This is a genomic window from Halobellus captivus (genome assembly GCF_003697845.1).
GTDB lineage: Archaea > Halobacteriota > Halobacteria > Halobacteriales > Haloferacaceae > Halorubrum > Halorubrum glutamatedens.
The window spans coordinates 1-57,671 of the sequence record NZ_RDQE01000001.1 but is presented as its reverse complement, the minus strand read 5'-3'; the positions used below and the strand labels follow the sequence as shown (position 1 = coordinate 57,671).

At 57.3% G+C, this 57,671-nt stretch carries 58 protein-coding genes and 2 tRNA genes (1 of these 60 running past the window's edge); 35 read left to right on the top strand and 25 right to left on the bottom strand.

Features of this window, described 5'->3' with window-relative positions:
* Positions 1–471 carry the 3' portion of an undecaprenyl diphosphate synthase family protein gene (locus EAO78_RS00305; protein ID WP_122103876.1) on the top strand. It extends 138 nt beyond the left edge of the window, so only the last 471 of its 609 coding nucleotides appear in the window; its start codon lies off the left edge, out of view; it ends in the stop codon at positions 469–471.
* A 43-nt stretch (positions 472–514) separates the two neighbouring features.
* Here EAO78_RS00305 and EAO78_RS00300 read toward each other — a convergent pair whose 3' ends face one another.
* On the bottom strand, positions 515–1,693 hold the full coding sequence (locus EAO78_RS00300) for an inorganic phosphate transporter (RefSeq protein WP_122103875.1): 1,179 nt from the start codon (positions 1,691–1,693) through the stop codon (positions 515–517).
* Between the two features lie 312 nt (positions 1,694–2,005).
* A tRNA-Gly gene (locus tag EAO78_RS00295) sits at positions 2,006–2,076 on the bottom strand.
* Between the two features lie 208 nt (positions 2,077–2,284).
* Between EAO78_RS00295 and EAO78_RS00290 the strand changes: the two genes are divergently transcribed.
* The 13 genes from EAO78_RS00290 to EAO78_RS00230 all read left to right on the top strand — a co-directional run bounded on the left by EAO78_RS00290 (position 2,285) and on the right by EAO78_RS00230 (position 8,245).
* Complete coding sequence (locus EAO78_RS00290; RefSeq protein WP_122103874.1) at positions 2,285–2,950, top strand: DUF7114 family protein; 666 nt, start codon at positions 2,285–2,287, stop codon at positions 2,948–2,950.
* A 78-nt stretch (positions 2,951–3,028) separates the two neighbouring features.
* Positions 3,029–3,100: transfer RNA gene (locus EAO78_RS00285), tRNA-Thr, on the top strand.
* A gap of 198 nt (positions 3,101–3,298) precedes the next feature.
* Positions 3,299–4,423, top strand: coding sequence for a tyrosine-type recombinase/integrase (locus EAO78_RS00280; RefSeq protein ID WP_122103873.1), 1,125 nt, complete (start codon positions 3,299–3,301; stop codon positions 4,421–4,423).
* A gap of 263 nt (positions 4,424–4,686) precedes the next feature.
* A complete protein-coding gene (locus EAO78_RS00275) occupies positions 4,687–4,917 on the top strand; it encodes a hypothetical protein (RefSeq protein ID WP_136516471.1) in 231 nt (76 codons plus the stop codon).
* Between the two features lie 9 nt (positions 4,918–4,926).
* Positions 4,927–5,358 (top strand): JAB domain-containing protein, encoded by a 432-nt coding sequence (locus tag EAO78_RS00270; RefSeq protein ID WP_122103871.1) that lies wholly within the window; start codon positions 4,927–4,929, stop codon positions 5,356–5,358.
* A gap of 60 nt (positions 5,359–5,418) precedes the next feature.
* Positions 5,419–5,604, top strand: coding sequence for a hypothetical protein (locus EAO78_RS00265; protein WP_122103870.1), 186 nt, complete (start codon positions 5,419–5,421; stop codon positions 5,602–5,604).
* Positions 5,604–5,786, top strand: a complete 183-nt coding sequence (locus EAO78_RS00260) for a hypothetical protein (RefSeq protein WP_136516470.1) — start codon at positions 5,604–5,606, stop codon at positions 5,784–5,786. Before EAO78_RS00265 ends, EAO78_RS00260 begins: the two co-directional genes overlap by 1 nt.
* On the top strand, positions 5,776–6,342 hold the full coding sequence (locus EAO78_RS00255) for a hypothetical protein (RefSeq protein ID WP_122103868.1): 567 nt from the start codon (positions 5,776–5,778) through the stop codon (positions 6,340–6,342). The genes EAO78_RS00260 and EAO78_RS00255 overlap by 11 nt, the downstream gene beginning before the upstream one ends.
* Entirely contained in the window at positions 6,329–6,799 is a 471-nt protein-coding gene (locus EAO78_RS00250) for a hypothetical protein (protein WP_122103867.1), read from the top strand. The genes EAO78_RS00255 and EAO78_RS00250 overlap by 14 nt, the downstream gene beginning before the upstream one ends.
* 81 nt (positions 6,800–6,880) lie before the next feature.
* A complete protein-coding gene (locus EAO78_RS00245) occupies positions 6,881–7,330 on the top strand; it encodes a hypothetical protein (RefSeq protein ID WP_203227793.1) in 450 nt (149 codons plus the stop codon).
* On the top strand, positions 7,330–7,722 hold the full coding sequence (locus EAO78_RS00240) for a hypothetical protein (protein WP_122103866.1): 393 nt from the start codon (positions 7,330–7,332) through the stop codon (positions 7,720–7,722). Before EAO78_RS00245 ends, EAO78_RS00240 begins: the two co-directional genes overlap by 1 nt.
* A gap of 62 nt (positions 7,723–7,784) precedes the next feature.
* Positions 7,785–8,030 carry a hypothetical protein gene (locus EAO78_RS00235; RefSeq protein ID WP_122103865.1) on the top strand — a complete coding sequence of 82 codons (246 nt, stop codon included), beginning with the start codon at positions 7,785–7,787 and terminating at the stop codon, positions 8,028–8,030.
* Positions 8,027–8,245, top strand: a complete 219-nt coding sequence (locus EAO78_RS00230) for a hypothetical protein (RefSeq protein WP_122103864.1) — start codon at positions 8,027–8,029, stop codon at positions 8,243–8,245. Before EAO78_RS00235 ends, EAO78_RS00230 begins: the two co-directional genes overlap by 4 nt.
* A 19-nt stretch (positions 8,246–8,264) precedes the next feature.
* Here the strand turns inward: EAO78_RS00230 and EAO78_RS00225 are convergent, their stop codons facing one another.
* Entirely contained in the window at positions 8,265–9,032 is a 768-nt protein-coding gene (locus EAO78_RS00225) for a hypothetical protein (protein WP_122103863.1), read from the bottom strand.
* A gap of 124 nt (positions 9,033–9,156) precedes the next feature.
* Between EAO78_RS00225 and EAO78_RS00220 the strand changes: the two genes are divergently transcribed.
* A complete protein-coding gene (locus tag EAO78_RS00220; RefSeq protein ID WP_136516469.1) occupies positions 9,157–9,972 on the top strand; it encodes a hypothetical protein in 816 nt (271 codons plus the stop codon).
* 7 nt (positions 9,973–9,979) lie between these two features.
* On the opposite strand, the gene EAO78_RS00215 is transcribed toward EAO78_RS00220, so the two are convergent.
* Together EAO78_RS00215 and EAO78_RS00210 are read right to left on the bottom strand one after the other, a co-directional pair.
* Positions 9,980–10,297: a hypothetical protein gene (locus tag EAO78_RS00215; protein WP_122103861.1), complete on the bottom strand. Its 318-nt coding sequence runs from the start codon at positions 10,295–10,297 to the stop codon at positions 9,980–9,982.
* Between the two features lie 61 nt (positions 10,298–10,358).
* A complete protein-coding gene (locus tag EAO78_RS00210) occupies positions 10,359–11,333 on the bottom strand; it encodes a hypothetical protein (RefSeq protein WP_122103860.1) in 975 nt (324 codons plus the stop codon).
* Between the two features lie 205 nt (positions 11,334–11,538).
* Here EAO78_RS00210 and EAO78_RS00205 point away from each other — a divergent pair, with 205 nt between their 5' ends.
* From EAO78_RS00205 to EAO78_RS00180, 4 genes are all read left to right on the top strand, one after another.
* Positions 11,539–15,960 carry an ATP-dependent helicase gene (locus tag EAO78_RS00205; RefSeq protein WP_136516468.1) on the top strand — a complete coding sequence of 1,474 codons (4,422 nt, stop codon included), beginning with the start codon at positions 11,539–11,541 and terminating at the stop codon, positions 15,958–15,960.
* Positions 15,961–16,074: 114 nt separating this feature from the next.
* Positions 16,075–17,802, top strand: coding sequence for a twin-arginine translocation signal domain-containing protein (locus tag EAO78_RS00195; RefSeq protein WP_136516467.1), 1,728 nt, complete (start codon positions 16,075–16,077; stop codon positions 17,800–17,802).
* A gap of 560 nt (positions 17,803–18,362) precedes the next feature.
* Positions 18,363–19,901 (top strand): hypothetical protein, encoded by a 1,539-nt coding sequence (locus EAO78_RS00185; protein ID WP_136516466.1) that lies wholly within the window; start codon positions 18,363–18,365, stop codon positions 19,899–19,901.
* A gap of 66 nt (positions 19,902–19,967) precedes the next feature.
* On the top strand, positions 19,968–21,329 hold the full coding sequence (locus EAO78_RS00180) for an AlbA family DNA-binding domain-containing protein (protein WP_122103855.1): 1,362 nt from the start codon (positions 19,968–19,970) through the stop codon (positions 21,327–21,329).
* A 29-nt stretch (positions 21,330–21,358) separates the two neighbouring features.
* On the opposite strand, the gene EAO78_RS00175 is transcribed toward EAO78_RS00180, so the two are convergent.
* On the bottom strand, positions 21,359–21,646 hold the full coding sequence (locus EAO78_RS00175) for an Lrp/AsnC family transcriptional regulator (RefSeq protein WP_122103854.1): 288 nt from the start codon (positions 21,644–21,646) through the stop codon (positions 21,359–21,361).
* A gap of 79 nt (positions 21,647–21,725) precedes the next feature.
* Here EAO78_RS00175 and EAO78_RS00170 point away from each other — a divergent pair, with 79 nt between their 5' ends.
* Entirely contained in the window at positions 21,726–21,998 is a 273-nt protein-coding gene (locus EAO78_RS00170; protein ID WP_136516465.1) for a hypothetical protein, read from the top strand.
* Between the two features lie 82 nt (positions 21,999–22,080).
* Positions 22,081–22,263, top strand: coding sequence for a hypothetical protein (locus EAO78_RS00165; protein WP_136516464.1), 183 nt, complete (start codon positions 22,081–22,083; stop codon positions 22,261–22,263).
* A 52-nt stretch (positions 22,264–22,315) separates the two neighbouring features.
* Here the strand turns inward: EAO78_RS00165 and EAO78_RS00160 are convergent, their stop codons facing one another.
* The 6 genes from EAO78_RS00160 to EAO78_RS00135 all read right to left on the bottom strand — a co-directional run bounded on the left by EAO78_RS00160 (position 22,316) and on the right by EAO78_RS00135 (position 32,442).
* Complete coding sequence (locus EAO78_RS00160) at positions 22,316–23,440, bottom strand: coiled-coil domain-containing protein (RefSeq protein ID WP_136516463.1); 1,125 nt, start codon at positions 23,438–23,440, stop codon at positions 22,316–22,318.
* Positions 23,441–23,501: 61 nt separating this feature from the next.
* Complete coding sequence (locus EAO78_RS00155) at positions 23,502–24,743, bottom strand: ATP-binding protein (RefSeq protein WP_122103850.1); 1,242 nt, start codon at positions 24,741–24,743, stop codon at positions 23,502–23,504.
* On the bottom strand, positions 24,740–28,582 hold the full coding sequence (locus EAO78_RS00150) for a hypothetical protein (RefSeq protein ID WP_122103849.1): 3,843 nt from the start codon (positions 28,580–28,582) through the stop codon (positions 24,740–24,742). Before EAO78_RS00150 ends, EAO78_RS00155 begins: the two co-directional genes overlap by 4 nt.
* A gap of 2 nt (positions 28,583–28,584) precedes the next feature.
* Positions 28,585–28,905: a hypothetical protein gene (locus EAO78_RS00145; RefSeq protein ID WP_122103848.1), complete on the bottom strand. Its 321-nt coding sequence runs from the start codon at positions 28,903–28,905 to the stop codon at positions 28,585–28,587.
* Between the two features lie 3 nt (positions 28,906–28,908).
* Entirely contained in the window at positions 28,909–29,667 is a 759-nt protein-coding gene (locus EAO78_RS00140; RefSeq protein ID WP_122103847.1) for a hypothetical protein, read from the bottom strand.
* Between the two features lie 9 nt (positions 29,668–29,676).
* Positions 29,677–32,442: an alkaline phosphatase family protein gene (locus EAO78_RS00135; RefSeq protein WP_122103846.1), complete on the bottom strand. Its 2,766-nt coding sequence runs from the start codon at positions 32,440–32,442 to the stop codon at positions 29,677–29,679.
* Positions 32,443–33,142: 700 nt separating this feature from the next.
* Between EAO78_RS00135 and EAO78_RS00125 the strand changes: the two genes are divergently transcribed.
* Both EAO78_RS00125 and EAO78_RS17615 read left to right on the top strand, forming a co-directional pair.
* Positions 33,143–36,097 carry an S-layer protein gene (locus tag EAO78_RS00125; RefSeq protein ID WP_122103844.1) on the top strand — a complete coding sequence of 985 codons (2,955 nt, stop codon included), beginning with the start codon at positions 33,143–33,145 and terminating at the stop codon, positions 36,095–36,097.
* Between the two features lie 119 nt (positions 36,098–36,216).
* Positions 36,217–36,804: a homing endonuclease associated repeat-containing protein gene (locus EAO78_RS17615; protein WP_136516462.1), complete on the top strand. Its 588-nt coding sequence runs from the start codon at positions 36,217–36,219 to the stop codon at positions 36,802–36,804.
* On the opposite strand, the gene EAO78_RS00120 is transcribed toward EAO78_RS17615, so the two are convergent.
* Together EAO78_RS00120 and EAO78_RS00115 are read right to left on the bottom strand one after the other, a co-directional pair.
* Entirely contained in the window at positions 36,786–37,202 is a 417-nt protein-coding gene (locus tag EAO78_RS00120; RefSeq protein ID WP_122103843.1) for a hypothetical protein, read from the bottom strand. The genes EAO78_RS17615 and EAO78_RS00120 overlap by 19 nt on opposite strands.
* On the bottom strand, positions 37,195–37,458 hold the full coding sequence (locus EAO78_RS00115) for a hypothetical protein (RefSeq protein ID WP_122103842.1): 264 nt from the start codon (positions 37,456–37,458) through the stop codon (positions 37,195–37,197). The genes EAO78_RS00120 and EAO78_RS00115 overlap by 8 nt, the downstream gene beginning before the upstream one ends.
* A gap of 2 nt (positions 37,459–37,460) precedes the next feature.
* Between EAO78_RS00115 and EAO78_RS00110 the strand changes: the two genes are divergently transcribed.
* Positions 37,461–38,837, top strand: coding sequence for a homing endonuclease associated repeat-containing protein (locus EAO78_RS00110; protein WP_136516461.1), 1,377 nt, complete (start codon positions 37,461–37,463; stop codon positions 38,835–38,837).
* Between the two features lie 106 nt (positions 38,838–38,943).
* Positions 38,944–39,315, top strand: coding sequence for a hypothetical protein (locus EAO78_RS00105; protein ID WP_122103840.1), 372 nt, complete (start codon positions 38,944–38,946; stop codon positions 39,313–39,315).
* A 3-nt stretch (positions 39,316–39,318) separates the two neighbouring features.
* On the opposite strand, the gene EAO78_RS00100 is transcribed toward EAO78_RS00105, so the two are convergent.
* Positions 39,319–41,235 carry a type IV secretory system conjugative DNA transfer family protein gene (locus EAO78_RS00100; protein WP_122103839.1) on the bottom strand — a complete coding sequence of 639 codons (1,917 nt, stop codon included), beginning with the start codon at positions 41,233–41,235 and terminating at the stop codon, positions 39,319–39,321.
* A gap of 566 nt (positions 41,236–41,801) precedes the next feature.
* Between EAO78_RS00100 and EAO78_RS00095 the strand changes: the two genes are divergently transcribed.
* Positions 41,802–42,377, top strand: a complete 576-nt coding sequence (locus EAO78_RS00095; RefSeq protein ID WP_122103838.1) for a hypothetical protein — start codon at positions 41,802–41,804, stop codon at positions 42,375–42,377.
* A gap of 5 nt (positions 42,378–42,382) precedes the next feature.
* Here EAO78_RS00095 and EAO78_RS00090 read toward each other — a convergent pair whose 3' ends face one another.
* The 5 genes from EAO78_RS00090 to EAO78_RS00070 are packed head-to-tail and all read right to left on the bottom strand — an operon-like array spanning position 42,383 to position 47,626.
* A complete protein-coding gene (locus tag EAO78_RS00090; RefSeq protein ID WP_122103837.1) occupies positions 42,383–43,354 on the bottom strand; it encodes a hypothetical protein in 972 nt (323 codons plus the stop codon).
* Entirely contained in the window at positions 43,351–43,683 is a 333-nt protein-coding gene (locus tag EAO78_RS00085; protein ID WP_122103836.1) for a hypothetical protein, read from the bottom strand. The genes EAO78_RS00090 and EAO78_RS00085 overlap by 4 nt, the downstream gene beginning before the upstream one ends.
* A 2-nt stretch (positions 43,684–43,685) precedes the next feature.
* The gene (locus EAO78_RS00080; protein ID WP_122103835.1) at positions 43,686–45,887 is read right to left on the bottom strand and encodes an ATP-binding protein; all 2,202 of its coding nucleotides are present in this window, start codon (positions 45,885–45,887) and stop codon (positions 43,686–43,688) included.
* Positions 45,884–47,287, bottom strand: coding sequence for a COG1361 family protein (locus EAO78_RS00075; protein ID WP_122103834.1), 1,404 nt, complete (start codon positions 47,285–47,287; stop codon positions 45,884–45,886). The genes EAO78_RS00080 and EAO78_RS00075 overlap by 4 nt, the downstream gene beginning before the upstream one ends.
* Positions 47,288–47,293: 6 nt before the next feature.
* Entirely contained in the window at positions 47,294–47,626 is a 333-nt protein-coding gene (locus EAO78_RS00070) for a hypothetical protein (protein ID WP_238987585.1), read from the bottom strand.
* Positions 47,627–47,850: 224 nt separating this feature from the next.
* Here EAO78_RS00070 and EAO78_RS00065 point away from each other — a divergent pair, with 224 nt between their 5' ends.
* The 4 genes from EAO78_RS00065 to EAO78_RS00050 all read left to right on the top strand — a co-directional run bounded on the left by EAO78_RS00065 (position 47,851) and on the right by EAO78_RS00050 (position 50,614).
* Entirely contained in the window at positions 47,851–48,426 is a 576-nt protein-coding gene (locus tag EAO78_RS00065) for a hypothetical protein (protein ID WP_122103832.1), read from the top strand.
* An 82-nt stretch (positions 48,427–48,508) separates the two neighbouring features.
* A complete protein-coding gene (locus EAO78_RS00060; RefSeq protein WP_122103831.1) occupies positions 48,509–48,742 on the top strand; it encodes a hypothetical protein in 234 nt (77 codons plus the stop codon).
* Between the two features lie 164 nt (positions 48,743–48,906).
* A complete protein-coding gene (locus tag EAO78_RS00055; RefSeq protein ID WP_238987584.1) occupies positions 48,907–49,761 on the top strand; it encodes a DUF932 domain-containing protein in 855 nt (284 codons plus the stop codon).
* Positions 49,762–49,837: 76 nt separating this feature from the next.
* Positions 49,838–50,614, top strand: coding sequence for a hypothetical protein (locus EAO78_RS00050; RefSeq protein WP_136516460.1), 777 nt, complete (start codon positions 49,838–49,840; stop codon positions 50,612–50,614).
* An 84-nt stretch (positions 50,615–50,698) separates the two neighbouring features.
* On the opposite strand, the gene EAO78_RS00045 is transcribed toward EAO78_RS00050, so the two are convergent.
* From EAO78_RS00045 to EAO78_RS00030, 4 genes are read right to left on the bottom strand one after another with little or no spacing between them, the layout of a single operon-like run.
* On the bottom strand, positions 50,699–51,037 hold the full coding sequence (locus tag EAO78_RS00045) for a hypothetical protein (protein ID WP_122103828.1): 339 nt from the start codon (positions 51,035–51,037) through the stop codon (positions 50,699–50,701).
* A complete protein-coding gene (locus tag EAO78_RS00040; RefSeq protein ID WP_122103827.1) occupies positions 51,034–52,419 on the bottom strand; it encodes a HesA/MoeB/ThiF family protein in 1,386 nt (461 codons plus the stop codon). Before EAO78_RS00040 ends, EAO78_RS00045 begins: the two co-directional genes overlap by 4 nt.
* Positions 52,416–52,787: an E2/UBC family protein gene (locus EAO78_RS00035; RefSeq protein WP_122103826.1), complete on the bottom strand. Its 372-nt coding sequence runs from the start codon at positions 52,785–52,787 to the stop codon at positions 52,416–52,418. The genes EAO78_RS00040 and EAO78_RS00035 overlap by 4 nt, the downstream gene beginning before the upstream one ends.
* A 20-nt stretch (positions 52,788–52,807) precedes the next feature.
* Positions 52,808–53,137 (bottom strand): hypothetical protein, encoded by a 330-nt coding sequence (locus EAO78_RS00030; protein WP_136516459.1) that lies wholly within the window; start codon positions 53,135–53,137, stop codon positions 52,808–52,810.
* Between the two features lie 53 nt (positions 53,138–53,190).
* Here EAO78_RS00030 and EAO78_RS17610 point away from each other — a divergent pair, with 53 nt between their 5' ends.
* The 5 genes from EAO78_RS17610 (at position 53,191) to EAO78_RS17605 (ending at position 56,628) form a co-directional block, all read left to right on the top strand.
* A complete protein-coding gene (locus tag EAO78_RS17610; protein WP_136516458.1) occupies positions 53,191–53,622 on the top strand; it encodes an ArsR/SmtB family transcription factor in 432 nt (143 codons plus the stop codon).
* Between the two features lie 6 nt (positions 53,623–53,628).
* Positions 53,629–54,666, top strand: coding sequence for a PD-(D/E)XK nuclease domain-containing protein (locus tag EAO78_RS00020; protein WP_122103823.1), 1,038 nt, complete (start codon positions 53,629–53,631; stop codon positions 54,664–54,666).
* A 392-nt stretch (positions 54,667–55,058) separates the two neighbouring features.
* Positions 55,059–55,472 (top strand): hypothetical protein, encoded by a 414-nt coding sequence (locus EAO78_RS00015; RefSeq protein ID WP_122103822.1) that lies wholly within the window; start codon positions 55,059–55,061, stop codon positions 55,470–55,472.
* A 60-nt stretch (positions 55,473–55,532) separates the two neighbouring features.
* Positions 55,533–56,015, top strand: coding sequence for a nucleoside-diphosphate kinase (locus EAO78_RS00010; RefSeq protein ID WP_122103821.1), 483 nt, complete (start codon positions 55,533–55,535; stop codon positions 56,013–56,015).
* A 190-nt stretch (positions 56,016–56,205) separates the two neighbouring features.
* A complete protein-coding gene (locus EAO78_RS17605; RefSeq protein ID WP_136516457.1) occupies positions 56,206–56,628 on the top strand; it encodes a hypothetical protein in 423 nt (140 codons plus the stop codon).
* 43 nt (positions 56,629–56,671) lie between these two features.
* Here EAO78_RS17605 and EAO78_RS17600 read toward each other — a convergent pair whose 3' ends face one another.
* Positions 56,672–57,403 (bottom strand): hypothetical protein, encoded by a 732-nt coding sequence (locus EAO78_RS17600; protein ID WP_136516456.1) that lies wholly within the window; start codon positions 57,401–57,403, stop codon positions 56,672–56,674.
* Between the last annotated feature and the right edge of the window lie 268 nt (positions 57,404–57,671).

Sequence of the window (57,671 nt, the reverse complement as noted above, 5' to 3'; positions counted from 1 at the left end):
TGGGCGTTCGATTACGGTGCCGAGCGGGTGACCGTCTCCGTCTCCGTGCTCGACGAGGCGGTGGTTCCCTCGCTCGTCCGGGAGTTGCGGGGTCTGGACGCGCCGCGGCCGATGTCGATCCGCGGTCCGGAGGACACCGAGTCGGCGGACGCCCCGATCCGCGTGAACGTCGGCCTCGGCGGGAAGGCCGAGTTCGCCGCCGCCGTCCGCGATCTCGCCGCCGACGTCGACGACGGCGAGCTGCGTCCCGAGGAGATCGACGAGGCGGCCGTCACGGACCGGCTGGTGTTCCCGACGGAGCCCGACCTCGTGATCAAGACCGGGGCGGAGCGGCTCTCCGATTTCGCCATCTGGCAGTCGGTGTACGCCGAACTCTACTTCACCGACGTGAACTGGCGGGACTTCCGGCGACGGGACTACCTACGGGCCGTTCTCGACTTCCAGGACCGACAGCGCCGGTTCGGCCGGTAGACGGACGTCGACGTCGACCTCGCCGGTCGAACCGAAGGTTGCCTCACCAAACGAACCGGAACAACAGCCCGAACGTGACGAGCGCGCCGATCGTCGAGAGCAGCGGGACGACGTTCTGTAACACCACGATACGGGCGGTCGTCGACGGGTTGAAGAGGTCCGCCGCCGCCGGGATGTCCGCGGGGTCCTCCTCGCCGATGTCCTCCGGTTCGTCGCCGGGGTCGTCCGCCTTCAACGCGCCGACGGAGACGTTGGTCTCCGCGCCGCCGCGGATCCCCTCGCCGACGGTGACCGTCCGGGTCGCGCGACCCCAGCCGAGCCCGACGATCGACATGGTCGCGATGATGACGAACGAGGCGGGGATCCCGATCGCCGAGAGGCCGACGACGATCCCCGAGGAGACGACGGCGACGACGATCGCCGCCGTGAGCGGGAGGTCGGTGATGTCGTTGCCGAGGGTGTCGAGGGTACGGCGCGCGATGGTGAACGCGCCGACGGCGACCGCGGCGCTCCCGAGCAGGATCATGGGATTCATGTCGACGACCCCCGCACCGACGAGCGGCGCGACGGCGTTCGCGATGTTCGAGGTCCCCGACGAGAAGGCCATCAGACAGCCGATGGCGACGACGACCACCGCCCCGCCGATCTCCCTGCGGGTCGTGTCCGGACCCGGGGTCGGCTGCGGGACGATCCCCGACCGGTCGAACTCGAGGAGCGGGCCGTCGGTGCTCTCGATCGCCACCCACTGGTTGATCCGCGGGTAGAAGTACCGGCCGATGACGCCCGACACCCAGAAGCCGATGATCGGCGCGACGATCCACCAGACCGCGATCTCGCCCATCACGCTCCAGTTGAGGCTGCCCGTCGCGATCCCGAGTCCGGCGATCGCGCCCACTGCCGTCATCGACGTCGACGCCGGCACGCCGTAGTAGTTGCCGACGAACAGCGCCCCGCCGATGAAGAAGAGCACGACGATGCTCGTTTCGAGGGTGAACACGCCGCCGCGCGTGACGAGCTCCCGGCCCAGCGTGTCGACCACGCGCCGCCCCAGCGTTCCCGCGCCGATGAAAAAGAACACCGACATCAGGGCGGCGGCCCCGACCTTCGAGAGCACGCCGGAGCCGACCGCGGGCCCGAACGCCGGTCCCGTCGTCGAGCCGCCGACGTTGTATCCGACGAAGACCGTGACGGCGAGGCCGACGATGAGAAGCAGCTCAACCATATAGTCGAATGAAGCACACTGTCACGGTTAAGCCGTCCGTTTTCCGGAAAGATACGCCGGCTGAGACGGGACGAAACGAGCGATCGAGACTCCCTCGATGGCGAAGCGCTCGCGCTGCTCGCATCTCGCGTCGTTCGCTGTGCGTGACTGATAGCGTTCAAACTCCCGGTGTCTCTCTCACTTCGTTTGGAAAAAGCACCGGCCGAGACTCCCGCGAGTGAGGCGAGGTGTGAGCAACGCGAACACCTCGATGGCGAGCGGTGGAACCGCGAGCAGCGAGCGGGAGTCAGGCCGGTGCACGACCGAAGGGAGTGCACCGGCCGAGATTTGAACTCGGGTTGCAACCATGGCAAGGTTGCGTGATACCACTACACTACCGGTGCGTGCTTCGCGTTCGGAGGTGGTCGGGTCGGATATTTAAATCTGTCACATCGCGTCGGCGGCGGTCGGATCGCCGACTCGATCCCGGAACGATCGGGCCGACGGTCCGCGAGACGTGACCCGTCGATCGGGCGGATCGCGGCCCGGATCATCGCCGTCGCGTGGGCGGTTTCCAAAGGTCTTTGCCCTTCCCTGCCGAACGGATCGGTAATGGACGATGTCGCGCGGGCGCGTGACGCCGCACGCGAGGCGCTCGCGAACGTCGAGCCCGAACGCCTCCGTGAGACCCTCGACGACCGGCTCGTCGACGCCGCGGTAACTCCCGGTGTCCTCTCGCTCGTCACCGCCCGCGCGCTCGACCCCGAGGTCGACCTCGAGGCGGTCGTCGACCGGGCGGCCGGAGTCCAACTCATCTACGAGGGGCTCCGGCTCACCCGGCGGCTCGCCCACGAGGAGCCGTGGGCGACAGCCGCCACCCACGAGTCCGACATCGACGCCGACATGGACGTGCTCGCCGCCGACGTGCTCGTCTCTCGCGGGTTCTCGCTTCTCGCACACACCGGCGCGGCGGGTGCCGCCGTCGAGGTCGTACGCGCGTTCGGCCGAGACCAGACGCGACGCGAGGCGGCGGGTCTCGACCCCGACGAGGCGACGGCGCTCGACCGGAACCTGGAGGTCGATGCGCTCGAACTCGCCGTCGTCGCGGGGACGACCGCGGTGGGCGGGGACCCGCCGGCGGAACTGCTCGAGTACGCCCGCGAGCTCGCCGCCGACTGCGACCGGGAGTTCCCGCCGCCGGGACGCGCGCTCCCCGAGGCGACCGCCGACCGGATCGCCGCCATCTCCGACCGGGCCGTGAGCGCGACGGACCGGTAGGGATGCCACGAACCGGCCGACGACGGACGGGGCGAATCGAAACCCCTAAAGTCGGCTCCGGTCAATCCCGTATTGCGCGCCTGGGTAGCTTAGCGGTAAAGCGCGTCCTTGGTAAGGACGAGAGCCCGGGTTCAAATCCCGGCCTAGGCTCTCTTTCCCCGTTACGTCCGGTAGTTATCACCCTCTCCGTCGTTGAAACAATGACCAGGGTGAAAGGACGCGAGGGTGGTTCGAATGTGACTACCCCGACGCCGTCACGCGATTCTGTGGAACAGTCAGGCATATTGGAAAAGGAATTTAAATGTTGCAGGTTCAGATCGCTAGCTTCTAGCCGGAGGGAGCGAGAACATGCCGCATAGCGAAGATAACAAAGTCGACGGGATCGTCCTCGTCACCGAGGACGCACAAGAATTTCTCAACCCCAAACAGGAGATTACCTACCGCGAACACCGCCGCGAACTCGCCGAATGGATGCTATCCCTTGGCAAGAACCCATCCAAGGCAGAAGGCTACAGCCACACCACCGCCAAGAACCGGATGAACCGCCTCGACATCTTCTACCGCTTCATCTGGGACCGCAAAGGCCGCTACATCCAGGACCTCACCACCGACCACGCCGACACCTGGATGCGATGGCTGGCCCGCCAAGACTACAAAGAATCCACGAAGTGCCACTACCAGAAAGCCGCCAAGACCTTGTTCAAGTGGAAACGGAACGCCCGCGGCAGTGACGTCGAATGGGACCCCAAGATTGAGTACAGCGACCCATCGACGAACTACCAGCCCCGAGACTACCTGACACGGCAGGACCGCCGCAGACTCCGTGAAGCAGCGATGGAATACGGCAGTGTCCCCCACTACAACTCGGTGACCCCAGAGGAACGGGGACGGTGGAAGACCTACCTCGCACAGCGACTGCAGAAGCCGAAAGACCAGATCACGAAGCAGGACTGGAACCGAGCGAACTCGTTCAAGTACACCTCGATGATCCACACCGCCCTGGATGCGGGCCTACGTCCGTGCGAGGTCGGCCGGGCCAACAGCCAGTGGGTCGATACCGACAACGGGGTCCTCCGTATCCCCCGCGAGGAATCCAGCAAGAACCGGGAGAACTGGATCGTCGCCCTCAAAACCGAGACCGTGTCCATCCTCAAGCGATGGATCGATGAACGGGAGCAACGAGAGAAATACGACGGCCGGGACGCTCTCTGGCTCACCAAGTACGGGAACCGGTACGACAAAGACTCGTTCCGCACCGTCTTCCGCAACGTCGCCGAGGAAGCCGGATTAGACTTGGAGAACCGCGACCTGACACCGTACAGCATCCGCCACAGCACAGCGACCTACATCGCTGATGAAGAAGGGCTGGCTGTCGCCGCCCAGCAGTGCCGTCACAAATCCAAACGGACCACCGAGAAGTACGAACACAGCTCAGTCGACAGACAGACCGACGCCGTCAACAGCATCGAATAGCCCGCACATCGATTCCCGGCCCCCGTCTTTCCCCGTCTCGCATCCGTACAGTCGAATATATACAGTCGTTCGTGTTGTGCCCTGAACGAACCCAGCACACGTACCCTGATTCTGCCCGTCGTTAGAGAACGTGCCCTGATTGGATCCTACCAGCGAGCCCTTGGAGATGATCGGGTGCCCTGTGTAGGTGCCCTAATCACACCCACTGGTTGGGCATATTGACAACAAGTATAAAAAAGTTAGTTGTCATTATGCCAATACAGGTGAAAGACGTGCAGGCACAGACCACGAAGACAGACCAAGCCGTCCGCGACGCAGCGGACAAACACGACCTCAACCCCGACCAGTTCCAAACCTTCTGGAACGACCGATTCGGCCACTACGCACCCAACTACATCCACGAATGGGCCGACCGCATCGCCCACAACCGCGCACACGTCGTGGCCGACGACAAAACACAGGAAGCCCTCCAAAGGGCCGGCTACACCAGGTGAACCCCCGCAGTGAGTGCCACCCCAGACATCGAGGTCGGAACCACCCTCAAACAGCAGGACGAACCGACCATCGACAGCTACACCGACGTCACGGACGTCTACGAGGACGAACTCAACGACGAGGACCAGGAGAACATGGTCGGTGTCTACCTCTCCTCATCAAACCACGTCCTCGGGGACGCCTTACTCTTCCGCGGCAGTCTCCGAAGCATCTCAGTCGAACCCCGGGACATCGTCCGGAAAGCCCTCCTCCTCAATGCCTCCGCCACCATCCTCTTGCACAACCACCCCGGAGGCGACCCTGAACCGACCAAGGCAGACATCGAGACAACCGAGACGGCCCACGAAGCACTGGACATGTTCGAGTTCCGGCTCCTCGATCACGTCATCATCTCACCACACGGCTGTACCAGCATGCAACAGGACGGCACACTCCCCTGAACAGGTGTGGGCAGGGTAACACCCACCCACTCCCCTCATTTTTGCCAAGGTGACCAGACTATGGCGACACAGACCAACCAGAAGCATGCAGAGCAAGTCTTAGACGAACGCTGCACAAACTGCGGCGGACGCTTGAAACAGTTCCCAGTACGGGACGACGGCGATTGTATCGGCCATGCCGTCGGGTGCCCCAACTCCTACAGAGACGAGCACTGCCCCGAGATCATCCGTGAGGTGCTGGAATGATGTCGAACCCCTACACCGCAATGACACTGCAGGAACTGAAAGAGAAACGCCAGGAGATCTACGGACTGGCCCTGAAAGACCTGGACCGGGGCCACATCTACGGTGCCCAGGATATGCGGGCAGAAGCCCAGCGGATAGAGGACGAAATCGCCCGTCGACGAGGTGAACGCAGTGAGCAGTAGATCGGAAACAGCTGATTCCACAACGTACGGCCACAGGATCATCGAAGAAACACCCGTCACAGCCATCACGACGTACATAGCAACCAGTGAGGGCGAGATCACGGAACACGACGAGGAAGCGACACCAGACCGAGACCACGCTACCTACCGCTGTACCTGCGGAGACAGCTTTGACACCTACGACGAGGCCATCGACCACATCGAAACCAAAGCCCACGGCATCACATGGGACCAGCTCAAAGAGATCAGTACGGAAGCAAAAGGAACCACCTTCTACGGGTTCGAGTGTCTCGGTCTGACCGCCCACACTGACTGTATCATGTGGCGGCACGAGACCCTGGACATCATCGTCTATGCCACCCCAGGATCCAGGGATCGCAATGCCATCGACATCGGTGTCCGGGCACGATGTGGAGCACAAGAGGTCATCAACGACGACGTCCCCGTCGACGATATCACCGAACTCACACCGGATCAGTACACGACCATCGTCGACCAGTGGCTCCTCGAGAACCTCGTCAACGCCTCAGTGGGTGACACCGATGACGAGCAGTGACGAGCCACGACCCCTCTCACAGCGGGTCACCACGGCGGCACGCCGTATCGAGAACCACGCCCAGACCCTCGACACTCCCGACTCCTATGCAGAGAAAGACAAACAGTGGATCTGTGAGGTCCTAATTCCGCTCCGCAAGCTCACCCGTGAAGCCGCAAACCGGCTCCGCCGCCATGGGTTCTTGGATGAAGGAACCGGGACAGAGTGTATCCGCCCCCAAACATGGAAAAACAGGCGGGAGGATACCGAAGACGAGCATCTGTATCTGTATCTGCTCCGGGACTGCATAGACTGTGACTTCCTCTTTAACAAACACCACCATCTGTACAGTGACGATGACACGTTCCGCGAAGCGGTTCTTGACGGTCAGGTAGGAGGACGTTTAGAGACCAACATCGTCACCACGTTCACATGGCTGGACCAGATCGACGCACCCACCAACCTGCGGAGCCGCTAACCCCTCCACCAAACCCTTCGCACAGGGGGCAGGAAGGGTAACACCCACCTGCCACCCCTTTTTGAGGTGACACCCTCAGCAATGACAGACGACACCCAGATAGACGATCTACCGACAACAAACAGCGGCAGCGTCCGGAAACAGGACACACTCCGCTGGCTCGAAGACCTCGAAACACCGAACGAGGAGGAACTCATCGCCGCGGTCACACCACAACCGACCAACCACTCAGGCTCAAAGTACGCCACAGAGATCAGCAGCATCCGCGTCACCGGCACGCCGGCCTTCGTGGAAACCGTGGCCGCCCTCCTTCAACCCCTCCTCGCGTGGGAATCCTCAGCCACCCGGCTCGCGGTCAACCTCCAGGAGACCGAGGACCGGGACACTGGTGATATGACCGGCAACTACGCCCTGTACCTGTCAGCCGCGGTCAGGGGCAAACAGGGTGCTATGTCTCGCGCGCTGCTCGGTGAACACCGGGAGGAAGACCAGAAACTCGCCAACGCATTGGACCGGCATGGTGATACGTGATGCAAACAAAGGGGAGCCCGACCGCTACCGATCACCACACTTCGGAAGGTGATAACGAGAGCAGGTATTACCAGGTCACCGTGTACTACGAATCCGCGTCCCACCCTGGCGCGGATCCCGGTGACCGGCAACCGACCCACCACGAGCAGGAAACATTCGACACCCGTGAGGAGATCCTGCCCTGGCTCCGGAACCACATCCACGTCACCGAGACCACCTTGAAACGCGGTGGCCGTGCAGCATACAGAATCCGGCACGGCGAGGAAATCGAAGGCCGAACGTTCGGCTACTGGTGTGGCCCAGACCGCCGCGGCACCACCTGGTATGAGTGGGCAACCGTCACCGTCGAACGCATCCAAACCACTCCAACCGCATACCCGGAGGTGATCTGATCCTTGCCACCTCGTCAGTATATTTAAACATCACTGGAGAGACAATAAAACGGCAATTCCCGATGGATGTCGACGATATCCTGAATCGCTACAACCTCACAAAAGACTACGCGCGCAGGTACATCGATGCGATAGTCCACCTGAACCAGTCACAAGCAGCCGAGGAAGCCGGCATCTCTCGCGAAACAGCCCGGAAATACAAGAACGCTATCCACGAAATGACCGACACCGAGCGTGCCGCCCTCATCAGCTCTCTTGCCCACGAAACACTCCTGGAACGTATCGAGACGGGTGACCGGCCAGAGTGACTCCCTACGAGCGAACCCAAGACGAGGTCGAATGGACTGAAAAGAAGGCAAAGGTCCAAGAGCAGATCTCCAAGCTCGGATTGGACCAAGACTACGAGCCCGAAGTCATCTATGCCGCCCTGATCGAGTACCTCCGCCAGAACCTGGGCCAAGAGCTTCGGGACGAGTTCCTTGACGCCGCTAAAAGTGACGACGGCAATCCTGATGAAGAGTAGCTGTCGGATAGAGCGTCGATTAGTCTTCGTTGGCCTGTTCTTCCCACTGTTCCATGATGTCGTTGCTGAGGCGGCCGGATTCGTACTGGAAGCCTTTCCCGTCTTGGACGCCTTCAGAGATTTCTTTCACGTCATCAGCATCGTCGGGATCCCAGTGTTTTTGTGCGACCAGCCAGGCTCTGACTGCATCGGGATCGAAGGATATTCTTTCGTTGTGTAGTGTTTTGAAGATCTCGATGCAGGTGGACCGGTCGGACGGATGGGTGATCCCGGTTGATGTGTTAACCAGGAGGTCAAGGGTTTCCAGTGCTTCTTCGACGATAGAATTGCCGAGGTCAGGGCTAGATCCACTCGCGTCTGACCGGAGGGCTGACGCGCCCCATGTATCGATCCAGTATTGGACTTCGTCTTTGGACCAGGGGACGACGAGAACGTCGGTGACACCATGCATTCCGTCGATCTTGTCCAGCAGGTCTTTGTCTGGATAGATAGCGAGGACAGGACCGCTTTGCCACCCCGATGGATCAATCCGTTTCGTCATGAGCTGGATCTCGGCTTCACCGACTCCTACCGGATTCTTTTTGTCCAATGCCTTTGCGGCCTGTTCCCCGATAACGGTGGATATGACTCCGTCGAGTTGCTTTTTCGTATTCACTGCCAGGACAGCGTCCCGTTTGTCCTCGTGTTGGTCTCCGAGCTGATGGAGCCATGCGAAGGCCAACTCGACAGCGTCCTCATTCGGGCCTTCTGCATCGATGAACCGGGATGTCCGATCGTTTTGACTCATAATTCGGTACTTCTCAACAACTCTTGAAAAATCAGGTGGGTCCGTCTGGTTGAGGCTGCTCTCCTACGACTTATAATACTGGTCTGTGAATACTTGCAGTGATAGGATGTCGGTTGGGCAGTACGTGACTGAGCGGTTCATCGGGAAGCTCATCCTTGCCTGGCTTGCCGCATTGGTTCTTGCAGGGATCGGGACCGTCTATACACCTTTTTCGCTCGTGGAGATTGCTGGTGTGATCGGTATGTTAGGCACTCTGGGTATTTTAGCGATCCAAGTCCACAACACGTCGAACAATAGAGTCGGACCAGAGGACAGTGGCGAGTACGTGGACGGGACTGATCGGTCCGATACCAGTGACGATGTGGTGGATGGAGATGAGGCATCGACGGAGCATGACGTAGGTGCGACAGAAGGGTTATCTGCGACCGAGCGGCGGGTACAGAATGAATTGATCCGTGAGGCATACCGACGGTTTGCGGAGCGTCCATTCACATTCTGGCCAACGCCACAGGGTGAGATGCTGTGCAGTTATCTCCAAGACGAATTTGACGATGTTGATGAAGAAGTCATCAACAAGGTGTGGCGGTTCTCCAAAGATGATGGGTTCTTCAAACGCCGGCCAGGGAAGCGTTCACTGACGATTACACCGACGACGCTGTGGCGTGCAGAAGAGTTGGGTGAGGAAATTTTGTTGGATGACGCGGTGCAGGATGAAATCCTGGACGTGTTACTCCAGTCATACCGGGCGGATCCTACCTATCCACGGGTTGATCGTGACGAGTTGATTGAGGCAGTGGGCCGGTCGTCAGATGTCGTGGATCATAACCTTTGGTTGCTCCGAGAGAAAGGATACGTCGAGACACAAGCCTACATCAATTCGAGTGACGGAGGGTACAGTGAGGCGGAGATCACCAAGCTCGGGCGGCAGGTCAGTCAGTAACCCCACTTCAGTTGAATTGGCGTTCAAGGAACCGCTGAGCCGCAGTCTGAGACATAACTTCCCACGATGGGAAGTCCGTGTGCTCGTCGACATAGGTATCGAACGCATCCTCCGGGATGGCCTCAAAATCGTCCTCGTCCTTGACATCCCATTGACTTGCCTCGAGCAAGGCTTCGAAAGAGTCGAATTCTGTGTACAGCTGCATGAACTCCTCTGTGAACAATTGCTCGAACGGGATCTCATTCTGCTCGTTCATCCGGAGCCCGGATTGCTCCTCTAACGCCTTCTCTAGGTTCTTCTTGAACTCGTCGGCGTCAATCTCCATACACGCATTTACACTGACCTCGTTCTTATATCTAAGCAGAAGAGGTACACACGGTAGTGAGTTAGTCCCAGGTTCGCATGTCGACTGGTTCTGGGCAGGTGACATCGCGGATGTCACAGAGGTCCTCGAAGTGGTCGAGGTGGCTGGCTCCGACGATGACGCAGACATCGGTGTAGTCCTCGTCCTGTGCTGTTTCGATGATTTGCTGCATCATGTAGGTGTTGCGTTCGTCGTTGGTGGCCTTGATGAAGGGGAGATAGATGCAGACCCGGAGGGTCATGATAGCCAGCACGTACAGGACGGTGATGGTTGCGAGTTCAGCGATGATGGAGGCACCCAGCGTCGGTCCCTCGACCACGAAGTAACTGGCAAGCAAGATTAGGAGAAAATACACGCCCACAGCGACAGCTACCTGACGCCAATTAACGGTATAGCCCTTGAAGCGGGCAATAGCCAGGAAGGCGAGGAAGAACGCTAAATAAACCCACATGACGAATACTGAGCCAATCGCTGCGATCCAGGCGATATAGCCGAGCACCAGGAGAAGGCCAACGAGGAAGATCACACTGAGCGGTGTCCAGTGATGTTCTTGATCACGGATGACCGCGGGCATCGGCTTATCGACCTTGATGAGCGGAATACCCCGTTGGTCGGCGAGATCGATTGCGGCGTTCCACTCAGAGACAATACGCCGACCAACCTTCCACGTCCACGGATTCAGTGAGGCAAAGGTTCGCTCCTGATAGAGCTCCTTGAGCAGGTTAGGGATCAGTCCAACGAGGAGGAGATAGATGACAAAGCTTGGATTGCGGAGGAACGGTCGCCAAACGAACGATGTCATATGATAGCCGGGCTCGGGGATACCTTCACCTTCATCGACATCCTCGTCGTTCGGTGCCTCGAAAAAGATAGCCTCAGTGTCCTCCGAAATGAATGACTCCAATTCCTCCTTCGTCTTCGACACAGAGTATTCGTCGTGTTCCACCCCGAAGAGACGGATAGTGGACGGACGACGATCATCCGTCTCGGCATACATCTCTCCTGTTCAAAGGACTGTATCAAGAAAGACCTGGTCCAGGGCGTCTTTCCTCGATGCCGGGTGTGTCAACTGCGAGGCCGATAGTACGCTTACTGTTAAGGAGGTGGGTTGTTTCGGTCCTAGGGGTATGGGAGCACGTGGCGATCGGCCTATCCTCAGCCCGAGTGCGATTGGCCAGTTCTTCCGTCTTCAGAGCTGTCCGATGTATCTGCAGTGGGAGTACGATGATGACGCACAGGACCGGATCGACGCGCGTGACTGGTCCTCGGCCTCGGTCAGCCCTGTCCTGACAGGGGAAGGTGACAACTTCGAATTTGCCCAGTTAGAACAGCTCGTCGACGAGGCGGACGCTCTCTTCGGTCTCGACGACACGGATACCAGTGACACAGCTATCGAGTTTACCCGGACCTGGGAGGACGACAGCGACACAGGCCGGGACGAGGTCCAAGGGGTCATCGCTGACGTGGCGAACTCGGAGCTCGGCACGACGGTCATCCACCAGCCCCATCTCGCCGGCCAGATCGGGGCCTATCCGGTCGCTGGGAAGGCAGATGCACTGTTACTTGAACCAACCGACGACGGACTTGTTCCGACACTGTACGAGATCAAGTCCTCCAGCGAGCAGAAGGTCCATCACCGGTACCAGGCCGCCATCTACGCCATCCTCCTGGAACAGTACCTCGACGCCGTCGAGGATGCTGCTGTCCCGGACTCGATCCCGGTCACGATCATCACACCGGAGAACGATCTCAGTGGCGATGTTCCCGAGGGCTTCGACACAGAACCGTACCAGGCAAAGTTAGCACTCAAACTGGGAGAGGGCGGGTCGTTCGACCAGACCATCCTCGATACGGATTTCGAGCGGACGACGAATCGTATCGCTCGCCGCTGTTCAGGCTGTGAGTACGAACCGTTTTGCGTTACGCTGGGTGCGGAGAACAAGGGCCTCGAACTGTTGGGACTGCAGGCTGGAACACAACAGGCACTCCACGAGCTCGGGGTCACCGATATCGAGGACTTTGCGAACCTGTTCGAGCATGATCCGGAAGGCAGTGTCCACTGGGACTACGCCGGGTTGACACCGCGTGATGAAGAGTTGACACAGCAGGTCCGGCAGGAAGCCGATATCACGAACCTGCAGAAACGGGCACAGATCGCGTACCGGTTTCTCGCCGAAATCGACGATGATTACGGCCGTGACGGGCCGGACTATTTTGCCCACCCGCTTCGCGGTACGGGGAACGCCTTGCCCCAGGATGCCCACGGTGAACTTGACGTGGATTGGGATGCCTGGGGTGGGCCGGACTATCCGTCCGAATCCTTGGTCCGGGTCTATCTCTATGTCCAGCAGGACTTCGCCCAGGACCGGGTCACCCTGCTCAGTGCCTACATCGAGTGTTCCCTGTCCGGCCGCAGTGGGACGGTGACAGAGCTACCTGATGACCTTCCCATCGAAACCGGTGCGAAACAGGCAGAGGAAAACCGGTTGTTCTCCCAGTTCTTCGAACAGTTAGCTGACGAGGTTGATCGCGTCTCTCCTGACTGGTCGAACCAACCCCACATCGATATCGACCTGGACGATGACCACGGCTTCCTCCATCTCTACCTCTACAGCGATACCCAACGGGACGCGTTGATGGACGCGATCCGCCGCCACCCAACGGCGGAGTGGCAACGCCCGATCCGCACCTTGCTGGGCCTCCGCCCCAGCATCGACCAAGAAATGGTGTCCCTGATGCAGGAAGATTTCCGTCGGCGGTGGGCACTCCGGTTCCCCGGCCTCGGCTCGGTCCAAAGCGTCGGCCACTTCCTGTGGAACGGTGACTTCTACGACTGGCGCGCACCGGTCACCGCCCTCGACGACGAGGACCTCCTGGATGAGGAGGACATCGAGGAAATCAGTGATGACGGGTTCGTCCAGCTGCCTCGGATCTTCGAAGCAGGGTTGTTCGACGGAACCGTCCGCTACTATCCCGGCCCAAACCTTGACCACAGTCACCAGGAACCAGTATGGACACCGGATGATCGCCGGGTAGGACGCCACATCTACCCGGTGCAGTACCGGGAAACCGACCAGATCCCGATCGAATACATCTGGGGCCGGCACGACCGACTTGATCCAGACTTGGCTGATGATCCCGAGGACCTCGACCCATATCTTACCAGGACACCAGGCTCCGATGACCGCATCACGGACACTGACCTGGCCCTGCTCGCACAACGGTTCGCCCGGTCATCTCACCACATCGAGCGGACGATCGAAACCAACAATCGGTATGCGAACGACCAGTTCGTCACGAAAGAACCGATCGAGCTCGCCGAGCTGGCTGACTTCTCGTTCGCCCCCCGTAGCCTGGACGATGTCTGTATCGAATACCAGCGGTTGGAGTACCAGACCACGAAGAAGAACCTGGAGGACTACTACCGGCAACCGTTGGAGGAACGGGTCGATTCCGGATCCTCACTCCTTTTCGAATGCACCAACGTCGATACAGATGACCACGTCATCGAGGGCGACCTGTTGCTCAGTAATCGGGACGCGTACGATCCGGACGTCCATGACGGGTTGACCGGTGGATCGATCTCGGTCACCGATGATGACTTCATGCTGTTGACCCGGTTGGACGACCACGGTGACCGACCGGAAGCCTACCGGTTAGACGACCCGGACGATCCCAGCTCGATCGGGAACTCGACCACCGTCATTGTCTCGGATATCGATGAGGGAGACGGCACGATCACGATTGCGGGCACCTTCCACTGGGGCTGGCCGTGGTGGGGTGAGTACACCGTGCGGCACCGCGGCTGGTCGGACGATCACGACGCTATCGACGAGGAGTGGGAGACGTATGTCGCGGAAGGCGAGCAGTACGTCCTCGACCCCAACTTCGATCAGATCCCACAGGAACGTGCCTTCGAATCCCTCCAACACGCCTTTGACGCCCCGCTACGGCGGTGGCTCAGCCAGATCTACAACGGCCGCCGCGATGCCATCCCTATCGACCACTGGGACGAAGACGTCATCCAGCAGTACATCCAGTTGATGGCGGTGACGGTGGGGTGGCAGCGGCCGAACACAGCACAACGCGACCTGGTGCGGGACGTGGACAACGGCCTCCTCATGCTCCAAGGCCCACCAGGCACAGGCAAAACCAAGTTCACGGTCGCCCCCTCCCTGCTGAGCCGGGCCTACGCAGCCATCCACCAAGGCCAACCGTTCCGCGGGGTCGTCTCCGCGGTCTCCCACACCGCCGTCAACGAAGCACTGGAAGGCACAGTCGACCTCGACAGCGACTGTCCGCCGGGAACCGGTGCGGACGAGATCGCGTACATCCGGGTGATGTCGAGTGCGGGCCAGAGTATCAACGATCCCCGGGTCGAGACGATCAACTATAACGCGGACGACAACACCGCCCAGCTGGAAGACCTGTACGACCGATACTTCGCCGACGACCGCGACACCAGCAACCGTGTCGTGTTCTTCTCCACCCCGACCTCGCTACGCGGCCTGTTCAACCGGATGATCGGTGAGGTCGATGCCTTCGACTACGACGACATCGAGCTCTTCCTGCAGTCCCAGGACTCCTCGCCGTTCGACCTGGCAATCGTCGATGAAGCCAGCATGATGGATCTCCCCTTGTTCCTGCTTGTCGGGTCCTACGTCGATGCGAACGGCCAGGTCATCCTGGTCGGTGACCACCGCCAAATGCAGCCGATCCAGAAACACGACTGGGAGGAGGAAGACCGCGAACCCATCGAACAACACGTCCCGTTCCTCTCAGCCCTGGACTTCATCCGGTACCTCCGCGGCGAAACCGAGATCGAGTACTTCGACCGGCCCGTCGAAGTCCCCGACGAGCCGGACGAAACACTGCCCGTCCACCGCCTCAACGTCACCTACCGCCTCCCACAGGAATCGGCCGACATGCACACCGACCTGTTCTACGAGGACGACGACATCGACCTCGTCAGTGCAAGTGACAGCGACGAAATCCCCGACGTCGATGGCCCAGCCGCGGACATCCTGAACACCGACGACCGGGTGACATTGCTGGTCCACAACGAGAACCAGTCCCAGAAAACCAATGCCGTCGAACAGGCACTGATCGCCGAAGTGTTGAACGCGGTCGATATCTGTGCCCCGGACGACGAGGACGCGGACGATGAGGAAGTGACGGCAGGTGTCGTGGTCCCGTTCCGCGCACAGCGACGTGACGTGATCGGGTTCGTCTCACCGGATGCCGCTGTCGATACCGTAGAACGGTTCCAAGGCGGGGAACGAGACTTGATGATCCTCTCGATGACCGCCTCCGACCGCGGCTACATCAGCCAGATCAGCGAGTTCTTGCTTGAACCCAACCGGTTCAACGTCGGTGCCAGCCGCATGAAGCAGAAGGTCGTCATCATCGCCTCCGCCGGCCTGTTCGAAGAATCTAGCGACGACGTCGAGACGTTCGAGGAGCAGAAAGCCTGGATCACCTTCTACCAAGCTATGGGCAACCACGACGACGCCTTCGACACCTACGACCTCGAGGACCTCATCAGTGCCGACACAGCAGACGAGTTCCTCGACCCCAGCCACCTCGACGAACCCATCCGCCTGTACTCAGGCTACCAACGATAGAGTTCCGAGGCATTTTTCCAACCAAAACCACCCGACACCGTCCAGTTGCTAAACCCTCCAGACACCAACCATTAAATACCAATTCAACCAAATAGAGAGTTCGGTCGGTACCCAGTGAGCGACGACACAATTGACGAAAATCTCAAGGAACGTATCCAGGAACTCGAAGACGAACTCCAGAAGCTCAAAGACCAGAAACATCAGGACGGAACTGATTCTGACGCTGTCGACGAGGAGATTGAAGAAGTCCATGACCAGATCCGGGACGAAGCCGACCACGCCGGGATGAGCCGCCGCAAATTCATGAAAGCCATCGCCGGCGGCGGAGCCGCATTAGGGGCTGCTGCGATGATGCCCTCAGCTGCCGCGCTGGACATCGAGAGTGACAACCCGCTAAGATACAACGAAAACTTCTCCGTCGATACACAAGGTAATCTCAATCTCCAAGGTAAGGATGCCACCAATGTAGGATCCGTGAATGCATTATCGGTGAGTTCAGAAGAAGGATCCATTGGCAAACTATGGCCTGATTCTGGTGGTACGGCCGTTGTTTCCCCCTCATATAGTGAATGCTTTGACAGTATCCAATCGGCATTCGATGCAGGATACCGGTATATCTGGCTGGCTGAGGACATTACTGAGAATAACATTTTGATCCCAAATGGATGGGGACATATCGTTATTCGTGGGATGGGGGGTCCAGATGGCAGGCCGTGTATAACTGACCCGGAGACAGGGGATCCGGTATTCTACACAGACACGACAGAAGATGACACGGTTAAGGTGACAATGGCGGACTTCAGGATAGAAGGCGGTGCCAATAGTGGTCCTAGTATAGACGCCAGGAGGGACCAATATCTCACTTCCGGGTGGGAATTGAACAACATTGAGATACATGGTGGCCCTGTACTTCTACAAGGTTCATTCCGGACAACGGTGAACAACTGTGATGTAGAGAACATATCTGATATCTCTTATACGGTTTTCGGAAAGAGTGGGGTATATCCGAGTTTGGTTCATGACGGTGCAACGTTCGGTATGTGGGGCGGAACATTCGCTACGACACGGGGAGAAGATAACGTTATGCTGTCGAGTGCAGCCTTCACGATCAACGGAGGATGTACATTCCATAACAAGTCTTCCGTCTCTGACTCTGACCGTGCCAACCTCACGTTTCATGGGTCTGCAAGAGGAGCAATCCAAGGGTTTTCGTGTGAAGGGTCTGGAATAGACATCCGGTTCGGGGCATCTGAAGACCAGGTCGCGTTGCAAAATAGTGTGATTTCGGCGGCCTCTCTGGGAGGGGCCAGTGGCGAGACCGTTTTTGAAGTTAACAGACCCATCGGGGATGTCACTGTATTCAACCCAAACACAGATATAAGGATAGAAAAGGACGGAAGTTTCTCCAGAGCAGATATGGTTATATATGGAGCCAAAGGCGTAGAAGTCAATGGTCCAAATCCTCATGATGTGACAGTTATAAAAACTGCCTTAGATGGCAGCTATAAAGTTACATCTCCCGATAATGCGGGATACACGCAGTTTTTCCCCGATATTGTCTCTCAATCCCCTGGCAACTCTGGCAACCCTGCCGAAGGCGGCATTATAATCCCTGATGGGACAAATTGGGATCCTCTCGGAGTTGGGGAGAAGTGGCTCACACAATATGACGGGAATAAATGGAGATCGGTTGTCCCCGTTACTCAAACTTCTCTCGGAGGAACCAGCCCTGATCCCACGAATTATGGACAAATGGTCTTTGTAGAGGACAGCGACAATCCTGGTACCATGTATCTGATTACTCCAAGTGGAAATGCAATACAAATTGGATCGACCAGTTAGTGTTCTTTGAGCATGTCGTGATCTCCTCAAGGGGTTCGGTTCTACCACTGCCGAATTTTCCCCACCGACCTTGTCCTAGAGGCCGGCGGCGATATCGTTAAACAAGACGGTGAGACAGAGCTCAAACTCCCAGGGAGGAATCGGTCACAGCAGCAGAAGAACTTGCATAACCTCATCTCCACTTTCTTTGACGGCATCTTCAGCACTTTCATGCACGAGACGATCCGCCAACGACGCAACGCTATCGCACACGGCGATGTCATCGAGGACGACCAAGATCCAGGAGAGTTCGGAACATGGAGCATGCCCCGACGTTCACAGGGCTGATCGTTTCACACCTTATCCAGTTTTTTTCGATTGACGGTGGATAGAACACAGCCAGTCTAGCGAAACCCGGTGTCTCGGTAGGTACTCCCCTGTTGGTGTCCCGTAGCGGGGGTAGCAAGGTGGGATACCTGATGGACACTGACCTCGATGTGTTCGGTTACCGTGACGAAGTTGGGCAAACTGCAGGAGAGCTGACTGCCGAGACGGGGCACGGCCGCTGAAGGTGGTTTGCGGTGGCGTACAGCGATGATAGCAGTGGCGGTGTCTTCGGTGTTGATGTCTCTGGCTGGGTGGAACAGCACCGGAGCAGGGATGTGTATGAGGTGGTGCGTGAACCGGTCCAGAACGCGTTAGACACTGGTTCTGACCTGTATGTCCGGGTGGACTACGGTGACCAGTCCGTCACTGTCGAGGACTACGGGGACGGTGTGGAAGACCTGTCGCAGTTCTACGATCTGTTTTCTGGTGATAAGCAGTATGATCCGGAGAAGCGGGGCCGGTTCGGCCGTGGTGTCAAGGAGTTCATCGGGGCCAGCGATGAGACCGTGATCAGCTCGACCGGTGGCGGGCTCCGGTTCGCGTTCGATGCCGCGTACGATGAGGCGCGGGAGGAGTACGTGGTGGATGCCTCCCGGGAGCTGTACCCGGATGCCCGACGCGAGGAAGGGACGGTCGTGTACGGGACGAACACGGAGTGGACCGACGACGACTTACAGGAGGTCGAGGACTTCGTTGAGCGGCTCTGGATGCCGGAGGACCAGGACCTGTACCTGGAGATCTACGGCGAGGATGCTGCCCCGGTGCGTGAGGATGTCTATACGCACGAGGAGCCGGACGCCGAACTGGAACGACAGTACCTTCCCACCTTGACTGCGGAGGATGGTGTCCAGCAGGAGGAAAAGCGCCGTACCCAGGTTGAGGTCAGGAAGACGTCGCCGGGCGACGGCGGCGTGTATGAGCTGGGGATTCCGGTGACGACGGGTGAGGAGTTCCCGTTCGTGTTCAATGTGGGGCAGAAGACGCCGGTGACTGAGCGGCGGAACGAGCTGGACAACAGTTACCGGACCGAGTTGATGCAGGGCCTGATCAACGATCGCCTCGATCTGTTCGATGACGATGAGCTCGGCGAAGACTATGTCACCCAGTACATCTCCCAGTTCAGCCACAAGACCTCCAGCAGTGTCCAGCAGGACTACATCGAACGCCGGTTCGGTACCGAACCGGAGGACCTCCTGGTCTATACGAACGAGACCCCGTCTATCGCGTTGACGTGGGGGATGCAGCGCCAGCTGCCGATGGAAAATGCCGACGAGTACAGCCGGAACGTCCGCGGGATCCTGACCAAACACTGCCCCACTGTCCAGGAGTGGTACAGTGACCAGACCGACGGCCAGTCCATCGAGGTCATCGAGGATCCCGAACCGGAGCAAGAAGCGTTCCTCGAGTACGTCGAAGATGAACTCGTCCCCCGGACCCGGACATACGGTGTCGATTTCGAACTCGCTTACATCAGCGAGGACACCGAGGACGGACAGACCCACGCCACGTACAGCCCGGGCGACGAGACCGTGTACCTCAACGCGTTCGCCGATGACTGGGATAGGCCGTCACCGCGGCGGATCGGGACTGTACTGCACGAACTCGGCCACCACGAGACCAACCCGGACGAGGACGGGCACGGTCCGGACTGGTACCACGCCGTCGAGGAACTCAGCGGTGACATCATCCAGGACCTGCAGGAGCGACTGGGTGGCCTGTACGATGATCCGTGATGGCTCTTACTGCTTTGGACCTGTCCAGCCGGTAGACCTTATTCAGTGGAGATACCATCATAGCTAATGGCAGCTTCCGGGACAGTTCCGATCGTCCATCCGGTCATCAACTGGTCGGAGTGGACACCGCTTTTCCCCACCAGGGAGCTTGGCGTCATTCCACAGGAACCGGGCATCTACCTGGTGTCGCATAAATCGTTGAGCGGGGTCCAGTACGTCGGGCACAGCCGGACCGATCTTCATGACCGAATATGGCGCATGGGGAATGAGATTGATTCAGACGAGATGCCGCACCGGGATCCGCATACGGCAGCGCCGTGTCTGTGGGCGATTGCGGACGAATACAGTGCCGAGTACCGGGTGTGTTGGGCATCGATCGACGATATTGGCGATGATGAGGAACAGTCGAGTTTGACCTCGACCCGGACTATCGGCGAGCTGGCCACAGTCAATGACTTAGTCGGGCTCAAGGCCGCCTACATCGCGGGGTACCGGTTCGTCTCCCGTCAATCACCGACCGCCAATTTCGGGTACATGATCCCTGGCTATGAGCAGTCAGGTCCCCGCAGTTCCGGGAGACGCGGTGGGAAACTCGAACAGGACGACGGCGAGCCCGGCATGCGAGAGGAGACGATCTCAACGTGGGAACAGTGGGATGATGTGACCTCGGAGACGTGGATGGGGTTCGACTGGGAAACATACGACCTGGGTGATTTTGAAGATCCGTACCCGGATGCGGAGGGGGTGTTCCGTATCTGGCAGAAAGGGACGAACACGCTTACCCAGGTTGGTGCAACGACGAACATCCGGAACCAGGTCTTGGACGCAGAGCCCCACGACGATGGGACAATGGTCTCGTTCGACCAACGCGAGATTGGTGACATCTCCGATCGACAGGCTGTTGCGACCGACCTGGTCGGTGCACACTACTTGGCGAAAGATATCGTGCCAACATCCAGTGTGACCAAGGAAGACCTCCCCGTCGATGAGATCAGGGATTTGATTGACCAGTACGAGTCCCCGACGGTTGAAGGCAAAAAGACGATCTCGGATAAACAGAAGATCCGTAAGGCGGTCGTTGCCTTAGCGAATGCCGAAGGCGGGTATCTCCTCGTCGGTGTTGCAGATAGTGGCACAGTAGTAGGGATCGAGAATACAGGCACAGGGAAGGATCCACAACGGGTTGAAGAACGGTTGTTGAACATCATCGAAGACGGGGTCGATCCGCGATCCCCGATCCGGTTCACACAGATAGAGGAAATCGACGGCGGGCATGTGCTCATCGCTGAAATCGAGAAGGCTGATGAGATCCCGTACAGCGAGAACGGCCGGTTCTATCAGCGGCGAGGATCGGAAAGCCGCAAGCTGAACGGTATGGATCTACGCCAGTTCGTCGAGGAACGCCGCACCGATTCGCCACCAGAGTAACCAGCTGTACGTCGGTAGTAGCGGACGAATCACTGGCGGTGGATGAGGGTGGCGAGTGCTTTGACAGCATCTGCCTCTTGATTGAGAGTCCAGTAATCTCCGCCAGTCTCGTCCTCTGCTCGCTGGATGATGTCGTAGGCTTGGAGGTCGTTCCAGCGGCGGTACAGTGCGTCTCGGGAGATGTCAGCTGCGTCAGCTAGCTGGGTCTTCGTGTACGGGATAGTCGGGTTCTCCAGCAGCGTTTCAACTATCTTGATCGTGATGTTATCGAGGAGCGTGTTGGTCTGAATGTCCTGTCTCGCCGTTGCTGGAGACATACAGATGTATGTGTGAGATTACATTTAAGAAGGTTTGTCCCTCCTTCTACTATGCCGAGTCGAGGTGGACCGGGGACCGATGGAGGTCGAGGACTGTATGGCATCAATTCTTACGAAGATGTGGCGACGCAACCTCTTCGGAGGCACATACCAACCGGTCGAACAGATCACCAGTGGAATCCCTGATGAACGGAGCTCCACAGTCAACGAAGCATTCGACGAATTACACCAACAGGGGTACATCCAGTACCACAAGAACCGGACCTGTGCCTCGATCAACCCCTCTTATAAAGAAGAGGTGCGTGAGTTCCTTTCCGGTCACGTTGCGGACTACATCCTTGAGCTCCGATAACCTCGGTAATACAGATTCGAACAGCCAACGACACGAGACAAGAACTGCCATACGCAATAGCATCCACGGAGGAATAATGCAGATGGATAGGACACAAAATGACTCGCTCAACCCTGAAAGCGTGATCGAACGCTACCTCGACAATGAAATCGAGGTAGAGACCTTGGAGACATTCCTCGGATTCCGAGCTGCCGAGTCCATCCAAGCCACAGCGACACTGCTTGCTGAGGGCGAAGACCTCGCTGACGACTTAGCTGAGCTCTAACACAGATCGGCCTTCACACGCTGTATCAACCGGTGATGTGGCCAAAGAGAAGTTAATCGTCGTCAGTGGATTGAAGCGCTGCGAAGGTTCCAAGAGCTTCTGCGGGATCAACATCTTCAGACTCGATATCCTGTTCGGTCTGTTCTATCTCGTCCATGATGGAAGGGATGTCCTCACCTGCTTCGTCATACTCCTCGATAACGTGGAGGACAGAGTGAGCGGTTAGGGCGAAAAAGAGGAGAGCAGTTGTCGCGATGTTCATATCGTAGGTCGCGTACAGGTCTCCGTGCATGATGGCGTGGCGGTGGGCCCAGAAACAGTCCCACTTGAAATCCGAGATCCTGGCAGGGTCGCCTTCCTCTACACCGAAATACGCCTGATAGTGATCGCGTAGTGCGGTTTGTTTCTCCTCTGTCCCGTATTTTGGAAGGTCGATTTCGTTCGTCTCCTCCGTGGTTATGTCATCATCCTGGTAGCACAGCCACCACAGGAGTGCATCTTGCATCGAGATGAAGATATGGATGGCCGCATATGGCCGATCTGGCTCGTCTTGAAAATCATCAAGCCCATCCTCGACACGGCTTGTCAACCGCTCAAAGTACTCATCATCAACCTCCTCGAACTCTTCTAAGAACTGGCTCACCCAGTTTTCGGCAGCAGCTTTGGCAGCGGGATCGGGCTCGATGGATTCATAGTCCCACGGCATCTCGAGTCGGAGTTGCTCCTCAACCGCGATCCGGATCCCTTCCCGCAGTTCCTCAAGCGTTTCACGGATAGCCTCCCACTGCTGGTTGTACGCCTGGGTGAATGCTCGTGCACTCTGGATAGCACTGACCGTCTGCTGTAAGTCAGCGAACGGTTGTGTCGTAGCATCGACGGTTCGTTGCAGCTCGCGGATAGGTTCGACCACATTTTCCCGCATCTGCTCAACGCCACGCACCGTATCCGTGAGTTCTTCAGCGGTCTGCTCCATCTGGCGAACCGGTTCAGCTACCTCTCGCTGCATCCGGTTGATGCTGGCAAGTGTCTCCTGCAGGTTCTGTGTTGCAATGAGTGACTTCCGAAGACCTTGCATCTGATTTATAGCTTGTAGCGTCGATCTCGGCGACGTCGAGGACGATGACGACCCTCGATCGTTCTCGTCTCCTTCGTCTCCATCCTCACCCTTCTCTGGCATATAGGTCACACCAAGAAGCGATTATTAAAAAAGACCTCCTCGTTGCGTGAGGATCAGATCGTTACGGGCTCTCCAGGAATTCTTCGAGTTTGGCAGAGTCGCCGGCGTGCCACGACTTGCGGGGGCGGACCTTGACGGGGACGATGGTTTCGGCATCGTCGTTCATCGCATAGGCATAGCCCGGAGCTTTCGGGATCTGTTGCATGTAGTGGCTGATGGTCTGGGCATCGTGGAGTTCAGAAATCTTGTCCCCGACCGCGTCGGAGTCCTGGCCAGCGGTGAGGCGGTGAATGATGAGGGTGTCACATTGGGACAGGATCCGGTTGTCGAGGGCTCCAGGTTGTTGGGTGGCCATGACGAGCGAGAGGCCGGGGCGGCGACCTTGGCGGACCCATTCGACCAAGGGTGCGGTGCTCGGTTCGGTGTGACCAGACGGGGCGAACAGGTGGGCTTCATCGAGGAACAGCCAGACCAGGGGGAAGTTGACTTCGGTGTGTTCGCCTTTGATTTTCTTGACTTCTTCCCGGCTGCGGTCGAAGCTCCGCTTGTTGTACATCTTCTTGACGAGGATGCCGGTAAGCATGGTGCGGACGTTCCAGGGGAGGGCACCGGCACCGGAGAGGTCGAGGACGACGAATTCCCCGCCCTCGACGATTTCTTCGATCTTCGAGCCGGAGGAGCTGAAGATACCCCAGTTTTTAGCCTTCTCCAAGCGGCGGTGAAGGGCGTCTTTGATGTTAGCGGACTCAGGAGAGGCTTCGACCTTATCGAGGAGATCCATGATGCTGTAGTACTGGCCGAAGTCCTCCTCTGCCTGTTCGATGACCTGTGAGAGCAACCCGGCCTGTGCCTGGGTTTCATCGATGTCGAGCAGGTAAAGCCAGTCCTCAACAGAGAGTTCCGAGGGGTACAGCTCGAATCCTTCGTGGAAGTACTGCTGGATCTCTTCGTACTGCTCTTCGAGGCCGGCGGGGTAGTAGACTTTGACCGGGTACTCTCTGGGAGAGATATCCCAGCCATCAAGCAGGTCGGTGTCTGGTGTTTGGACCTGGAGACTCCAGTAGATGCCCATAGCGTCGATGACCAAGCCGTTCAGGTTCTGTCGAGCCTGGGCGGGCAGGGTCATCAGTTCCTCCATCATCACACCGAGGGTATGGGACTTCCCGGAGCCGCGTTTCCCACAGACGGTGACCATATGGGGTTCGTTGAGGTCGAGGCGGACCTGTTCACCGAGCTCATCGGTACTGTCGAACTTGCGGCCAAGATAGGCTGATAACTCTTCTTTGTCCCCGCCAATAATCATGATTCGTCACCAGTGAGTTCAGCTTTCACACGTATCTTCAGCAGGGACTGCTTTAGTTCCTCGGCAGCCGTTGTCGATCCGCGTAATCCGTCGATTACCTGCTGGAACTCATCGTCATCCAGTTCGGTGAACCTGTCCGAGAGGCCGTCCTCGGTAGCGTCTTCGACCACGTCTATCTCGATATCAGGATCGTATTTCCGGACGGTTTCTTCGAACTCGTCTTCACCGAATGCCTCTTCTTCCAGGTTGGTGCGGGCTGTTTCCCACTGCTCCCAGTAGTCCCCGTACTGGTCGTGGTCGAACTGGGCAGGCGAACTCTCCAACTCGGTCTCGCAGTTGTCCAGATAGGTTTGGCCGCGCCGCAGCCAGCTGGACTCACCGGGGATCCGGTCACGGTACTCTGCTAACTCGTCTTGTGCTGCCGACACCGTCTCCTGTTCCTCCTCGATGGCGTCGGTCAGCTCGCCTTTGACGTACTCCAAGTCATCATCCAAGGCGTCTTTGTCGTCTTCAGCGTCGTAGGTCTCGACCTGGGGGACGATGCTTTTTCGCCTGCTTTGGAGCATCTCGAACAACCGAGAGAGCTGGATATCACCGTCGAGATACCCGTCAAGGTCATCACCAACTGCTGCATCCTCGATGTTCCGTTCAACCTGGTGGGTCTCCCAGAACTCCTCGATCGTGGTGATGCACTCGATGTCCAGGTCCTCAGACTGGAGATCGGGATCGATACCGAACCAGTCCAGCTTCGTGGTGAGGTGTTCTAGATCCTCTTGTTTTTCCAGCACTGTCGCTGCTTTTTTCACCTGAGTGACGACGTGGTCCAGGTCGTCAAGGATCAGGTAGCGGAGCTCGGGATCGATCGATCCGAGCGGTCGGACCGTGTTCGCATACGTCGCCACCTCCGTATCAGCAAACACATCGTTCGCAACGATCTCACGGAGTGACTCATCCACGGTCTGGAAGTCGAAGTCCCAGTCAGCATCGACCTCACCTTGGAGCTCATCCAGCTCCGTCGCATCGGCATCCTCCACACTGTCGTACTTGTCCTTGAGCGCTTCCACCGGATCGCTGTCAGGCGTGTCCTGTTTCGCCTGGTCCAGGATTTCAATCTCGATGGCCCGCCCGATCTTACGCCGCGTCTGGTCACGCTGTGTTTCGATCCGGACATCAGCGGGAATGATGGTCGTCTCACTGTCGTCCTCGAAGACCCAGCTGTAATCGTCCCAGTACTGGCCAAGGATCAAAAGCAGGTAGACCATCGCCTTGGTAACGTTTTCGACCTCGGTGGTCCCGAAGATCAGCTCAAGTATCTCATCGAAGTCAAGCCCGTCGTCATCAAGGTGAGATTCGATCGTGTCCAGCACAGAGCTGTAACTACTAAACTGGGGAACGATGTCGTACTCACCAGTGTCCCGTTCCTGGATGAACGATTCATGCTCCGCGAACGAACTGACGATATCGCGGAACTCGTCACCGGCCTCCCGTGACCGACTGACACGGCCGAACGACCGGACATCGATCCGAGGGTGGTTGGGGTTGGCAAAGATGAGGTCGTCTTCAAGATCTAAGTGTTTGATCCCGTAGACGAGGTTGAGATAGTTCTTGCCGGTGTAGGCTTCGTTGAACCCGAGTTTGGTCCGGGGATAGCCCCCGGCGATGTTTGTGACGCTCCTGTCGACTGTCTGGATGATCGAGAAGCTGGTCTGGTCAGCGGTCCGCACACCAACATCCTCAGGGAGGTCCTCCCCTGCCAGCGATGCAAGGGAGAGCTTCAGAAACATCACGTAGGCTTCATACGCATCATCGAACCGAGGGTTGTTCTCCTGGATGGCTTCGATAAGGTCATAGTAGCCGCTGTCCTCGTCGAAATGAGTTTCCAGTTCCTGATTGAGACTTGTCTCTATCGCGTCCGTGATGTCGGCTGCCCGGCCGTTCCGTTCCGTGACGTAGAACCGTGCCGGGAGGTCACCGTCGGTCGCCCGCCCGAACCGGATGACGATGTTCAGTGCCTCATCATCGACCTCGGCCTGGAGCTGTTCCGGCAGCTCATCCGGGGCGACAGTGAAGTAGACATTGGACGTGTAGTTGAGGTCGCCTTCCGTATCGAAGACGAGGAACTGGTTCTGCTGGTTCTCGAAGGAGGTGTCGGGGAAGCGGTGCTCCCGCATCGCTGCCCAGAGCTGTACCAGGTTCTTGTCCTCCAAGTCGAGATCTTCGATGGCCTCGCCCACCTGGTCAGCAAGGGAGAGTTCGCCGCCACCAACTGCTGTCCCGGTCAGTTCGTTCGGATCGAATTCGAGCCGGCCCTCTTCCTCGTCGAAATAGTCGGGTCCGTTGGCAGCACGACTGATCAGGTCCTCAGCTTCGTCCTCACTGATCTGAAGTTCGATGGTGCCTGCGATGTCGGCGATTTCTTCAGCAGTGAAGTAGACCGGTCGTTCCTCTTTCTCAAGGATACCGACCTTGGCGACTTGGCGGAGGATACGGCGGTCGATCGTTGTGGCGGTATCGTAGTCTGCCTCGATGGTGGCTTCGATGCTGCCTTCACCAGGGAGTTCATCGAGATTGACTCGTTCGACCTGACCCCGGAGCTGTTCGCGGACAGCGTCGCCGTGTTGGTACAGGAAGTCCAGGTCGATACGGCCCTCACCATCCCAGTGGTCGAGGAACGCAATCAGGATACGTTTGTAGTCACGGAAAGCACGGACGACGGTTTCACCCTGTGTTTCGTCTTCGAACTTCTGGACGATGCTTAGGGCGAAATCGAGCGTGTCCTCAGTGAAGGGGTAGACGTAGCCATCATCACCACGGTCCGCAGACACGATAGTGTCGTACCACGCTTGGACATCGCCGTCGCGGTCAGCGAGAAGCGGAATAACGTAGAGGCGGTAGAGTTTGGCGAACAGTTCCTTTGTCTCGTCCTCTGAGAGATCGATGTTGTAGCTGACGCTTTCAGTAATGCGGTCGATCAGGTCCCGTTCTGCACTGAACCGGTCCGTGAGCTCGTCGAGGGAGAGCGTGTTCGCAAACAGGATGTAAGGCGGGGCATCGAGATCGTCAAAGCCGGAGACGGCATTCCGGATCATTTTCTGGATGATGGCCTTGAGGCGGTAGGTGCCGCCCGGATCCACGCCTTGGCGGAAGAGTTGCTCGAACTCGTCGATGTACAGGGCGGGGTACCGGTCTTCTCGTTCCCGGTAGTACGTGGTGAACCAGGTGATGGGTTTGTGGGCGTCGCCGGCGGTCAGGGATTTACTGACGCGGGCGATATCCTCTAAGGAGGCTGGATCCTCGAACCGGTCGATGAGGTCCTCGCGCTGGCTGGAGGGCAGTGTGTCGTCGAGGTCTTCGATTGTCAGGTTGATCTTCCGGTCGTTGAAGATGGCGATAAGGTCGTCCGTGCCGACGCTGTCACTGTGGTCGACCAAGGATTGAAAGATAGCAAAGAGGAAATCGGTCGGAGTATCGTTCTGTTCGAGGCTGATCGTGATGCAGTCGATGGGTGTCTCCCCGTACTGGAGCTGGTTGAACTCGTGGCCCCCGAACTCCTGACTTGAGTCACAGAGAAGTTCGATGTTTTCCATCATCACGGTCTTCCCGGAGCCGTAGGCTCCGTGGAGGATGACACCGGGACTGTCCTGGCTGGCTAACCCGTCGTGGACGCCGTGCAGGATATCGGCCCGTTTGTCGGTGAGGATGAAGTGGGTGCCTTCCTCGAGGAATGCTTCGAACTCGGGGAGGTCCTTTTCTCGGGCCAGTCGTTCGCACTCGCGTCGGACGCGTTTGATCGTCTGTCGGTCGAGGATGTTGACGACGTCCTCTTTGGCTTCCTCCACTGTCATGTATTGATCCGGTATTTGATGAGTTTGCGTTTCAGGTCGTTTGTCTGCTCGACGATGTAAATCCTTGTATCTAACACGTTGTGCTCCGTGATACGGGCAGGATTCGACATCAGAATGATCTTATCGCCACTGCCCTCATCACGGTCGCGTGGACGGAGAAACTCGATGTCGTAGTCCGTGTTCGGGGTGCGTCTTTGAACCTCCGTGGTGAATTCGAAGACGGTGTCGTACTCGGTGTGAACATCGTCGATCCCGACGATAGCGATATCGTTGCCGGCCCGGTCCAAGTGGTCTAAGGCGTTGCGGACGATGCTCATATGTTAGGTCGTGACCAGTTCAACCACGGTTTTGCCTTCGTAGCGGTCCGTTGCCACCCGATTCTGGTCCTGTAATTGTTGTATGATAGTATCGACTTGTTCCCCGGTCCACTTGAAATCCAATGTGAGCAATCGTTCCAACTCTGCACGGTCCATGCGGTTGCCGTGTTCCGCGATGATGTCCTCGACGATGTCTTCATCCTCGCCTCTGAAGTAGGTGTACTGGGCGGGGTCAAGTTGCCATTCACCGTCGTTTTCGACCGCGATCTCGAAGTCACGGAGGAAACACGCTATTGCTCCAGCAGTCACCTTGTTCCCGCTGACAGTGTCTTTCATCAATGTGTTGACGGTGTCAGCGAGATCGGTCCCCATGTCGTAGTTGCCGGCCTGGACCTTCCGGTCAAGTTCCTGGAGGAGTGTGTGGAAGTAGGTGAAATTGGTCCGTGATTTACGTTCTAACAGGTGGAATGCGGCCACACGGAAGTCAGGGGCGTTCAGAAGTTCTAACCCTTCGTCGGTGAGTTCGATGTGGTCGTTGTCCTGTTTGAGGATCTCAATGGACCGGTTCTCGTCTTGCAGGGTGAACGTGAGCCAGCCATCGATCGATTTGAACAGTTTGGAATCTCTGTCGCGGTTGATCGCCTTCATTTCGTCGCGGAGTTCGTCTTCGGTGAGCTCGCCGCGGAAGTGGACGATCTGGGCGAGCTTTTCGATACCCTTGAGCAGGTCTTGCCGGCCGATCCGGGGGATAGTCTTTGGCATAGCTGGTAGTCAGGCGTCTTGATATGTAAGGCGGAGGGCGGCCATCTCGCTGATCGAGGTCCCGCCGTGGTAGCCGTGGTCGTGGCCACTCCTGTTTTTGATATCGTACCGGGAGAGTAGTCCGACATCAGGCAGGTCGAAGATACCGTCACCGCGTGGCTGGTGGGTATCAACGCCGTCGAATTGATGGAGGCCACTGATCGAAGTGGCATCGCTGTCTGTACGCCAGCCGTAGACGAATTTGGAGCCTGACTGGAGATACTCAACTTTCTCAGTCACGTCCCTGAGTGTATCGTCACTGACGCCGTCAGCATCCTCCTCGGTGAGAAGTGCACGGATTCGGTCTACTGGTGGGTCGCTGTCGTCGGTGGCCACGGTAACGAATTGGAGGTCGGTTCGGTTCGTGAACTCGGCGTCGCGGAAATTGATGCGGTAGGCGTGCTGGAGCGCGACGGTCTCTGTCAGCATCTGTTGGGTGAATTCATGTTCAGGGCGTTCGTTGAGAATCATTTCCATCTCGTAGCGGGTGAGTTTCCCGTGGTCTGAGATGACCTCGATGTCAACCGGGTTCTCAATGATCGTTGTAGCTTCTCGCAGGTCTTCCAGGAGGGCATCGAGGAAGTTGCCGAGCGTGTTGTAGTAGTTCTCGAACTCTGCGAACGAGAGCATCTCGTGGAGGATCTTGTCGAAGTCCTCCAGGTAGAGAACGATGTGGGACCGTTGTGCTGCCCGTGCTTCTGGGTCTACATCGTCGTTGTTCAGGACGTGGTGCCGTTCGTTCAACGTGCTCTCGACTTCGTCCACGAACCCGTTCCGGACCGCGTCCAAGTGATCGGCTTCGATAGTGAGGTCAGAGGAGAATCGGATATCGGCGACCTGGTCAGCGAACCGGGAAATTCCAGAGGAATTGAGCTGCGGGCGCTGGATGAGGTGGAAATCGTTCTCGGTACGTTCCTCGATGAAGTCGAAGGCGTCGGGATCGTAGCTGCTGTGCTGGAGAACGAATATGTCGTCACCGCGGCGGGGTTGCCAGCTGTAGATACCGGTGGCTTCGGCAGGAAGTCCGGTGAGGATGGTCGAGATAGCGGAAGGCGTGTACGACGGCATGTTGGAGAACGCGAGGTCGACGCTATCAGGTTCTGTGGTCAGGAAGCCGAACTGGTTGAGGAGCAGGTAGTCGGTGTATCCGACGCTGTCGAGGATGACGGTGAATTTGACCCTGTCATCATCTGGTTCCGTGAGCAGATCGGAGAGGTGTAGCCAGTTGTCGTCGGTGACGATGTCGTCGTACCGGTCAACGAGTTCAGCACAGTAGCTGTCGTACTTGTCGATCAGCTCTTGTTGCAGGAGATCCGAGACCGGTTCGTCCTCCCGCGTGTCTGCGAGGAACGAGGTCCACTGGTCGAGGAAGTCGGGCAGCGTGTCTAAGTCCACCTCCAGTGTGCGGATGTCCTCTGCAAGGTCTTCGGCTTCGCGTTCACGGAGTTCCTGCTTGCGTGCCTGGTTCAGTGCTGTCAGGTAACGGTAGTCGAGCAGATCCTCCCGATCGTTCTCATAGGCGACATGGATGAACTGTTCGAAGATGTCCGTCCAGCGGTCTTTTGGGAACGCTGCGTTGACGAAACGGGGGTGTTTGATAAGTGCGACCTCAGCGAGGAGGTTGAGCAGGGTATCGACTTTCTCGACAGTGTTGAGGGCCTGGTCCGGTCCGTAGTCCTCGATTTGCTGGCTGTCACTCGACAGTTGGTCCCGTACCGTGTTGACGAGGTTGGTGAACTCGTCTTCGTCGACGGTGTGGAACAGGATGCCGAAGTGCTGGGTCAGGGTTTCTGCGGCGTGGCCCGGTTCTTGGATGTTGACTGCCGTGTCCTGGCCGGTGATCTGTTGGTAGCTTGCTTGGATGGTATCGATGACGTCCCGGTCCAACGCTGTTGTGGCAAGTTCGGTCAGGGTGGAATCGAACAGCCGTCGCTGGGCCAGCCATTTGATGACAAGGGTTCGGTACAGGTGCTGAAGCTCTGGGTCGAGCCCTTGGATTTCGGCTGCTACATGGTATTTGGGTTCGTTTTGGGCGAATCTGTCGCCATACCTGGCCAGGAGCCGGGTCGTGTAGACGTTCTGTTGGGCCGCTGGGTCGAGGCTGTCGAACAACTCAGTATTGGGAATTCCGACGCTGTCGAGGAAGAACTCACGGACAGCTGTCGGGACCGACGGAAGGGTATCATAGGGAATGTAGAACTCGTCCAATCGGTCATCAGTACTGGTCTGGATGTGTGTCGGACTGAGTTCAGCACCCGTTGCTGCCGCGGTGAAAGCCCGCAACGTGAACTCGGCAAGGTCATCGATGGTGCTCGGCCGTGGTTCGGTGCCGGCCCCACGTTCGAAGGCATCACGGATGGTCCTGGTCGTGTCATCCAGCTGGACGCGGTCAAAATGGACGAACGCTGTACCGGGGATATCCTGAATGCTGTCAACGAGGGATCGAGGGCAGAAGAACACGACAGTCCCGTCCCCGTCGTTGTCCACGAGGTACTCGATACCGGTGTAGATCGTCTCCTGGAACTCCCATTCATCGACCGGCATCGACAGGACACGGACATCGTCACTGTCCACGATGGCACTGAGTACCCGTTTATCGAACGGGACCGGGAGGTCAGTCGGCACGTAGAGAATCTTCCCCGTCTCGTCCGTGATCGCATCCTGCGTCCCAGTAAGACGTTGGAACGCGGTGAAATCGAACGAATCCTCAAGAGACTGTTCCAGAGCTTCCTTCATCTAAACGGTACGTTCTCAACCGCACCACTTAATGCTTCCAACGTGATCACCGGTTACACAGATACTCTTTCCTCATCAACCAGCTTTTAGGCGACGACCCCTTCCACTACACCGATCTCACAGACGAAGAAAAAGAAGCCCTGAATGAGTCCAAACTCACAGACTACGTCGAACTCCGGATGGGCTAAAACACCCCTATACAACAGATCAAGCAACAATTGGATTTCAAATCCTTGTAAGACCGGCTGTAGACGCGTAGAAACAGTCACGACCTCTTAACTCGTATAATCTTTTTATAGATCCACGAAGGTCTATATGCCCTTGATGAACAATCCGGCGTGTTTTGAAACGTTCAAAGATCAATAGGAGACACGAAAAGAGAGAGCCGCTCTACCGGTGAAACAGTTCCAGTGGAAACCTATTAAAAGGGCTTTGGGCCAATAGGAGGATAGTCTTACGGCCATACGGCCACACCCCGTATGGCCAGATTCGGAGACCGGTCAACGAGGACCGGTCCGGGCAACCGCCCCACCTCCCCCGTAATTAGAACAAGGAAGGCAGGAGCCACAGGCACACCACCTTCCCACGTAAAGGAACGGGAGACACGGGCAACCACTTCCCGGACCCCTCTTTTTCCCTCTACGACCACTCCGAACCCCCTCCCAAGTACGTTTTGGGAACCAACAGGTGAACAAGCACAATGAATGTGAAAGACTCAATCAAGAAGGTTGGTGCTGTAGCAGCATCGACCCTGATGGTCGGCATGACCATGGGAGCAGCTCAGTCACTGAGCGAGTTCCCTGGCATGTTCGTCGGTGACGACGGGGCACCTACTGCCCAGGTCGTCGTCGGATCTCAGGGTGCAGTCTCCGACGTCGTCGGAGCTGTCAACGTCGCTGCAGCACTCGGACAAGCTACAATTCAAACTTCAGAACAGACAGAAACAGTCGACGTCGAGACATCAGGCGGTTCAGTCGGATGGTCAGCATCCGATGGTCAGACGCTGGATACCCGGAACGACAATCTCTACTTCGGGGACACTATCGACACCGTCCGGCAGACCCTGACAGAGGAGCATCTGGACATGCTGGCTACGACAGAGTTCCAGGATGCAGCTGGCAACGATCAGGATGTCGAGCACTTCCTCTATACGCAGGGCCAGCAGATCAAGTTCGGCACTGCGTCCGAGTCGAATGTCGATCCGTTCCTGTACGTCGACAACCCTGCGAACCCGTCATCTGTCACCGGCGGCCTGTACAAGCTGCAGGCTAACTTCGGTGAAGGACTGCTCCTTGACCCGAGTGGGACTGAGGATGATGGCGACAGCGATGGCAACGATGACGTGCTTGGTGAAGAAATCGACATGTTCGGACAGACCTTCACAATCTCGTCCGACAGCTTCACCGGCAACGATCAGCTCATCCTTTACGGTTCCAGCGAGGAGTACGACCTCGAGACCGGTGAATCCACCGAGATCGATGTCGATGGCGAGACGCACACACTGGAAGTCCGAGCGGTCACTGCTAGTGACACCGTCGCGTTCTACGTTGACGGCAGTCTGCAGGAGAAGACCGAAGGACAGACAGTCAACGTTGGCGGTACTGACGTCCGGATTGATGACGTCATCCTGACCAACAGTCAGAACTCAGAGGGTCTTGTGACCTTCAGTATCGGTTCCGAGGAGTACCGTCTTGAAGACGGTCAGCCCGTCCAGGACAGCGACGGCGACGACATCGAAGGCACCTACGTCAAGCTGACTGGTGACGGCGTCGAGTCAGGTTCCACGGAGACGCTGAACAACAACAACAAGGTCGAGGTTTCCTCGGTCGAGATCGGTGTCGGTGCTGACGACAGCGACAACAACTACGTCGAATCTGGTGGGACGTTCGAAGATCCCATCTTCACAGAGCTCCGTTTCCACCTCGGTGGGCTCGCACCTGATGCAGGCGAAGGTGCAGGCGATCAGGTCGGCGAAGTGATGTTCGACAACGACGGTGACGAGACCGTTACAGTCGACTTCACTGACGGCGACAACGACGCGACCATCGAATGGTGGTACGACGACGCCACAGGAGGCGACGGTGCTGTCGACGACGCTCTCGCTGACAGTGATGATCATTCCATCATGGTCTACGAGGGTGCTTCCGTTGCTGAAGATGAGTACTTCTTCAGCGATGCTGGGGACTTCGATCACATGTGGGAAGTCACTGGCGTTGACGCATCTGACAGTGACAGCGGTACAGCAGAAGAAGGTACCGTCGATCTGCAGGATGTTGTCACCGGTGCCAACGTCGAGGTCGAAGTGACCGAAACCGGAACTGGTGACGGCAACGACGACAGCGACGACACCTTCTTCACTGGGACAGAGGTCATCGACGGCCAGACCTACAAGTTCCGCGTTGACGGTGGAACAGATGAGGTCCAGGTTGTCTGGGACGCTGGTTCCAGTGTCAGTGAGTCCGGGTATGATGTCGGTAACATGGCATCCGTCTACCCGGCAGTCGACACCGACAGTGGTGCATCAATCGCACTCCACGACGACGTCGATGAAGTCATCGACGCTGACGTGGCAGTTGCTGAAAACGATGCCCGTGCCCTCGACAAAGAACTTGTCTTCCCGAGCACGGAATCCACCGGAACTCAGACGGCCCAAGTCGTCATTTACGACGACGGTACTGCCGATCAGGTCGACATCAACGTTGGTGGCACCTGGTACAACGACACCAGCACTGCAGCCACTGACAGCAACGAAGGCGAGGACGTTGTCTCCGAAACAGTCGTCGATGTTGGTGCACTCAGCTACAGGGTCTCAGTCAATCTTGACGACCACAGCGACGACACCGACTCGACGACGAGCGACGAGGCAGCCTTCTCAGTCGATGTCGCTCCTGAGAACTCGGGTAGCGAGCTGACTTCCTCTGGTGCGATGGTCATCGAGCCTGAGCACGAGACTGGCTCCGGCGACGCCGAGGCGGCTTACAACGTCGTTCCTGGTGTCGACGACTCTGACGACTGGGTCGAGGTCGGTGGCTCACAGGCCATCCTCTGGGACCGTGCTTCCACGTTCGGTGGAACCACCCTCGACTCCGATGACAGTGTGACCGCAGACTACGATGTCTACGGTGCACACGTCATGAAGGACGATGAGGATCAGGGCTCGTTCACCCTGCACGTCCCGAACCAGCAGGCAGTCGCTGGCGCAGCCTTCACTGGCTCTGGCGGCGAACTGTCGATGGGTGGCGGTTCCGGTACTGGTTCCGGTGAGGTCACCTACACTGGTGTCACGAACGAGGACATCCGTGGTGCTCTGCCGGATCTGGCGAAGACCGACGATCAGGTCACGTCCAGTGACAGGCAGAACAGCCACCTGATCCTCGTCGGCGGTCCTGCGGTCAACACCCTGGTCAGCGATCTCGCTGACGACGGTGAGACATGGACCACCGATCAGTGGCGTAACGAGCACGTCGATGAGGCACTCCTCCAGGTCGTTGAGGATGCCTTCGCCGACGGCCAGCACGCCATGATCGTCGCGGGTCACTCCGCCGACGACACCCGTGCTGCTGCCCGCTACGTCTCCGAGTGGAGGTCCCATCAGGACACCCTCGCAGATGCAGGCATGCAGTACAGTCCGTCCAGCCAGGAAGCACCCCGATAACTCGGGCCTTCCTCGCTGACGGACGATCCGGGACCCCGCCCCGTCGTGGGCGCGGTCCCGTTCTTTTTTCCTTTTCTTATTTAATTCAGTCTCACCACTATGTACTCCGGTGATATCCTTTGACCGTAGAGGGACGAGATGAGATCATCAGGCAGTTACAGGATCTAGCCGATGAACTGGGTCGATCCCCGACGCTACAAGATTTGAAGGATAGTGATGAGTCTCCGTCAGTCTACCAGGTCCTCAGGTGTTTCGATTCCTGGAATGAGGCGAAGGAGGCTGCTAGGCTTAAGACCTACAACAAGGTGGGCCGGGATGAGATGTATACTGATGCGGAGTTGATCGAGCTTCTGCAGGATCTTGATGAACGCGTTGATGGTCCTGTCACACGCGGGGATGTCGATGGGTCAGGGGATGTCCCGTCACGGATGGCGTTCCGCCGGCATTTTGGGTCATGGAACCAGGCGAAAGAGGCCGCCGGGATTGAGGCTGACACGAAACATAACCAGTCCTATTCTGATGAGGAACTCTTAGCGAAGCTTCAGGAACTTGCTGAGGAAACAGATGGTCCTCTCACAAGCTCTAAATTGGATGATGCCGAGGGGTATCCGTCACTTGCCACCTATGTCCGTCGCTTCGGGTCATGGAGTGAGGCAGTGAAGAAAGCAGGACTCGGCAAAGACAGCGCTCACCCATCCAATTTCTGAAGCACCTGTTGCCGGAAGCTCTCGAACCCGTTCTCTAATCGATCGATCCGTGCCTCGAGGTCGTGGATCTTGTCCACTAATTCGTCCCGTGAGAGATTTTGGTACCGGTTGCTGTCCTGGTTCGCGGCTTGGAGGTACTGGATTGCCTGTTCGGTGAGTGTGGCTTCTTTTGGTGTATCGAACACGCGTTTCTGGCCGTCGATGATGCGTTCAACCTGACCATCGGGCCGGGACACCTCGATGAAGTCTAGATCCTCGAGTTTCTCGAAGCTGTAGTTGACCTCGCGTTTGCTCAGGGTGGTTGCTGCCTTGATCTGTTGGACGTCGTTGTCCCCGTCCCGGATGCATGCAAGGACGGCACGGTCTTTCTCACGGAGTGGTTCCTCGGTGTTAGACATAGGTGAGTGGGTGGCGGCTGTCAGGCTGGGTGCAGCGTTCGATTCCCCGGTCGGTCAGGTCAATGTGGAGTTCACTTCCCGGTCCGTCTGTCCGGGTGACCTCGATGAAGTCGTCGTGTGCCAGCCAGGTGAGGTAGGTGCGAAGCCGTGGGCGTGGGAACCCGGTCGCGGTGATGAGGTCCTCGATGGTGTGGTTGCCGTCGTGGATCTGGGTGAGGACGTAGCGTTCGGTCTGAGAGAGATGGATCGTGGTCATGCTTGTACCTCCAGCTTTCCTTGCTGTGTGGATACGGCGTGGTGCTGGATAAGATGTCAGATCTTTTTGATCGCAGAATCTCTTTCGCTGGTGGAAATAGCGGAAAAGACTGGGTAACCTGTTTAAAATCTACCTCCGAGTGTACTTGCAGTTGCATAATACCGGAGGGGATACCAGTTCCTGCGAGAATACCGGAGGATGAACTGCTTGAGGATCTACAGCGGTGTAAAGAACTTGTCGACGGTACACTGACGTTCGATAAGTACGATGAGCTCGGCGAATTCTCTCCCCAAACTTGTACTGCCCGGTTCGGTTCTTGGAACAACGCAAAAGAAGAAGCCGGAATCTCGACAGACGATTTTGAAACCTTCCCGAAGAAGTCAACCGACGTTACAGAAGACGATATCATCGAGGACGTTCGACGAGCTGCTGAAGAAGTCGACGGGTTCCTCAGTGCCTCGAAGTACCAAGAGGTAGGGAACCATAGTCTGAATACGATCCAAGAACGGATAGGGTGGAATACCGCGAAACGGAAAGCGGGGTTAGACGTGGTCGGTTTCCCCGGTGACGGCAGACAGAACCCGATGCAGCACGAGGCAGTCCACCAGGAGGTCTGTGACACCCTTTCCGCGATGGGTGCACGAGGCGAATTACCTGTCCAAAACGACCCAGAATTAGCACACGAGATAGCGAAGAAAGCTGCTGCGTCCCGTGATCAAGAGCGACTGTCGATGATTATGAAGGCGAAGTGGCGGCAGGGCGAGATCTCTCTGTGGCATGACAAAGGAGATGACCACCCAACCGAGAACTCGGTTACTGTTGAGTGTGAGTGGTGTGGAACAGACCTGAAACGTCAGCCACACAGGGTAGAACAGTTTGAGCGCCAGTTCTGCGATATGAGGTGCCAAGGGAGATGGTTCAGTGAGCATCGCAGCGGTGAGAACAGTCACCACTGGATCGAGTCAACCGTCACGTGTGACTACTGTGGAGAGGAATTCCATCGGCCATCTTCAGATATGTATGACCACAATTTCTGCGATGAAGACTGTCGGAACAAGTGGCTCTCTGAAGTCCGTGTCGGCGAAAACCATCCTCTGTGGGAGGGCTGTTCAGAATACGTCTATTACGGTCCGAACTGGCATCAGCAGCGGAAGAAGGCTTTAGAACGAGATGACTACACCTGCCAACGATGCGGTGCTGAACCGGATGAAATTGGCCGCAATCCAGATGTTCACCATATCGATAGGACAGCTCTTGTAAACGGTGACTACGAGACGGCGAACCGATTAGACAATCTCATCTGCCTTTGTCGAACCTGTCACAACGCGATGGAACGTCTCCCAGTTAAGATCGATACCGGTCAGCGACAAGCGGGATAATATTTAGAACGATGCGAGCCGTCCCGTCTCCATCCGGCGGTTAAGCATATCCCCGAACCGCAAATAAATTTTATCAAAAAAATTCCATCAATTTGATATAGATACTATGAGTATTACAATCGAAGAGATAATCGACTGCTTTGATTACCACTTAGACCAAGAACCCGGCAAATTCATCAACTTCGTCAAGGACGGCGAGATCATCTATCAGTATGATCAAGGCGGGCATAATTTTGTGAATCTGAATCCTGAACAGTTCGCCGACGTTGATGAGCGAACCTCTGACTTTGAAGATATCGTGAAGAACGAGGAAACCGGGAATATCAACGTAAGGGGCCATAAAGATGCGAAGAAGGATGCAGAACTTGTGAAAGACATATTAACAAACATATTGGGCATCAATCTTGGTGATATCGATAGAATGGAGGAGCAAGCTGGACAAGAGACAACTCCGTGGGAAGAAATTGAAGCCGAATAACGATCAGCCAGATTGAAGCACACACGGTTGTTCCAATTGGCTACAGAAGCCATCTTCATCTCGATATAGGCAGAAGTCTTTGAGAGCCTCTCTATCATTATTCTCTATCTCTGGACAGTTTGTATCGAGATCCTGATCATGCCACATAGCGCCATTATCTCCGATCTCAAGAATCCGAAATCCTACCTCATGTACTGCTTCAACATCGGTAAACGCCTCACCCTCCTCATCCATATAGTAGCTGAACGATCCCTGCTCGTCTTCGTGCATTTCTCCACGTCGATTCACAGGATCCATAACGATATTTTTCAGCTTCGTTGCTTTCCCCTGTTCCACAGCGAAGACGACATCACGATCCTGTTGGGCCGCACGAAGCACATTACGGAGAACTTTGACCGGCCGTGTCAAGGTACTCTGCTCTGCTTCTAAGTTGCTGATCGAGCTGTTCTGCATAACAATACCATCCGGCTTCTCATCGCTCTGCTCTTGATACAGTAGATTCACCTGTGCTTCCAAGGTCTCTTCCAGAAATTCCTTCGCCTCCAACAGGAGCTCGCGATGGCGGTCGCCGCCGGCGTTGGCTGCCTGGCCCAGACTCTGCCCAACGATGTGGTCCCCGCCCGTCGCAGTGGGGAATGTCTTGTCCCGCTTAATCTTATCCAGGTCCCGGTCATTATCCGATTCCCACGGAGGGTAGGTATCGAAGATAACAGCGTCATGGTGTTGGCCTTCCGCTGGTTTTTGGATGGCAGCGCGGAATTTCCCCAGTGATTTGAGCGTGGCCTTATCGATACCGTTGAGCATATTCGTGATCCGGGAGAGATCCTCTGAGCCGCTCGGATTGAAGAAAATCTTGGTCCTACAGTTGTTCGACACAGCTCGTCGCATTGTAGAACTCATTTGATGGAGAAATTGAGTAGCAAGCCAGGTCCCAAGCTGATATTCGCGGGCTTCACTCAATATCTTCGTAAAGTTGCTTCCTTCCCCTGAGAAGTTCTGTAACTCATCGCAGTACAGCATGAACGGTTCGCGTTCGTCCTCTGGCATGGTGATCCGGCTCTGGGTGGCGGCCCAGACCTTGGTGATCACGATGCTGCCGACCAGTTTCGCGACCATGTCCCCGACCTCGCCTTTCTGGATGTCGACCAGGATGATTTTCCCGTCGTTGACGGCGTCGCGGAAGTCGATGCCGGATTCGTCGGCGGCGATCACCCTCCGAACGGTCGGATTCATCACGAAGTCATTCAGCCGGCGCTGCAACGGCTCCATTTCGTAACTGGACATATCCTCTTTGACCCGGACCAGCTGTTCCCGTACGACCTGGTCTTCGGTCTCATCGATCAGGTCGGTGAGGGCGTCCTCGTTGACGACACAGCGGAAGACATCGAGTAAGGTGTTGGACTGGTCGTGGCGGATATTGAGATCGATGTGGGCACGAAGCAGGGTTTCAAGGACCCGGCCGAACCGGTCACCCCAGTTCTCGCTGTACCGGCGGAACAGATCGATCATATCCGAGATGATGATCTCTTTCTGGTTCTCCATCTGTGCCTCCGTCATATCCTCGGTGACGTGGGGTTCCAAGACGTTGATTGGGGTCACCTTGTCCCGGCCTGGATTGATGTAGACGATATCATCTAACCGGTCCTCCGGGAGCTTCTCGATGATCTCATCGATCGCCCCACCTTTCGGATTGACAACACAGATCCCGTGGTCTTTCTCTGCGTCCTGCAGGACGGCATGGATCATCAACTGGGTCTTCCCGTACCCGGTCGGACCGACGTTCAGGACATGTATGAAGCGGCTGTCGTCTGGCACCTGGATGTTTTCCTCGACACCGAGACTGGACTCTTGGAAGCCGAGGAACGTCTCCCGGAGGTCCCCACTGTTCTCCACCAACGTCTTGACCTGTTCGGTGTCCATGGCTACTTCACTGTACGACGCGACCCCTCCCTAAAGTGTTGAATTTTCTACTAGACGAAGCCTTTTCGCTGGCAGAAAGGTCGGTGTGGTACGGCGATGCGGAGGGTAGCCTACCTGTTAAATTGGTTGCCTGACCATTATCGAGCTATGGTAAGTGTGCGTCATACGACTACGTTGAAAGGAAATCATCTTACGAACGCTGAACTCTTTCGAGATGAGGCAAGACGAATTGAGGCACTGGGCCGTGTTTAGACGCTCGTGAGAGACGCTCTATCGGCAGTTTTGTTTGTTAGTTGTGGTTAGTTTCGCGGAAATATGAGTTACCTGTGCGGGAGATAGACCGTCAGCACCCACAAAGAGCGGCGAAGTGAGCTCGATCGACGATGAAGCGATTCGGCGATCATCTCCATCCCTCCGGAACCAACACCGATTCTCGTCCTTCAGGCTCTAACGCATCCGAATTCGGACGTCTAAACAAGGCCGAGGCACTGTATAGTGATGTTCCATCAGAGAACTCACGGTCGTCGGTCCCAGATGAGGATATGAGAAAACACCGGGCATACTGTATGAATTCGGTGATCAGTGCCGTTTGCTTTCTAGAATCGACTGTGAATAGCCTCTTCTGGGATATTTGGGACGATATTGACCGTAGCGAGAGTGAGGACGATCCAATTCATTATCCAGACATGCCGGAGGGAGAACGTCAAGCCGTAGCCGATGCAGAGCAGTCACCCCCGAACGGCCAGAAAAAGCTCAGCAACCGCTTGGAGAACGCCGGGATTTTGGGCAAGTACAACATTTATCTTGATGTCGTTGGCCACGATGAATTCGAGAAAGACGAGACGCCTGCTGAACCGGTAGCACGTGTGCTGGATATCCGCAATGAGCTTGTTCACTTTGAACCCCGGTGGATTGAGGGTGGCGGCAAGACGGAGACGAACAACGAGTATGACTTCGAGGAATCGCTTCAAGACCGGTTTGACCTCAATCCACTCATGGCAAGCGGTAATGCGTTTTTCCCGAGTCAGTGTATGAGCTACGGTTGCGCTGAATGGGCAATACGTGTGTCTCGTGGTTTTGTCAGGCAGTTTTCGACAAGAATTGATAGACAGATCCACCCCGAGTTGCCACTTCCATACTGAACACCTCACGCAGTGTTGTACTGGATGTTCTGTTGGTCGATGTCCGGGATCGAGATCAGACTGGCGAGTTCCTCGGTCGTGGCCTGGAACCGGCGGCCCCAGCCTTGGAAGTCTCGCTGTCCGACAGCATCGACGAACCGGAGAAGTGACCGTTTCCGGAGGGTCTGGACCGTGGTCGCGTTCAGGTACTGGCCGGTTTCCGGATTCTCGAATACGTTGAACGCACCGCTCAGTTCCTTCACCCGGCTTCGTGTATATTCGCCTCCGTTCACGATCAAGAACCGTATCGAGACGTTGAACCGTGGACTACCGGCTTTCGCTTCAACGGCATTGGCCTGCTGTTTTTCACGAGGCGTTGCCGAACGACTCCCCCACAGTTTCTCTTTCTCCTTGCGGAGATACCCGATCCGCTGGTACGCCCGTCGCGTCCACCACCACGACCGTACCGGGCGACCGACCACCGGCTGGAACAGGATCTGGATGACGAACTGGGAGTTTTGCATAGCGTGTCGGTGCAGCGCCGAGAGAACACTGTTATTCGGCGGTGAGTTGAACCCGGTCTCTAAGGGATACCAATCACGACATCCCGGTTCCAACAAGCCACCACCGACAGTACATCCCTCCGAGATAGGCAGCTGCAGTGTCCCGTCACTGAACCCGACACCCGGCACCTCATTTTCCAGCTGTGTCCGTACCTTCCGCTCCAACCGTTTCGTCGGGACGATGAACTGCATCGAGACCTGGTCAGGGACCGTCCGTCGGATCTCGAATGCGGCGACCGGTGACGTATTCTTGACTCCGAACCACTTGGTCTGGGGCTCATAGATCGTCTTGGTAAACTGATTGAGTGTAGCGGAGATAGATTGTGCCCGCGGTGGATGCACTTCGACTGCCTGGCCGCCACTGCCCGCACGAAGATACCGGGCCTGATCCTCGTCGAGTTCAACCGCCGATGTGAAGAGCCTGTCGCGGATCATAGGTCGAACACCTCCAGAACGTCCGAGTCTTCCTTTTCGTCCGCTGGTACAGGGAGGTCTGCCTGGTCAGGTTGATCTGGGTTTCCGTCGTCGACAACCGTACTCGGAATATCGATGATGTCCCGGGCCGACACCTCTTCACCGCTTGGTTCCTGCATTTCAGACGGGGGTACCCTGTCCTTTTTCGCAGTCTCCGATGGCGTCTCCGTTTGATCTGTTTCGTTGAGCTGTACTGCCACGAACGTCCGGTTGTCGATGACCGTTGATCCTTCGTAGATGATGGTGTTGCCGATCGATGAGTTCTTGATGGTGATGGTGTTCTCAGACATGGTTAGTCCCCTCCGTCAGCCGCCTTGATGATCGTATGCTCTGCCTCGGTCGCCCGGACCCGTGCCGTGGTGTCCACACGGTCGCTGACCTGCGCCAAGCACTCGCTGTACTCGGCATCGGTCCCCGTCCGGAGCTTGAACAGCTCCTGTTTCTCCCGCTGGGACAGATCGAAATACTGGACAACGGAGTCCGGCACCCGGTCGTGGCGCATGAACAGCTTCGCCGGCATATTGTCCAAGATTTCCCTGCCTTCCCGGCTGTGTGTGAAGTGGGAGGCATTCTGGGTGACCAGCGTCACAGCTGTCCGGGTATCCCGGGCCTCGAGGACGAACCTGTTCAGGACCTCTCGGCCCTGTTCATCGTTCAGCAACAGCCGGGCCTCGTCGATCAGGACGATCGTCTTCCGCTGGTCTTGACTCGTCTCCTCGTAGATTTCAGCGACCAAGTCAGTCAGCCGGTCGATGTCCTCGGACTGGCCGCGTTTCTCGACCTGGAAGCAGATGGTGTCGTGGTCGAACCGGTAGTCCGTGTCCTCACTGACCGTCTGGATACAGCCACGGGAGTCTCCAAGCGTTCGGACAACATCGCCGTACTCTCGCTTCGGGTCAACCACGATCACCTGCAGATCATCGTAGGCCAGCCACGACCGCAGCAGCTCCAGCTTGGCCGCGTAGGACTTCCCGGACCCCACCATGCCCATCCGGGCAAGGGAATGGCTACTCCAGGTGAACCGGTCAAGCACGATCGGCCGGCCGCTGGATGGATCCTCTCCGAACAGCACCCCCGAGGTATCCTGCGGGACCTGTGTCGAGAACGGGAACCCGGCAGCTACAGCCGTCCCGGGGAGCAGATGGCCGTCGGTGTGCGGGTCCGGGTAGAACGGCGACACAGCCTTGAACACGTTATGGGTCTGGAAGACCGGCTCCTCGTAGCCGACCTGCATCGTATCCAAGACATTCTGCAGTTGGGAGGCCGTCTGGCGACACTCCTCGACGGTCCGTCCGTGGACCGTGACATAGCACCGGTAGGTGAACGCTTTGTCCTCACGGTCGGTCAGCCGACCCAGTATCCAGTCTGCATCATCCTGTTTCGCCTCAAGATCGTTCGTCCCCAGATGGCCTGCCCGAAGCCACGAGTCGATCTCTGCCGACAGTTTCTCGATCGTCCGCGTCAACTGCTTCGTAGCCTTCGCTGAGTTCTCCGGCCTGACGACCTGAGTCACCTCAACCCGGCCATCAACCGATAGCAGCTCAGTCGGCCACCCAAGCCGTTGACTCCGCGGGAACTCCGTCAACTGGAACGTTTGCCGCCAGGCATCCGGAGCCCCGCCAGGACGCCGGGAGGCAGAGTCTCCGTACTCCGTCGTCGACGTGAACCGTGGCGAGACATCCGGCGTGTCCTCCTCGAACAGGTGGACCACATCGGTCAGCCGGCTCCCAGTAACCCGCTCGGCATCCATATCAGCAGCATTCAGGCAACTAACCACCTCTCGACACCGGCGATCCAACTCAGCCTTCGCATTATCGGACCGGTAGTCGATATCGTCGCCACCGAGGAAGCTGGCAAGCCAGCCGCTCGCCCCATCCTGCTGCCGCGGAACGCGCAGCGACACGTAATGACGGGTGGTCGTAGGCTGGTCGCTGCACACCCGCTTCCAGTAGTCCAGATAGCTCTCTTTGAGGGGCTCAGGTTCGACGTCTTTCTCGGCTATATTCCGGCCATACTCTGTTTGCTCGGATGCGATCTCCTGCCTCGAATGCACCTTCACAGGGTACGACACCGTCTCCAGCAGCTCCTGGTAGATGCTGTGCAGTGCGGCCTGCTCTGCCTCCGTCTTCATCGAGAGGTTCGTTGGCGACACCTCGATGAATGCCGTGAGATAGCTCCCGGAGGTGATGACATCGCCGGCTGACCGGCTTTCTGCTACCACATCCGGGCCGTCCACACGGGTTTTCCCGACGTACCAGCGCACGGCGTTGACGGCGTGGACATCAACCGCGTTCCCGTACGGACGCCACAAATACCAGCCAGCACTCACCGCAGCAGCGACGATGAAGCCCGTCGTCTGAACGACCGTTCCCCCCGGAATGGCGATGTAGGCCACAATGAGGGAAACACCTAACCTGACGAGATCGCGTGCGGTGAACTGGGCGAAGAACTTGGTAGCGACACGCGGATCGCGGGGAATGCGGAACCGTATCATAGGTCATCACCGTCCTTGTTCCAGAACGGGTTCGACTCGAGATCGCGGGACTCCGAAGGCTCAGTACGCCGGTTGATACCTCCCGAGCTGTAGTGTTCGCCAGGGCTGGTCCGGCGTCGACGCCGGCTATCACTCTCAGCGTACCGCTTGATGAGCTCGCGTTCCTGGCGACGCTGCCGAAGCTGCTGGCTCTGGGCAGCATGCGTTCCGCCATCACCAGTGTTCGACAACCAGCCGCTGCCTTCTCCGACCGCCATACCGGCCAGTACCCCGGCCATAGACTGCCCGGTAGACAGCACCATGTACGGAATCCCAAGCAGCATGGCGAACCCGCCCATAGCCAGCAACCAGTGCGGGACCTCCACCCCGGCCGGCTGGAGCAATGAGAGCATGAGCCGGAACACGATCATATCGAGCGGCCCGATCAGGAGGAAGGCCCAGAAGACGCCAATGAAGCTGTGTGCAAATCGCCGGGTGTAGGGAAGCGCCCAGCCCAGTGCGATAAGCGGTGAGGCAGCTGCCGCAAAGAGGATATAAACATCCCGGACGACGAAGATCGCCGCGACCGCAGCGAGCAGGAAGGCATCGAGGAATCCCACAACGATGAGACCGCCGGTTAACTGGACAGACCCGAGGAAGCCAGGATTGCTGGGCCGGAACGCGATTGTGAGCGCTTCGGCCAGATCAACGGCGTACTGCAGAAGGAATGGGCTGACCGTCCCGAAGACAAGAGCGATGAGAACGCGGGGCAGCAGCATCCGCACTTGTCGATAGGAGACGCCAAAGATCGGTCCAACCTGGAACAGGATACCGGCCAAGACAACAGTCAGCGTTGAGAGAGCGAAGGCAACGATCAGAGACAGCCGATGGAGTTCCTGAACATCAGGGTTAGGGTGGACGTCGGGATAGCTCGTGAACAGATGGGTGAGAATACCAACGACCGCGTCCGCGAACGCGTTGAACGGGGCGTAGACTGCCTGCTTAATCTTCTCGACGAGATCGACATCCAGCAAACCCCCGTCATCCTGGGACTCGGTGACCTCGATGGTCGCTGTCTCCGTGGTGTGGTGCTGACCGGCTACATAGATCTCGACATCGACGTTCCGTTCGCCAGCTTGGTCAAATCGCAGCTGGTGAGTAAACTCGACAGTCGCATCGGGGTCGACAGCTTCACTGAGGACGGTGGTTCCGCCGACCGTGACCTCAATGAACAGCCGGGCGTCTTCTCGGTTGGTGACCTGGCCTGAAATCGTAGCCTCTTCTCCGGTCTCGACCTCAGACGGTGAATGGATCGTGTGTTCGACGAGATGGTCGGAGTGACTTGCCGAGGCGGGAACAGCTACTGTCAGCAGGCACCCAACGACGAGCAGCCCGATCAGGAGGTGATATACTCGGATCATGGGTGGTTAGGTACAGATCGTGGTGCCGAGCTGGCTGACGAGGAACGAGATGATCATCTGGGCGCTGAGCAACAGGACCGTCCCGACCAAGACGTGCTTTGCAATCTGTTTCCCGCGACGAGTGGAGTCCTCACCGGGCAACATCATGAACAACGCCGCGACCAGCAGGCCGACCGTTCCAAGCCCGACTCCGCCGAGGAACGCAAGCTGTGTGAGCGTATCGAGCAGATCGAACAACGGGGTCAGTGATTCGGGTACCGTACACGGCAGATTGTCGTGAGCAGCAGCCGCCGGCGTACTCAACATCACCACCGACACCAGCATCAATCCCAGCTTCACAATACCTCGCTTCACCGTCGGGAGTCGTTGACCGATACCGTCCGCCGCGAGTACACACATTCTTTCTCACTCCTCATCACCTCCTATGTAGGTGGCACCACTTTATTGTAAGAAATTTTACTATACAAGAAACCATTATAGAAGCAGAAGAGGCTTTGTAACCCGAATATTTTGCTTCGGGGCAAGAGTTTTCTTAGATAGAAAATTTTGTGCTAGCAGAAACTATGGGCGATTCCAGCGATTCAGAGGATGATGATCTGAAAGAGGTGATCGAAGGTGTTGAACCGGGTATAGAGTTCGCAGTAGACCGGATGCGCAATCTCCAGGAGATGTTCACTGAATTTGAGGAGATGGAGGAGGCATTTTCTGGAGTAGCAGCGAGCCGGCCTCTCCGGCAGGATCAGTTCGTAGCTATCCCACCGAGTATCCAAGATGTTGCATGTATGGGAGACGGTGATGAGATGTCCGTCTTTTGGCACTACGTCGAGGCTGAACCCTACAGCTACCCGGTGCTAGCTCCACAGCCGCTCTCGGATGATGTGTTCAACTTCGTCACCGTCACCAATCTCTTCGACGAGAAGGAAAGCGGTGACCGCGATGTCCGGGTCACGGACCAGTTACCGGACGATATTCTCGACCAGTATGAACCGGGAGATGACCTGTTTTTCATCCAAATCAAATCGATACGAGCAGGAGACCCCTCCGCTGTCTGGATATACAACGCCGACGAGATCTCTCAGAAGCTCTCAATGTTCATGTTCTCGCTGGGAATCGTATCAAGTGACGATCCGTGGCTCTGAATCAGGCCCAAGCGAAACACGGTGTGGAGATATCCGTTTTTAAACCAGGTGTCCTGTCTGGGGGTAGAACGGTGAACACACAATGGACTTCGGACACGACACCTACGGTCAACCGGACTCCTTTGAGGAGACCGGCTACGCGAACGAGTGGCATGAAGACACCAGTGCCACGTCCACGTACAAACCCTACGACAGCACCCAGACTGCCGAACCCGAGGCAGTAGAGGTCTACCGGGAGATGCTCGAAACACCCGCCATCGAGGAAGACCATGCTGAGTTCCTCGAATCCCGGATCAACGACCTCCTCGAACGCTGACCCCGGCACAGGGTGGATACCCAATCGCAGAGAACACCTACCACTTTGACGGCCTCGAAGAACTCTACGACGTCGCAGAAACCCTTCCAGAAGCCGAACGACACCCGGCCTACGGCCACCACGAAGACCTCGATGAATGGGCAGAGATCAACTGGCGTGACTCGGTGTGGCTCGACGACGGCCGCCTCGTCGGGGACGTCTCGTCCTCGGAAGACTGGTACAATGTGATCCAGTACGGTGAGATCCTCGAAGGGGTCGGCAACGCCGTCGAACAGTACGACGGAGCGATCGACGTCGAGGGGCAGGTCTCGATCTCCGGATCAGGCCACAAGATGACCGGGAAGGTCGATTTCTACGGCGATACCACGATCGAACCGGTCGATGGCGATGAGATCAACCTTGGACTCAAGGTCCGCAGCGGTCACTCCGGGTTCCACGGGCTCAAGTACGATGTTGGAGCATATCGCCAGGTCTGTAGCAACGGCATGATGGCGTTCGTCTCCGACATGCACGTCGAGCAGTCCCACCAAGATCCGTACAATCCAGGCCTAGCTCACCAGGCCGTCGACGCCGTGGTCGAAGGTGCTGACGAGGTCGAAGACCGGCTGGAAGACGCCCAGGAACGCGAGTTCCAGAACTACGATGAAGCACTCCTCGTCCTGATGGACACCGGGATCGATCAGTACTTCGATGAACCGGTCGATACCTTCCGCGATGCCCTGGACGAGGAGGTCGATAGCGACGTTCCCAGCCTCTACGATACCTACAACGCGGCCACACGCGCGCTGACCCACTACGTCGACGACGATGTGCCACAGTACGCTCTGGACAACGGGTACGAGGACGCAAGCCAGCTCCTCGACTACGGGAACTACGGCCTCCCAGATGCGGACTACCTCGGCGAGCAGGCCGTCGAGAACCGGGCCAACCAGTACATCGATCAGCCCGACGAGACCGACCCGTACTGGGACGGCGAACGCGAAACAGTCAGAGACCTTCGGCAAGCCTACGCTGACTGAAGGGTGGTACCTGATCGAAGAGTACACTGATGATCCGGCAACCCTGGCGGCACGGTACGAGGAACGCAAACAGTACGTGCAGGATGAGAAGCCGTACTGGATGAACCTCCGGAACCCCTACGACGGAGAACTTCAGTGGGACCTCAACACCTACTTCCCGGACTTCCACTACCGGGAAGCGGTTGAGGAAGCCGGCTACCAGCTTGACGAGACCGGAGAAACAGAGGTCCGGACGGACGGCGGGTTCGATGACCTCCACAACGGGAAACGGACATCAAAGGTGTACTACTGGCTGGATCCTGACACCGGTTCCGCCCTGGAACACACCGGGGTCAACGACGAACAGACCATCCCGTTTTTCCCGGACGAGGAAGCCGCTGAAGCGTACCTCGAACGCCGTGCCGAAAACGGCGACAAAGAGACCTACGAGAGCTTCTCGCTGTACGAGGCACGGGCGAAAAAGGTCGGGGACGCGGTCGATGTCCTGACCGATCAGTCCGGGATCGAGGACTTCGTCCCGGACGGCGGGTACCCGGAGACAGAGGATGGACTCCAGATTGAGAATCCATCGCCCGAGACGGTGTTTTTCTGGTACGACCCGGCTGGGGACCGGCTGGTGCAGGAAGAGGTCGACCCCTACGATGTCCGTGGCCTGTTCGAGACAGAGGACGATGCGTACCGGTTCATCGACTGGTACGCAGACCGGTACGGGATGGATGACACTGCCCATCTGGAACTCTACAGCGCCGAGATCGAGTACGAGGGACAGGGACGGAGTCATGTCCCAGAGCTAGAACCAGGTGAAACTCGTGATCCACCGGAACAGGCAGGGCTCGGTGAGTACACCTCCTGATCCCGTAGCTAACGGAGAGATATGTATGCGGGGTCGAGAAAGATTCAGCTGACCGGGGCGAGACACCTGTTGCGGGACAGCCTCTTATCGAAAGCGGCGGTCCTGGCCAAAGACCTCATCGAGGACCGCTTCATCGCTCAACTGTTCGATCGAGCACTCATTCCCTTGATCAGGTCCACCGCCCCGGTCTCGATCCTGCCTGTTACTACCGTGGTCTCTGTCTCCGGTATCAGCACTGTTGGTGAGCCATCGAGCGACAAGGTAGGCAACCACGGCAAGGAGACCGAGTTTCGCGTTGTCCCAGTTCGTCCGTGATCCCGGGATGAGTGCCCCAAGCACAGATCCGATCACGGCAAAGATCCAGATCAGGAGGCAGATGCCGAAAAGCAGCCAGAGGACCAGATAGATCAGGGTCTCGGTCATGCCATGTTAGGGGTTCCTGGGGGATCGCCTTCAGCAGGGTCATCGTCGACAGCGTAATCCCCCCGACCCAGCTGGTTGCTACAGGTAAGACAGGTCGAGGAACAGTGGGTCGATACCTCCGTTACATCGTTGTCTAAGCCATCGTACCGGATGAAGTCCGCCGGCACATCGAATCCGGTGACCAGCTTTGTGAACTCGTTGACCGCTGATGAGGCCACCGTCCCGTTGAGATGGATGACCGCTGGTTCAGGTACAAGCTGGGATTCATCGACATAGCCCCGCTCGATCTGTTCCTCGAGTTCGTCCTCGGTCAGTTGTTCGAGCCGGGCCTGTTCGTGGTCACCACGGTCGAGGCAGTCGAAGCAGGCGTTGACACCGGGAACGATTGTCTGGACGTAGCCATCCATCGTTTCCACTACTTCATCGTCACCGGTTTCGATGATGGAGCCGGCATCGATGTACGGTGTCAGGTGACGGACGGCATATTCGTTGAGCCACATCCGTGCTGAGACTTGGTCCACGCCGGCGAGGATCACATCAATGTCGTCTAGATGCTCCGCTGCGTCCTGGACTGGTTGTTGTACGGTGGTGACCTCACATTCCGGTGCGATGTGCCACAGATGGTTCTGTAGGACCGTGACTTTCGGTCGATCGACGTGTTCAGGGAAGGATCCAACCAGTCGTGGGAGGTTGGATGCCTCGATGCTGTCGGGATCGATCAAGGTGAACTCTTTGACCCCAAGCCGAGCCAGTTGCTCAACGAGGACCGAACCGATACCACCGCAGCCGACAACTGCAACGGAACTCGATGCCACCGCTTGCTGGCCATCCTCGGTCACGGCCCGGATGTTCCGGTCGTAGCGGCTGTGGTCAACCGTGACCGCCGTGTCCGAGTGTTCGGAGGGCAGTGTCCACTCCCGCTCCACCATCCACTCACCCAACACCGTCACCGGCAGGTCGACGAATGTGTCCTGGTCCGGGTCATAGACCGTTGTCGCGATCCCGTTCCGACCGATGACGATGAACCCGAACACCGTGTCAGGGTACAGCCCAGCCAGCCACGTGTGGTAATTCCCTATCGTCGCTACATCCACACCGGAAAAGCCAGGTGTATCAGCGAATGGATGGCTGTGGACCATGATCGGGACCAAGCCCTCGTTGATGCAGGCTTCGATATGACCGCGTTCAACATCGAGGTCCGGACGGCAGGCACCCTCTGAGATAACCTCTAAGTCGTCCCGGTCAACCGGATGGACCTCCGCTGCCAGGAGGTCATCCCCTGTTTGTCCACAGTACAGGTACGCGAACCGTTCGAGTTCGTCGTCCTGCACAAGCTCGGTGCGGAGCTGCTGCAGAACGGGTGCAGGCAGTGTGAGATTCATTTGACGATCCGGCTACGGTAGGGCTTGGTCAGTGACCGGTTCATCAACTCGACCATCGTCATGAGACGGTGATGCCTGGGCTTCCAGTCCAACTCCTCGATACACCACTTGAACCAGCCGTCATCGTTCGGTGACAGCTGATGGATGACCGTCGACCCCTTGTACCGCATATCGGGCGGGAGAAAGACATCCGGTGGCTGCCGCGGATAAACATCGGGGAGACTGAAAAACAGGGGAGCCGTCCGTGGACTCCAGCCCTGTGGGTACCCGTATGTCGTGATCATCACGTACTGCTTATCCAGGCTCCATTTCACCGGCCAGTCCTGCTGGAGTTCGTTGACCTCCCGTACGAGGCGTTGCTGATCCATGACCAGTCACCTCGGGCGGGTTAGTGGCCGAAGACGGTGCCTTTCCCCGGCTGGAAACTGATATTCGCACCTTCTGGGACGTTACGATGGACGTTGTCCCGGTTGCCGAGGGCAACGATTTCACCGTCTTCGGTGTAGGTCGCGATATCATCGTCGGCGGCCCCGACGGCTTCTTTCAGCTCCTGTACTGTGGTGGTCTGATCGATGGTCAACTGTTCACCTTCGACCTGAATGGTCCGTTTCTCATTCGACATCGTCCCTCCTCCAGTGAGACGGTACAGGACAGACATGCTTAAGGTTTTCTCTGTATCAAATGTTTTTACTGTATCAATGCGGTTCTCGAGTGCCACAGATATACCTGCTAGGACTGTGAACGCTGGGAAACGAGGAACAGAACTTCGCTATGGATGCAGACGATCTGGAGCGTCTTGCTGATATGTTCAAAGGTGTCGGGCATCCAGCCCGGATTGCGATCCTCCAAGCAGTCGAGGACGGAGATCCCCTGACAGAGGCCGCTGACAGAGTCGGTATGTCACGGGGTGCACTACAGGATCATCAACGGATCCTCATCCGGGAAGGGCTTATGTTCCGCCCAACGGACGTTGACAGTGATTTCGAACTGACACCGCTGGGCGAGTACGTCATCCAGCTTTTGGAACAGGATGCTGATCGACTCCTCAATATCATGGAACGGGCAGAAGAGCTTGAAACAGCTATCCGGGAGGAACACAGTGAAGGACCTGGTCTCCCGGTCGATGAGTCAGAACTGGAACGAGCGGTGAAGACTGAAAAGTGGCGGCGTATCGATGAAACAGGCAGCGAGACGGAGGGGTGATGACCGGTGCGCAAGAGCCTGACCTCACTGATCAAGACCGCCTCGACCACGGACAAGGACAAATCCGTCCTGGTCAGCGTTATCCTGATCGAAACCACTGACGGTATCGACCTTCACGTCACCAGGGAAGAGGCCACACTGGGGCCGGGACAGAAGGTCAAGACCGATCAGGAAGAATCGGTGACACTCAGTCAGCTCACCACGGACCAGATCGTCACGGTCGTCGAGCTCGTGGACTCCTGGCTTGAATCCGAGAGCCATCCCACGTTTTTCGAGACCATCGAGGACGTCGACGGGACCTATGAGCGGGAGGAACAACGCTCGATGCGAGGGACACCGCCTCGCGTGGAACACTCGTTCGATGCCCTTGCGTTCAGGGTTGGTCCACGTGCGATCGAGCTCGGCTTTTTCGAAGATGATGAGTGGGAAGGCGTCGAGATTCCGTCCGGTGAAGTCATCGATAGTGGACAGGCGGAGGATTTCCGTAATGTCCTGACGTTCAGCCACGTCTTCTATGACTTCTTCCGTACGCGGTATACAGGTGAGGTCCCCGAGTTAGAGTTAGAGAACCCGGTCTCCCTTGATCGGGGAGCGGTCGAGAAGGTGGAGCTGCTTTTCGAACGGTTTGGGCACATCACACGGCAGTTAGCGAATCGAAGTCGGGATCGGCCACCACTGCAGATGGATGATGAATACGATGTCCAGTATCTGCTCCATGCACTTCTGCGGCTGTACTTCGATGATATCCGGGACGAGAACTACCTGAAACGTCACGCCGGTGTCTCACCCCGGATCGATTTCTTGCTCGAAGACGAAAACATCGGGATCGAGACCAAACGCGTCAGAGCCAACAGCCACCCGAAAAAGATACGGACAGAGCTGGCAGAAGACAAAGAGCACTACCGGAGCGATACGAACTGTGAGACACTCCTCTGTTTCATCTATGATCCAGACCGCTACTTGACGAACCCGGCCGAGTTCGAGAAAGACCTCTCCGAGACCACTGATAACCTGACCACCCGCGTCACCGTCAACCAGACCTGACACCCTGTTCGCTAGATCCGGCAACCGAACCCGGCCCTCGCCCAACACAGATACCACTGTCTCACCCACGTGACTCGTACAGGTGGTTATCCCTGACAACCGGAGACAACACCGAGATCGTTGGCGGCACCCACGACACACTCTCCCCGAACCAGGTTCTACGAACTGTCCAGGACCTGCTTATTCACGGCACACCGGTCACCGTCAGCATCAGACCACAGCCAGGAACACACGGCGACGTCTACCAGCTTCAGTGGAACAACGTCACATACGACGCCGAGACCGAGACCTGGGAACCGATCACTGAACCAACGGAGACAACGCTGACAGCCAGGCTACGCGCTGGATTGCAGGGAATCTTCACGTGGACCCGGCCCATAGTCCAGTATGCGATGCCGGCCTTCGACGTCGACCGCGACCAGATCAACGTCTTCGAGAGCAACGACACCTACCTGTTCAAACAGTACTTCGACAACGACGACGTCTTCGAGAAGCTCCGGCAGTACTACAACCCGGATGCCTACCGCTTCGAAGTCTCCACTGACAACGACCTGGAGACAGTCGAGGACATCCTTCACGAGCACTTCTACCAGATCAATGTCGTCGACGACATTGAGCCCTACTGCGTCGTCATCGACCGTGATCAGGACCACAGTACCATCCTCCGGAATGCAGTCGTCCGCCTTCGTCAAGGAGGCCAGCACCTGTTCGTGATGAACGACCAGCTTTCCGTGGATCAGGCTATCGAACAGGGTGCAACACGACTCACAGAAACCGATACCAGGCTGCCACCGGATCTCCAGTGAACCAGCCGGTAGGAGAGGGGGAAGCGAAAGATCCTAGGATACAGAGCCGTTACTGCCGGTATGGCGGTAGAGCGAACGCTTGTACTGGTCAAACCGGACGGTGTCCAACGCGGCCTGATCCCTGACATCTTGGAACGGTTCCAGACCGCCGGCCTCGAACTCCTCGGCCTCGAACTCACCTACCCCAGTGAAGACCGTATCGCGCAGCACTACGAGGAACACCACGACGAAGACTTCTACCCCACCTTACTCGACTACATGGTGGATCAACCGGTCATCGCCGTTGCCTACGAAGGAGTCGAGGCCGTCTCGACAGCCCGCAAACTCGTCGGCGACACAGAACCCCACAACGCAGCACCGGGAACCATCCGTGGCGACCACGCCCACATCACCACCCAGCACGCCAACAACGAAGCCAAACCGGTCAAGAACCTGGTCCACGCAGCAGAGGACCGAGATGCTGCGGAACGTGAACTCAACCTCTGGTTCGACGAAGGCGACCTCCGACCGGTCGGACGCCTCGATACCACCCACATCCGTTAACAGCGTATCTCTGTTCGGATAGCGTCACTCCTGATCGTCGAGGAGCTCTTCGACCCGATCCAAGACTCGGGCCGGCCGGAGGTACTCCTCGTTTTGGACGGCTCAAGTTACTTTCGACCAAATTAAATAAAGATTTGTCGAAGTTAGTCTTTGAGCGATGGGTTTTAGACCACATTACAAGTTTGTACTGTTGTGGGAGGCCGTTCTTCTGACGATTTCGATTCCTCCGGCGATGTTGGTAGTGAATCTTGGAAGTTGGAGGAATTTTTCTCTTCCGGAGATGCATATCCTGTTATTGCTAACTCCGACGGTTGTCTTTCTCCCGCTGAGCTATACAATCACGAAGAGGCTCTATGAGTATAGAGAGGGTCAGAAAGGGGAGACTGGATTCGGAGGGGTCTCGGGAGCGTTGAATCTGGTAGCTGCCGCACCATTTCTGGGGATCTCAGCAGGTATAGAAACTATGTTACACCCGCTTTTTTTACGTCAGGGCGCGATATATATTTTTAGGTCTTTCACTATGCTGCCCAGTCTGTACCTGGGCTGGCTCTTAGGAAATGAAATCAACCGCTTCATCCATCGCAAGGGCGGAAATATACTAGGAATTGATTAGACCGACGAAATTCCAGAAAATTGGAACAAGACCGGTCCTAGTATCACGCGTTCTCGTCCATAACGTTTTCAAGATGATCAAGGACACGTTTGGCCTTGAGATAATCATCCTGCTGGACAGCCTCAATGGCTTCGTTGAGGAGTTCATAGATGCGTTCCCGCGTCCGTTTCGGATAGGTTCCTGCCTGAATTGCATCACGAACCCGGTCAGAGACCTCATCAAGACGATCATCAACCTCATGTGCTGGTGTATCTAGACCAGCCTCGTCTCGATCATTTCCCGACTCCCCATTTACTATACCGGATGCGGTCCTGCGTTTCAGCACAAAAGCACCGACAAGGACGACACCAAGCACACCAACAATAATCGGCAGCCACGGCACTGTCTGCCCCTCCTGCTGTGTCTCCCGGTACTGTTCAAGTGCCTGGGTGGCGAGCTCTGCTGCCCGTTCAAAATTCTCATTCTCATACGCTTTTTGTGCCTGTTGGAACGCACTGTATCCTGGATCACCCTGACTGATATTGCCTTCTGCGGCATTTAGTACAGATTCGGCCTCAACGACACGATCCGGTTTAGGACAATCACCCGGACAGGAATCCCAGGTCTCGTTCCCGGTACACTGTCCATCGCCACAGGTGGGAGCCGTCGTTCCATCCGTCTCGTTGGTCCCGGGCTCGGTACCGGGATCGGTCTCGTTCGTCCCATCACCCGGTTCCTGGCCATCGGTCTCGTTGACCCCATAGACAGCGAACCGGCTGAACCCGTCCAAGGTCACCTGGTAGACACCAGGGTTGATCCGGTCAGCACCGAGATCTGTCCACCCTGTCCCGGTGTAGCGGGCAATATGGACGGTGTCGTGGGTCTCGGTGAAGCCAGTCTCGACCTGGAACGTTGCCCTGGCAGTGCTGACCGCATCGTGGTGGGTGGACGTGAGGTTGTAGTAGGCATCATCCGTCTTTAGCTAAGAGAGAAACCGCGTGACAGCAGCGGCTTATCGAGGCTTCTTTGCGAGAGGAATGAGGAGGCGACGACTGTGTACACCG

Bases quoted from the DNA above. Each gene is read 5' to 3' on its own strand.
- EAO78_RS00180 (WP_122103855.1), top strand. From the start codon at position 19,968: ATGGCAGCTTCCGGGACAGTTCCGATCGTCCATCCGGTCATCAACTGG.
- EAO78_RS00115 (WP_122103842.1), bottom strand. From the start codon at position 37,458: ATGACCACGATCCATCTCTCTCAGACCGAACGCTACGTCCTCACCCAG.
- EAO78_RS17610 (WP_136516458.1), top strand. From the start codon at position 53,191: ATGGATGCAGACGATCTGGAGCGTCTTGCTGATATGTTCAAAGGTGTC.
- EAO78_RS00170 (WP_136516465.1), top strand. From the start codon at position 21,726: ATGGAGGTCGAGGACTGTATGGCATCAATTCTTACGAAGATGTGGCGA.
- EAO78_RS00250 (WP_122103867.1), top strand. From the start codon at position 6,329: ATGACGAGCAGTGACGAGCCACGACCCCTCTCACAGCGGGTCACCACG.
- EAO78_RS00290 (WP_122103874.1), top strand. From the start codon at position 2,285: ATGGACGATGTCGCGCGGGCGCGTGACGCCGCACGCGAGGCGCTCGCG.
- EAO78_RS00155 (WP_122103850.1), bottom strand. From the start codon at position 24,743: ATGATTATTGGCGGGGACAAAGAAGAGTTATCAGCCTATCTTGGCCGC.
- EAO78_RS00040 (WP_122103827.1), bottom strand. From the start codon at position 52,419: ATGAATCTCACACTGCCTGCACCCGTTCTGCAGCAGCTCCGCACCGAG.
- EAO78_RS00300 (WP_122103875.1), bottom strand. From the start codon at position 1,693: ATGGTTGAGCTGCTTCTCATCGTCGGCCTCGCCGTCACGGTCTTCGTC.
- EAO78_RS00010 (WP_122103821.1), top strand. From the start codon at position 55,533: ATGGCGGTAGAGCGAACGCTTGTACTGGTCAAACCGGACGGTGTCCAA.
- EAO78_RS00035 (WP_122103826.1), bottom strand. From the start codon at position 52,787: ATGGATCAGCAACGCCTCGTACGGGAGGTCAACGAACTCCAGCAGGAC.
- EAO78_RS00120 (WP_122103843.1), bottom strand. From the start codon at position 37,202: ATGTCTAACACCGAGGAACCACTCCGTGAGAAAGACCGTGCCGTCCTT.
- EAO78_RS00175 (WP_122103854.1), bottom strand. From the start codon at position 21,646: ATGTCTCCAGCAACGGCGAGACAGGACATTCAGACCAACACGCTCCTC.
- EAO78_RS00060 (WP_122103831.1), top strand. From the start codon at position 48,509: ATGGACTTCGGACACGACACCTACGGTCAACCGGACTCCTTTGAGGAG.
- EAO78_RS00085 (WP_122103836.1), bottom strand. From the start codon at position 43,683: ATGTCTGAGAACACCATCACCATCAAGAACTCATCGATCGGCAACACC.
- EAO78_RS00235 (WP_122103865.1), top strand. From the start codon at position 7,785: ATGGATGTCGACGATATCCTGAATCGCTACAACCTCACAAAAGACTAC.
- EAO78_RS00075 (WP_122103834.1), bottom strand. From the start codon at position 47,287: ATGATCCGAGTATATCACCTCCTGATCGGGCTGCTCGTCGTTGGGTGC.
- EAO78_RS00215 (WP_122103861.1), bottom strand. From the start codon at position 10,297: ATGGAGATTGACGCCGACGAGTTCAAGAAGAACCTAGAGAAGGCGTTA.
- EAO78_RS00245 (WP_203227793.1), top strand. From the start codon at position 6,881: ATGACAGACGACACCCAGATAGACGATCTACCGACAACAAACAGCGGC.
- EAO78_RS00160 (WP_136516463.1), bottom strand. From the start codon at position 23,440: ATGCCAGAGAAGGGTGAGGATGGAGACGAAGGAGACGAGAACGATCGA.
- EAO78_RS00105 (WP_122103840.1), top strand. From the start codon at position 38,944: ATGAGTATTACAATCGAAGAGATAATCGACTGCTTTGATTACCACTTA.
- EAO78_RS00165 (WP_136516464.1), top strand. From the start codon at position 22,081: ATGGATAGGACACAAAATGACTCGCTCAACCCTGAAAGCGTGATCGAA.
- EAO78_RS00225 (WP_122103863.1), bottom strand. From the start codon at position 9,032: ATGAGTCAAAACGATCGGACATCCCGGTTCATCGATGCAGAAGGCCCG.
- EAO78_RS00240 (WP_122103866.1), top strand. From the start codon at position 7,330: ATGCAAACAAAGGGGAGCCCGACCGCTACCGATCACCACACTTCGGAA.
- EAO78_RS00135 (WP_122103846.1), bottom strand. From the start codon at position 32,442: ATGAAGGAAGCTCTGGAACAGTCTCTTGAGGATTCGTTCGATTTCACC.
- EAO78_RS00080 (WP_122103835.1), bottom strand. From the start codon at position 45,887: ATGATACGGTTCCGCATTCCCCGCGATCCGCGTGTCGCTACCAAGTTC.
- EAO78_RS00090 (WP_122103837.1), bottom strand. From the start codon at position 43,354: ATGATCCGCGACAGGCTCTTCACATCGGCGGTTGAACTCGACGAGGAT.
- EAO78_RS00015 (WP_122103822.1), top strand. From the start codon at position 55,059: ATGCCGGCCTTCGACGTCGACCGCGACCAGATCAACGTCTTCGAGAGC.
- EAO78_RS00280 (WP_122103873.1), top strand. From the start codon at position 3,299: ATGCCGCATAGCGAAGATAACAAAGTCGACGGGATCGTCCTCGTCACC.
- EAO78_RS00045 (WP_122103828.1), bottom strand. From the start codon at position 51,037: ATGACCGAGACCCTGATCTATCTGGTCCTCTGGCTGCTTTTCGGCATC.
- EAO78_RS00125 (WP_122103844.1), top strand. From the start codon at position 33,143: ATGAATGTGAAAGACTCAATCAAGAAGGTTGGTGCTGTAGCAGCATCG.
- EAO78_RS00205 (WP_136516468.1), top strand. From the start codon at position 11,539: ATGTATCTGCAGTGGGAGTACGATGATGACGCACAGGACCGGATCGAC.
- EAO78_RS00210 (WP_122103860.1), bottom strand. From the start codon at position 11,333: ATGTATGCCGAGACGGATGATCGTCGTCCGTCCACTATCCGTCTCTTC.
- EAO78_RS00265 (WP_122103870.1), top strand. From the start codon at position 5,419: ATGGCGACACAGACCAACCAGAAGCATGCAGAGCAAGTCTTAGACGAA.
- EAO78_RS00145 (WP_122103848.1), bottom strand. From the start codon at position 28,905: ATGAGCATCGTCCGCAACGCCTTAGACCACTTGGACCGGGCCGGCAAC.
- EAO78_RS00260 (WP_136516470.1), top strand. From the start codon at position 5,604: ATGTCGAACCCCTACACCGCAATGACACTGCAGGAACTGAAAGAGAAA.
- EAO78_RS00095 (WP_122103838.1), top strand. From the start codon at position 41,802: ATGAATTCGGTGATCAGTGCCGTTTGCTTTCTAGAATCGACTGTGAAT.
- EAO78_RS00140 (WP_122103847.1), bottom strand. From the start codon at position 29,667: ATGCCAAAGACTATCCCCCGGATCGGCCGGCAAGACCTGCTCAAGGGT.
- EAO78_RS00100 (WP_122103839.1), bottom strand. From the start codon at position 41,235: ATGGACACCGAACAGGTCAAGACGTTGGTGGAGAACAGTGGGGACCTC.
- EAO78_RS00065 (WP_122103832.1), top strand. From the start codon at position 47,851: ATGGGCGATTCCAGCGATTCAGAGGATGATGATCTGAAAGAGGTGATC.